Origin of the sequence: Martelella mangrovi, from assembly GCF_040545495.1 — a bacterium.
Classification (GTDB): Bacteria; Pseudomonadota; Alphaproteobacteria; order Rhizobiales; family Rhizobiaceae; genus Martelella; species Martelella mangrovi.
In genome coordinates this window covers 113,358-171,028 of record NZ_JBEPLY010000005.1, presented here as the reverse complement: position 1 = coordinate 171,028, position 57,671 = coordinate 113,358, and the positions used below count along the sequence as shown (strand labels likewise).

47 protein-coding genes and 1 tRNA gene (1 of these 48 only partly in view) are annotated in these 57,671 nt (G+C 60.4%); 19 read left to right on the top strand and 29 right to left on the bottom strand.

The features are described 5' to 3' along the window. The 5 genes from cysG to ABID12_RS09685 all read left to right on the top strand — a co-directional run. Positions 1-1,440, top strand: the 3' portion of a protein-coding gene (gene cysG / locus ABID12_RS09705; protein ID WP_354434048.1) for a siroheme synthase CysG. The gene continues 24 nt to the left of window position 1, outside the view; 1,440 of the gene's 1,464 nt are visible here — the last part of the coding sequence; its start codon lies beyond the left edge, outside the window; it ends in the stop codon at positions 1,438-1,440. After that, positions 1,418-1,747, top strand: a complete 330-nt coding sequence (locus tag ABID12_RS09700; protein ID WP_319520040.1) for a DUF2849 domain-containing protein — start codon at positions 1,418-1,420, stop codon at positions 1,745-1,747. The genes cysG and ABID12_RS09700 overlap by 23 nt, the downstream gene beginning before the upstream one ends. Positions 1,748-1,752: 5 nt before the next feature. After that, the gene (locus ABID12_RS09695; protein ID WP_354434047.1) at positions 1,753-3,411 is read left to right on the top strand and encodes a nitrite/sulfite reductase; all 1,659 of its coding nucleotides are present in this window, start codon (positions 1,753-1,755) and stop codon (positions 3,409-3,411) included. A 10-nt stretch (positions 3,412-3,421) separates the two neighbouring features. Continuing rightward, positions 3,422-3,925: a DUF934 domain-containing protein gene (locus tag ABID12_RS09690; protein WP_319520038.1), complete on the top strand. Its 504-nt coding sequence runs from the start codon at positions 3,422-3,424 to the stop codon at positions 3,923-3,925. Positions 3,926-4,071: 146 nt separating this feature from the next. After that, on the top strand, positions 4,072-4,884 hold the full coding sequence (locus tag ABID12_RS09685; RefSeq protein WP_354434046.1) for a ferredoxin--NADP reductase: 813 nt from the start codon (positions 4,072-4,074) through the stop codon (positions 4,882-4,884). A 69-nt stretch (positions 4,885-4,953) separates the two neighbouring features. On the opposite strand, the gene ABID12_RS09680 is transcribed toward ABID12_RS09685, so the two are convergent. From ABID12_RS09680 to ABID12_RS09670, 3 genes are read right to left on the bottom strand one after another with little or no spacing between them, the layout of a single operon-like run. Further along, positions 4,954-6,162, bottom strand: coding sequence for an ABC transporter permease (locus ABID12_RS09680; RefSeq protein WP_354434045.1), 1,209 nt, complete (start codon positions 6,160-6,162; stop codon positions 4,954-4,956). Continuing rightward, the gene (locus tag ABID12_RS09675) at positions 6,152-6,880 is read right to left on the bottom strand and encodes an ABC transporter ATP-binding protein (RefSeq protein ID WP_106305335.1); all 729 of its coding nucleotides are present in this window, start codon (positions 6,878-6,880) and stop codon (positions 6,152-6,154) included. The genes ABID12_RS09680 and ABID12_RS09675 overlap by 11 nt, the downstream gene beginning before the upstream one ends. Before the next feature lie 4 nt (positions 6,881-6,884). Next, complete coding sequence (locus ABID12_RS09670; RefSeq protein ID WP_354434044.1) at positions 6,885-8,150, bottom strand: efflux RND transporter periplasmic adaptor subunit; 1,266 nt, start codon at positions 8,148-8,150, stop codon at positions 6,885-6,887. A gap of 268 nt (positions 8,151-8,418) precedes the next feature. Here ABID12_RS09670 and ABID12_RS09665 point away from each other — a divergent pair, with 268 nt between their 5' ends. Beyond that, positions 8,419-8,943: an invasion associated locus B family protein gene (locus tag ABID12_RS09665; RefSeq protein ID WP_319520035.1), complete on the top strand. Its 525-nt coding sequence runs from the start codon at positions 8,419-8,421 to the stop codon at positions 8,941-8,943. 262 nt (positions 8,944-9,205) lie between these two features. Here ABID12_RS09665 and ABID12_RS09660 read toward each other — a convergent pair whose 3' ends face one another. Next, positions 9,206-9,820, bottom strand: coding sequence for a LysE family translocator (locus tag ABID12_RS09660; RefSeq protein WP_354434043.1), 615 nt, complete (start codon positions 9,818-9,820; stop codon positions 9,206-9,208). Positions 9,821-9,921: 101 nt separating this feature from the next. Here ABID12_RS09660 and ABID12_RS09655 point away from each other — a divergent pair, with 101 nt between their 5' ends. Continuing rightward, positions 9,922-10,788, top strand: coding sequence for a LysR family transcriptional regulator (locus ABID12_RS09655; protein ID WP_354434042.1), 867 nt, complete (start codon positions 9,922-9,924; stop codon positions 10,786-10,788). A 140-nt stretch (positions 10,789-10,928) separates the two neighbouring features. Here the strand turns inward: ABID12_RS09655 and ABID12_RS09650 are convergent, their stop codons facing one another. The 8 genes from ABID12_RS09650 to gyrA all read right to left on the bottom strand — a co-directional run bounded on the left by ABID12_RS09650 (position 10,929) and on the right by gyrA (position 21,844). Continuing rightward, positions 10,929-13,595, bottom strand: coding sequence for an autotransporter family protein (locus tag ABID12_RS09650; RefSeq protein WP_354434041.1), 2,667 nt, complete (start codon positions 13,593-13,595; stop codon positions 10,929-10,931). A gap of 447 nt (positions 13,596-14,042) precedes the next feature. After that, the gene (gene tgt, locus ABID12_RS09645; protein WP_354434040.1) at positions 14,043-15,176 is read right to left on the bottom strand and encodes a tRNA guanosine(34) transglycosylase Tgt; all 1,134 of its coding nucleotides are present in this window, start codon (positions 15,174-15,176) and stop codon (positions 14,043-14,045) included. Continuing rightward, the gene (gene queA, locus ABID12_RS09640; RefSeq protein WP_354434039.1) at positions 15,176-16,252 is read right to left on the bottom strand and encodes a tRNA preQ1(34) S-adenosylmethionine ribosyltransferase-isomerase QueA; all 1,077 of its coding nucleotides are present in this window, start codon (positions 16,250-16,252) and stop codon (positions 15,176-15,178) included. The genes tgt and queA overlap by 1 nt, the downstream gene beginning before the upstream one ends. 256 nt (positions 16,253-16,508) lie before the next feature. Continuing rightward, entirely contained in the window at positions 16,509-17,018 is a 510-nt protein-coding gene (locus tag ABID12_RS09635) for a peptidylprolyl isomerase (RefSeq protein WP_354434038.1), read from the bottom strand. Positions 17,019-17,060: 42 nt separating this feature from the next. Beyond that, positions 17,061-17,639 carry a peptidylprolyl isomerase gene (locus tag ABID12_RS09630; RefSeq protein WP_354434037.1) on the bottom strand — a complete coding sequence of 193 codons (579 nt, stop codon included), beginning with the start codon at positions 17,637-17,639 and terminating at the stop codon, positions 17,061-17,063. Between the two features lie 36 nt (positions 17,640-17,675). After that, entirely contained in the window at positions 17,676-18,170 is a 495-nt protein-coding gene (gene coaD / locus ABID12_RS09625; protein WP_354434036.1) for a pantetheine-phosphate adenylyltransferase, read from the bottom strand. Between the two features lie 72 nt (positions 18,171-18,242). Continuing rightward, complete coding sequence (locus ABID12_RS09620; RefSeq protein WP_354434035.1) at positions 18,243-18,971, bottom strand: class I SAM-dependent methyltransferase; 729 nt, start codon at positions 18,969-18,971, stop codon at positions 18,243-18,245. Positions 18,972-19,054: 83 nt separating this feature from the next. Then, positions 19,055-21,844, bottom strand: coding sequence for a DNA gyrase subunit A (gene gyrA / locus ABID12_RS09615; RefSeq protein ID WP_354434034.1), 2,790 nt, complete (start codon positions 21,842-21,844; stop codon positions 19,055-19,057). A 235-nt stretch (positions 21,845-22,079) separates the two neighbouring features. Between gyrA and ABID12_RS09610 the strand changes: the two genes are divergently transcribed. Next, entirely contained in the window at positions 22,080-22,724 is a 645-nt protein-coding gene (locus ABID12_RS09610) for a MarC family protein (RefSeq protein ID WP_106305298.1), read from the top strand. A 116-nt stretch (positions 22,725-22,840) separates the two neighbouring features. Here the strand turns inward: ABID12_RS09610 and ABID12_RS09605 are convergent, their stop codons facing one another. Beyond that, positions 22,841-23,353: a single-stranded DNA-binding protein gene (locus ABID12_RS09605; RefSeq protein WP_106305295.1), complete on the bottom strand. Its 513-nt coding sequence runs from the start codon at positions 23,351-23,353 to the stop codon at positions 22,841-22,843. Positions 23,354-23,599: 246 nt separating this feature from the next. Between ABID12_RS09605 and uvrA the strand changes: the two genes are divergently transcribed. Both uvrA and ABID12_RS09595 read left to right on the top strand, forming a co-directional pair. Beyond that, a complete protein-coding gene (uvrA, locus tag ABID12_RS09600; protein ID WP_354434033.1) occupies positions 23,600-26,521 on the top strand; it encodes an excinuclease ABC subunit UvrA in 2,922 nt (973 codons plus the stop codon). An 11-nt stretch (positions 26,522-26,532) separates the two neighbouring features. Next, positions 26,533-27,330, top strand: coding sequence for a DUF72 domain-containing protein (locus ABID12_RS09595; RefSeq protein WP_354434032.1), 798 nt, complete (start codon positions 26,533-26,535; stop codon positions 27,328-27,330). Here ABID12_RS09595 and ABID12_RS09590 read toward each other — a convergent pair. Further along, positions 27,323-28,789, bottom strand: coding sequence for an NAD(P)H-hydrate dehydratase (locus ABID12_RS09590; protein WP_354434031.1), 1,467 nt, complete (start codon positions 28,787-28,789; stop codon positions 27,323-27,325). The genes ABID12_RS09595 and ABID12_RS09590 overlap by 8 nt on opposite strands. Positions 28,790-29,143: 354 nt before the next feature. Here ABID12_RS09590 and ABID12_RS09585 point away from each other — a divergent pair, with 354 nt between their 5' ends. The 3 genes from ABID12_RS09585 (at position 29,144) to hspQ (ending at position 31,447) form a co-directional block, all read left to right on the top strand. Further along, positions 29,144-29,482, top strand: coding sequence for a P-II family nitrogen regulator (locus ABID12_RS09585; RefSeq protein ID WP_024707846.1), 339 nt, complete (start codon positions 29,144-29,146; stop codon positions 29,480-29,482). Positions 29,483-29,555: 73 nt separating this feature from the next. Further along, positions 29,556-30,965: a type I glutamate--ammonia ligase gene (gene glnA, locus ABID12_RS09580; RefSeq protein ID WP_319520023.1), complete on the top strand. Its 1,410-nt coding sequence runs from the start codon at positions 29,556-29,558 to the stop codon at positions 30,963-30,965. Between the two features lie 152 nt (positions 30,966-31,117). Next, positions 31,118-31,447: a heat shock protein HspQ gene (gene hspQ / locus ABID12_RS09575; RefSeq protein WP_106305280.1), complete on the top strand. Its 330-nt coding sequence runs from the start codon at positions 31,118-31,120 to the stop codon at positions 31,445-31,447. 98 nt (positions 31,448-31,545) lie between these two features. Here hspQ and ABID12_RS09570 read toward each other — a convergent pair whose 3' ends face one another. Then, entirely contained in the window at positions 31,546-32,202 is a 657-nt protein-coding gene (locus ABID12_RS09570; RefSeq protein ID WP_354434030.1) for an invasion associated locus B family protein, read from the bottom strand. 254 nt (positions 32,203-32,456) lie between these two features. Here ABID12_RS09570 and ABID12_RS09565 point away from each other — a divergent pair, with 254 nt between their 5' ends. Next, positions 32,457-34,274 carry an extracellular solute-binding protein gene (locus tag ABID12_RS09565; protein ID WP_354434029.1) on the top strand — a complete coding sequence of 606 codons (1,818 nt, stop codon included), beginning with the start codon at positions 32,457-32,459 and terminating at the stop codon, positions 34,272-34,274. 206 nt (positions 34,275-34,480) lie between these two features. Next, on the top strand, positions 34,481-35,125 hold the full coding sequence (locus tag ABID12_RS09560) for a DsbA family oxidoreductase (RefSeq protein ID WP_354434028.1): 645 nt from the start codon (positions 34,481-34,483) through the stop codon (positions 35,123-35,125). Positions 35,126-35,215: 90 nt separating this feature from the next. Here ABID12_RS09560 and mfd read toward each other — a convergent pair whose 3' ends face one another. Next, the gene (gene mfd / locus ABID12_RS09555) at positions 35,216-38,722 is read right to left on the bottom strand and encodes a transcription-repair coupling factor (protein WP_354434027.1); all 3,507 of its coding nucleotides are present in this window, start codon (positions 38,720-38,722) and stop codon (positions 35,216-35,218) included. Between the two features lie 12 nt (positions 38,723-38,734). Then, positions 38,735-39,037: a succinate dehydrogenase assembly factor 2 gene (locus tag ABID12_RS09550; RefSeq protein WP_319520018.1), complete on the bottom strand. Its 303-nt coding sequence runs from the start codon at positions 39,035-39,037 to the stop codon at positions 38,735-38,737. Between the two features lie 94 nt (positions 39,038-39,131). Here ABID12_RS09550 and recG point away from each other — a divergent pair, with 94 nt between their 5' ends. Then, positions 39,132-41,231 carry an ATP-dependent DNA helicase RecG gene (gene recG / locus ABID12_RS09545; protein ID WP_354434026.1) on the top strand — a complete coding sequence of 700 codons (2,100 nt, stop codon included), beginning with the start codon at positions 39,132-39,134 and terminating at the stop codon, positions 41,229-41,231. 6 nt (positions 41,232-41,237) lie between these two features. On the opposite strand, the gene ABID12_RS09540 is transcribed toward recG, so the two are convergent. The 8 genes from ABID12_RS09540 to pcsA all read right to left on the bottom strand — a co-directional run bounded on the left by ABID12_RS09540 (position 41,238) and on the right by pcsA (position 50,811). Continuing rightward, positions 41,238-41,738, bottom strand: coding sequence for a GNAT family N-acetyltransferase (locus tag ABID12_RS09540; RefSeq protein WP_354434025.1), 501 nt, complete (start codon positions 41,736-41,738; stop codon positions 41,238-41,240). Between the two features lie 60 nt (positions 41,739-41,798). Next, positions 41,799-43,628 (bottom strand): glutamine--fructose-6-phosphate transaminase (isomerizing), encoded by a 1,830-nt coding sequence (gene glmS / locus ABID12_RS09535; protein ID WP_354434024.1) that lies wholly within the window; start codon positions 43,626-43,628, stop codon positions 41,799-41,801. Between the two features lie 24 nt (positions 43,629-43,652). Then, positions 43,653-45,014 carry a bifunctional UDP-N-acetylglucosamine diphosphorylase/glucosamine-1-phosphate N-acetyltransferase GlmU gene (gene glmU / locus ABID12_RS09530; protein ID WP_354434023.1) on the bottom strand — a complete coding sequence of 454 codons (1,362 nt, stop codon included), beginning with the start codon at positions 45,012-45,014 and terminating at the stop codon, positions 43,653-43,655. A gap of 158 nt (positions 45,015-45,172) precedes the next feature. Continuing rightward, positions 45,173-46,249, bottom strand: a complete 1,077-nt coding sequence (locus ABID12_RS09525; RefSeq protein WP_354434022.1) for a BMP family ABC transporter substrate-binding protein — start codon at positions 46,247-46,249, stop codon at positions 45,173-45,175. Between the two features lie 45 nt (positions 46,250-46,294). Further along, the gene (locus tag ABID12_RS09520) at positions 46,295-47,212 is read right to left on the bottom strand and encodes an ABC transporter permease (protein WP_106312496.1); all 918 of its coding nucleotides are present in this window, start codon (positions 47,210-47,212) and stop codon (positions 46,295-46,297) included. After that, positions 47,209-48,300: an ABC transporter permease gene (locus tag ABID12_RS09515; RefSeq protein ID WP_354434021.1), complete on the bottom strand. Its 1,092-nt coding sequence runs from the start codon at positions 48,298-48,300 to the stop codon at positions 47,209-47,211. The genes ABID12_RS09520 and ABID12_RS09515 overlap by 4 nt, the downstream gene beginning before the upstream one ends. Further along, a complete protein-coding gene (locus ABID12_RS09510; RefSeq protein WP_354434020.1) occupies positions 48,290-49,870 on the bottom strand; it encodes an ABC transporter ATP-binding protein in 1,581 nt (526 codons plus the stop codon). The genes ABID12_RS09515 and ABID12_RS09510 overlap by 11 nt, the downstream gene beginning before the upstream one ends. A 191-nt stretch (positions 49,871-50,061) precedes the next feature. Then, complete coding sequence (gene pcsA, locus ABID12_RS09505; protein ID WP_319520010.1) at positions 50,062-50,811, bottom strand: phosphatidylcholine synthase; 750 nt, start codon at positions 50,809-50,811, stop codon at positions 50,062-50,064. A 176-nt stretch (positions 50,812-50,987) separates the two neighbouring features. Between pcsA and ABID12_RS09500 the strand changes: the two genes are divergently transcribed. Then, on the top strand, positions 50,988-52,172 hold the full coding sequence (locus tag ABID12_RS09500; RefSeq protein ID WP_354434019.1) for a UbiH/UbiF family hydroxylase: 1,185 nt from the start codon (positions 50,988-50,990) through the stop codon (positions 52,170-52,172). 34 nt (positions 52,173-52,206) lie between these two features. On the opposite strand, the gene ABID12_RS09495 is transcribed toward ABID12_RS09500, so the two are convergent. From ABID12_RS09495 to ABID12_RS09485, 3 genes are read right to left on the bottom strand one after another with little or no spacing between them, the layout of a single operon-like run. Next, complete coding sequence (locus tag ABID12_RS09495) at positions 52,207-53,157, bottom strand: AEC family transporter (RefSeq protein WP_354434018.1); 951 nt, start codon at positions 53,155-53,157, stop codon at positions 52,207-52,209. Positions 53,158-53,183: 26 nt separating this feature from the next. Continuing rightward, a complete protein-coding gene (locus tag ABID12_RS09490) occupies positions 53,184-53,918 on the bottom strand; it encodes a cytochrome c biogenesis CcdA family protein (RefSeq protein WP_354434017.1) in 735 nt (244 codons plus the stop codon). A 14-nt stretch (positions 53,919-53,932) separates the two neighbouring features. Next, the gene (locus tag ABID12_RS09485; RefSeq protein WP_354434016.1) at positions 53,933-54,109 is read right to left on the bottom strand and encodes a hypothetical protein; all 177 of its coding nucleotides are present in this window, start codon (positions 54,107-54,109) and stop codon (positions 53,933-53,935) included. 57 nt (positions 54,110-54,166) lie between these two features. Between ABID12_RS09485 and ABID12_RS09480 the strand changes: the two genes are divergently transcribed. Next, positions 54,167-54,242: transfer RNA gene (locus ABID12_RS09480), tRNA-Lys, on the top strand. A 180-nt stretch (positions 54,243-54,422) separates the two neighbouring features. Continuing rightward, the gene (gene lexA, locus ABID12_RS09475; RefSeq protein ID WP_319520007.1) at positions 54,423-55,130 is read left to right on the top strand and encodes a transcriptional repressor LexA; all 708 of its coding nucleotides are present in this window, start codon (positions 54,423-54,425) and stop codon (positions 55,128-55,130) included. On the opposite strand, the gene ABID12_RS09470 is transcribed toward lexA, so the two are convergent. Further along, positions 55,084-57,630, bottom strand: coding sequence for a ComEC/Rec2 family competence protein (locus tag ABID12_RS09470; protein ID WP_354434015.1), 2,547 nt, complete (start codon positions 57,628-57,630; stop codon positions 55,084-55,086). The two genes, lexA and ABID12_RS09470, sit on opposite strands and share 47 nt — an antisense overlap. Positions 57,631-57,671: the final 41 nt, after the last annotated feature.

The window sequence follows — 57,671 nt, the reverse complement described above, 5'->3', positions numbered from 1 at the left end:
ACAACATTCCCGGCTTTTTTCCGGGTCGAGAACCGCAAGGTTGCGATATTCGGCAATGGCGAAGAGGCCTTTGCCAAGACGCGACTGATGGCGAAAACCAGTGCCGCCATTACAGCCTATGCGGATGATCCCGCTGAAGACTATGCGGCCTATCTGGCGGAAAACGGCTACGCACTGGTCCGGGCCGGTTTCGAGGCTGCACAGCTGGACGGTTCGGTTCTGGCCTTTGCCGCGACCGGCGAAGCCGAGCAAGACCACCTGATTTCCGAAACGGCGCGGGCGCTGTCCATCCCCGTCAATGCCGTCGACCAGAAGGATGACTGCGATTTCTATACGCCGGCCCTGGTTGCCCGTCCGCCGGTCGCCGTTGCCATCGGCACGGAAGGGGCAGGGCCCGTTCTGGCGCAGATGATCCGCGCGCAGATCGATACCATTCTGCCGCGCTCGCTGGGGCCGCTCGCCCGCCTTGCCAACCGCCTGCGTGACAAGGTGGATGTGAATATCCCGCGCGGCGCCGCCCGCCGGGCCTTCTGGTCGCGGTTCTTCAACGGCTCCGTTGCCAATGCCGTCGACAAGGGCAGGCTGCTTGAAGCCGAATGTCTAGCTGATGAAATCATCGCCGACGGTTCGTCCGTTGCGGGCCATGTGGCGCTCGTGGGCGCCGGGCCGGGGGCTGAGGACCTGCTGACCATCCGCGCCCACCGGCTGCTGATGGAAGCCGACGTGATTGCCCATGATGCGCTGGTGCCGCAGGCTGTTGTCGATATGGGGCGTCGGGATGCCGAACGCATCGCCGTCGGCAAGCGCAAGAATTGCCACTCCAAGTCCCAGAACGAAATCAATGACCTGCTGGTCTCTCTTGCCAGAGAGGGTAAGCGCGTCGTACGGCTGAAATCCGGCGATCCGCTGATCTTCGGCCGCGCCGGCGAGGAAATGGCGGCGCTGCGCGCGGCGGGCGTTTCCTATGAGGTTGTTCCCGGCATCACGTCGGCCTCCGCCGCTGCCGCCGATTTCGGCCTGCCGATGACCTTGCGCGGCGTTGCTTCCACGCTGGTTTTTACGACCGGCCACGACCTTAATGGTGAAACCTTGCCGGACTGGGCCGCACTTGCGGTCCGGGGTGCCACCATTGCCGTCTATATGGGCCGTTCCGTAGCCGCCAAGCTTGGCGCCCGGTTGCAGGAGGCGGGTGTGCCCGCCGATACCACCATCGCCGTCGTTGAAAATGCCAGCCGCAAGAACCGGCGGTTGTTTCACGGCGTCCTTTCCGAACTGGCGGACCTTGAGGCGCGCGAAGACCTGACCGGACCGGTCATGGTCATCATCGGCGACGCCGTTGCCGGCGCCAGCCTCGAACAGTCGAGCGCGCTTGCGCTCAACAACAACACCGCCTTCACCCCGAAGACAGGAGCTGCTCATGTCCGCGAAAACCTCAGCTAAGGTTCTGACCGCCAATCGCCTGACCGATGGTATTGCTGTCTGGCTCGATGCGAATGGCCGCTGGACGGAAGACCTGCAGCACGCGCTGGTCGCCCGCCACGACGCGGCAATCGACAGCCTCGACGAAATCGGGAAGCGCGACTTCTCCGCCAACATGATCGTCGATGTCGATATCATCGATGTCGAGGAGCGCCCGGACGGCCGGATATGGCCTGTTCGCCTGCGTGAACGCATCCGCGCCGAAGGCCCGACAATTCCCTATGCCGCCGGCTATTCCTTTGCCAGCCCCGAACGCGTGGAGGCCTGAGACCGATGTATCGCTACGACGAATTCGACCATGACTTCGTAAAGCAGAGAACTGCGCAGTTCGCCGATCAGGTGGAGCGCAGGCTTTCGGGCGAAATCACCGAGGACCAGTTCAAGCCGCTGCGGCTGATGAACGGCGTCTATCTCCAGCTTCACGCCTATATGCTGCGCGTTGCCGTGCCCTACGGCACGATGAATGCCGCGCAGATGCGCATGCTCGCCCATATCGCGCGCAAATACGACCGCGGATATGGTCACTTCACCACGCGCCAGAACATCCAGTACAACTGGCCGAAGCTTGCGGACATCCCCGCCATTCTGGAGGATCTGGCCAGCGTCGAGATGCACGCGATCCAGACATCGGGCAACTGCATCCGCAATGTGACGGCCGACCATTTCTCAGGCGCTGCCGCCGACGAGGTGGCCGACCCGCGCCCCTATGCCGAAATCCTGCGGCAATGGTCGTCGCTGCACCCGGAATTTTCCTTCCTGCCGCGCAAGTTCAAGATTGCCGTGACCGGCGCCGAGCGCGACCGGGCGGCGATCCAGGTGCACGATATCGGCCTTCACCTGAAGAAGAACGAAGCCGGCGAACTCGGCTTTACCGTCTTTATCGGCGGCGGGCAGGGGCGTACGCCGATGATCGGCAAGAAGGTGCGCGACTTCCTGCCGGAAGAGGACCTTCTGGCCTATACGACCGCAATCCTGCGCGTCTACAATCTGAACGGCCGCCGCGACAACAAGTACAAGGCACGGATCAAGATTCTCGTGCACGAAACCGGTCTCGACGAGTTGAAGGCCGATATCGAGCGCGAATTCGAAGCCTTGAAGCAGGATGGCGAACTCGCCCTGCCGGAGGCCGATGTTGCGGCAATCCGCTCCTATTTCGCCCTGCCGGACCTGCCGGCGCGCGAGCGTGACCGGGCGGATACGGCAGACGCCGGCTATATCAACTGGCTGTCCCGCAACACCGCGGCGCACAAGCGCAACGACTATGCCATGGTCACGATTTCGCTGAAGCCGATCGGCGGCATCCCGGGCGATGCCACCGACAGCCAGATGGAAGCGGTTGCCGATATCGCAGAGCGCTACGGTTTCGATGAAATCCGCGTCAGCCACGAGCAGAACCTGATCCTGCCGCATGTGGCGCGCGCTGACCTGCCGGCCGTTTACGCGGCCCTGAAGGAGGCCGGGCTGGAAACCGGCAATGCCGGTCTGATCACCGACATGATTGCCTGTCCGGGGCTGGATTACTGCGCGCTTGCCAATGCGCGGTCGATCCCCGTTGCCCAGCAGATTTCCGAGCGTTTCGACAATCCCGAGCGCCAGGCGGAAATCGGCGATCTCAAGATCAAGATTTCCGGCTGCATCAATGCCTGCGGCCACCACCATGTCGGCCATATCGGGCTTCTGGGCGTGGAGAAGAAGGGCGCCGAACTCTACCAGATCACGCTTGGCGGATCGGGCGATGAGAATACGTCGATCGGGCAGATCATCGGCCGCGGTTTCGAACCGGACAAGGTTGCCGATGCAGTCGAGACCATCGTCGACACCTATCTCAGCCTGAGAAGCAGCAAGTCGGAAACATTTATCGATGCGTATCGCAGGCTTGGCATGCAACCCTTCAAGGATGCGCTTTACCCTGAAAAAGCCAAGGCCGCGTGAGGAACAGACGATGAGCGCCATCTGGAAAGAAACAGGTTTTGTTGAAAACGATCCCTGGGTAATAGAGACCGAGGACCGCAAGGCGGGTGAGGGCGAACGCGCGCTTGTTCCCTTTGCGGAGGTCGTGGAAAACGGACTTGCCGGCAATGAAGGGGCAGGGGTCGTCCTCGGTCCCTTCGACGATCCGGTCGCACTCGCACCCCTGCTCGACCGGATCGAGATCATCGCGCTGACCTTTCCGGCCTTCAATGACGGACGGGCGTTTTCGCAGGCAACGGTGCTGCGCGAACGGCTTGGCTATGAAGGCGAGATACGGGCCGTCGGCGATGTGCTGATCGATCCGCTGGTCTATATGCTGCGCTGCGGGTTCGACAGTTTCACCGTGGAAAACGAAACGACAATCCGGCGTTTGAAAGCCGGGCGGCTTCCGTCCGTCAACCGCCACTACCAGCCCGCGACCCGGCCATCGACCGCTTCCGGCGGCTACACATGGCGGCGCGTCGCAAAAATATGATGCATCGTGACAAGTTTTTTGAGGCAAGCGCCTTTGCATTATTTTGCGCGGAGTATTATTTGAGCGCTTAGAACTTCACGAATAGGTGGATTTTATGATTGTGCCGGTTCCATCCCGGCGTTCAGCAGACAGGACGAGACGTCAACATGAATGTGCAAGCCAAGACCGAGGAATTTGCCGCCACACTGCCCGCCGGAGTCTACGGTGAGAAAGTTCTGAGCGTAAAACACTATACCGACCACCTGTTCAGTTTTACGATGACACGGCCGGACGGCTTCCGTTTCCGTTCCGGCGAATTCGCCATGATCGGCCTGATGGTCGGCGGCAAACCGGTCTATCGTGCCTATTCGATTGCCAGCCCGTCCTGGGCGGAAGAACTGGAATTCTTCTCGATCAAGGTGCCGGATGGCCCGCTGACACAGCATCTCCAGAAGATCGAGGTCGGCGACATTATCCTGATGCGCAAGAAGCCGACCGGCACGCTGGTGCTGGACGCGCTGACCCCGGCCAAGCGGCTTTACATGTTTTCGACCGGAACCGGTATCGCGCCGTTCGCCAGCCTGATCCGCGAACCGGAAACCTACGAGAAATTCGACGAGGTGATCCTCACCCATACCTGCCGCGAAGTCGCCGAACTTCAGTACGGTCTGGATCTCGTCAAGGAGATCCGCAGCGACGAACTGTTGAGCGAACTGGTCGGCGACAAGTTGACTCATTACGCCTCGGTCACGCGCGAGCCTTATGAGCACACCGGCCGGATTACCGATCTGATTGCCAGCGGCAAGCTGTTTGAAGACCTCGGCCTTCCGCCGCTCAACCCGGAGACCGATCGCGGCATGATCTGCGGTTCGGCCGAAATGCTGAAAGACACCAAGGCGCTTCTGGAAGCCGCCGGCATGGACGAGGGCGCCAACAACAAGCCGTCTGATTTCGTGATCGAACGGGCTTTCGTCGGCTGAACAGAGCCTGCTTCTGACTTCAGGATGAATTTTGCAGCGGAAACCGGAAACCCCCGGCTTCCGCTGTTTCTATTCGTAGCGCAACGCTTCGATCGGGTTCATCCGGGCGGCACGGCGGGCCGGGAAATAGCCAAAGATGATGCCGATCAGCGCCGAAAAGGCGAAGGCGCCCAGGATCATCGTGGGCGCGACGACGAAGGGCACCGCCAGGTACTGCACGGCCGCATAGGCAACGCCGAGGCCGATGATCACACCGGCAAGGCCTCCGAGCAATGACAGCACGACCGCCTCGACGATGAATTGCAGCAGCACATGCCGTTCCAAAGCACCGACGGTGAGCCTGAGCCCGATTTCGCGGGTGCGTTCGGTGACCGACACCAGCATGATGTTCATGATGCCGATGCCGCCGACAAGCAGGCTGACGGCCGCAACGGCGGCCAGCATGCCGGTCAGATGGCTTTTTGTGCCGGTGACCGCATTGGCGATTTCGGTCATGTCGTTGACCTCGAAATCGCTGGCGCGACCGGGCTGAATATTGCGGCGCTGGCGCAGCAGGGCGGTCACATCGGCTTCCACCTGCCCGGTTGATACGCCGTCACGCGCGGCCAGCAGAATGCTTTCGATATAGCTGTCGCCGCCGACGCGGCGCTGAAAGGCGCTGATCGGCATCAGCACGATATCGTCCTGGTCGCGCCCCATGCTGCTTTCGCCTTTTTCCCTGAGCGTGCCGATCACCGCACAGGACACATTGCCGACGCGCACGTTTTTGCCGACCGGATCGTTTTCTCCGAAAAGCTCCTGCCGGACGGTTTCGCCGAGAATGCAGGCCGTATCGCCGCTGCCGCCGGCAGCAGCGCTTGAAAAATCACGGCCGTTGGCAATCGTCCAGTCCTGGGCCGCGAGGAAATCGTCATTCGTACCGATCACGGTGGTTCGGCGGTTTTCGCCCTCCGCAACAACGGTCACGGTCGAAACATTCTGCGGTGCAACGGCGCGAAGCCCGGGAACCTGGTTCCGCAGGGCGGCAATATCACGCTCGCTGAAGCCCTTGGCGGCTTCTGCAGGCGCGCCCGGCGCGCGCTGACCGGGCCTGACGAACAGCACATCGGTGCCAAGACGGGCAATTTCGCTGCGGACCTGCTCGGCCGTTCCGTTGCCGATCGTGACCATGGCGATGACGGCGGAAACGCCGATGACGACACCGAGAACGGTGAGAAACGAACGCAGCAGGTTGCGACGGACAGCGCGAAGAGCGAGCTTGAGCATCTCAAGAAACATTGCCGTTCTCCTGTCTTTCGCTGCGCCCGGGGCGGAAACCGCGTTCCAGCATGCCATCGATGAACTGCACACGGCGGCTGGCATAACGCGCCACGTTCTCCTCATGGGTGACCATGACCACGGTGATGCCGAGTTCGGTATTGAGGCCGGTGATCAGTTCCATCGTCTCGTTGCTGGTGCGGGTATCGAGGCTGCCGGTCGGTTCATCGGCAAGCAGAACGGCAGGTTCGGTGATCAGCGCGCGGGCAATCGCCACGCGTTGCTGCTGGCCGCCGGACAGTTCCTGGGTGCGCTGGTCAAGCCGGTCGGCCAACCCGACCTGGGAGAGGGCGAGTTCCGCCCGTTCACGCCGCTCCCGCCTGCCGATGCCGCGATAGATCAGCGGCAGTTCGACATTCTCGAGCGCCGAAGACCGCGGCAGCAGGTTATAACGCTGGAAAACGAAGGCCAGAAGATGCCGGCGCAGCAGCGTCAGCTTGGCGGCCTTGAGTTCGGTTGTGTCCACCCCCTGAAAGAAGAACTGGCCGCTGGTGGGCCGGTCCAGCCAGCCGAGAATGTTCATGGCGGTCGATTTTCCCGACCCCGACGGCCCCATGATCGAGACGAATTCGCCCGCCTGTATGGAAAGGTCGACGCCGTTCAGCGCGACGATCTCGGCTTCGCCGGCGCCATAGGTCTTGTAGATATTTCTGAACTCGATGAGCGGCGCAGTCGTCATTGTCCTACCTCGCCTGAATACCGGAACCGGTGATGACGTTGTCGCCGGTGCGCAGATCGCCCTCCAGCACCTCCGAAAAACGGCCATCGCTGGCGCCGACGGTGATCTTGACCGGCGCAGGTTCGCCATTCCTGAGCAACCAGACGGTGCGCTGGTCGTCCTCCAGCGGCGCCACAGCCTCTCCTGCAGGTGTATAGCGCAGCGCCGCATTCGGCACCAGAATGGCGTCCTCGCTTTCATCGACAAGAATGTCGGCGGTCGCGGTCATGCCCTGACGCAGCAGACGATCGGTATTGTCCACGACCAGAACGGCCTTGTATGTGACGACGTCGCTGTTGACCTCGGAGGCGTAGCGGATCGACTTGATCTCCGCGGGAAAGCGTCTTCCGGGAAAGGCCTCGACCGTGAATGTCGCTTTCTGGCCCGGTTCGACCTGTCCCACATCGGCTTCATCGATATTCACCCTGAGTTCCATCTCGGTCAGGTTACCGGCAATCACGAACAGGGTAGGGGCTTCCAGCGAGGCCGCGACGGTCTGGCCGACATCGACATTGCGGTAAAGCACGACGCCATCGATGGGAGAGCGGATCGTCGCCTTGCTGAGGCGCAGCTGGGCAAGTTCCAGCTCTGCCCGGGCAACGGCAAGCCTTGCTTCGGCGCTCTGCTCTTCGGCCTGCGCTGCGGCATGGGCGAACTCGGCGTCTTCAAGCTCCTGGCGCGGCGCCACATCACGCTCGGCCAGCGTTCTGGTGCGTTCCATCGTGGCCTTGGCCGATTCCAGATCCGACTTGGCGGCTGCAACATCGGCTTCGGCTGCGGCAAGCCGGGCCTTGGCACTCAGTATGTCGGCTTTCAGCTCGTCGGTTTCCAGCGCGAGCAGAACCTCACCGGCTTTCACCTCGGAATTGAAATCGACCAGAACGGATTTGACCGTGCCGGAAAGCTCGCTCGAAATATCAACCCGCTCGGTCGGCTCGATTGCGCCGGTCGCGGCAACCGTCACGGTCATGGGGCCACGCTTGACCTCGTCGGTGACGTAGCTTGGCTTTGCCGCCACGATCTGGATGTCGCCGGAGGACAGATACCTGTAACCGGTATAACCGGCGCCGGCGAGCACAATAACGGCAATCATCCAGCCCCAGGGGAACCCGAACCGTCTCTTTGGCTTGTCATCGCCGAGAATTGCATGAATATCAGGGACTTGCGGGTGAGGGCGATGATCACCTCCCGCGCCGCCATGTCGGCCGGTTCTGTCCAGATCAGAGGACATTGATGGGAGCTCCTGTCTGAGGCTGCTCGTTTCGGGATTTGCCGCGACTATGGCCACGAAGCCGCGCGCATGCAAGCACGGCCCGGATGAATTTCAATTTCGCCGGGGATAAAATCAGTCGCATTTCTCCAAGGAGACAACCAAAGGTGGATTTCATCGAATGGCGCTGTCGGCGAATCATGCTATGTTTACACATGAATGATTGATGTTCCGGTACGCCCGTGAATGCCAATGCAACAATACAGCAGACATCTTTGGGAGGTTTCCAGTGAAGCATCGTCGTTTTACAGCCGTCATCGCGGCGGTCCTGTTTGGGGCCGCGCCTGTCGGTCAGACATTTGCAGCCTTGCCGGATGGCGCAAGTTCGCTGAACGAGACCTATCAGGACTGGCGCGTGACCTGTGTTTCCGACGGCACGAACGACCGCTGCGCCATGGTTCACAATCAGGTTGCCAAGGATTCCGGACAGCGGGTTCTGACGGTCGAGCTCAATGCTCCGGCAGCCGATCAGGCACAAGGCGTGCTGGTCATGCCATTCGGGCTGGCGCTGGCCGAAGGCGTCTCGCTGACGATCGATACGGACAGCGACGGGCCGACCTTCGGCTTTTCGACATGTTTGCCGCAAGGGTGCCTGGTGCCGATCCAGTTTGACGCAGCCATGCTGGACCGCCTGAAAAACGGCGGTGTCCTTCATGTCAGGGCAAAGCCGGTGGACGGCAGCGACCGCGTCGACATACAGGCCTCGCTCAACGGCTTCACCGCCGCCTTCAACCGCTTGAATGCATTGCGGTAATGATCCGAGCAGTTATTCACCAGTACAGCGGCAGAGATCGTTCGGCCGCTGTGTTTGGCTAGTTGGTGCGGCGAAGCCGCGATCTGACGACGTTGGTCGTTTATAACCCATAAGTTCCATAATCTACATTATGTGATTTATGTATGGCAATGGAAACGTGCTGTTCTAAGCGTTGGCAAGACGACGGGATACAGAGATCGCTAGGTGCGCGCTTCATCCCGGATGCTAGCCAACGCACACCCCTGAAATGGCTGGTACACAATCAACCTTTGACCGCTGTAAGCAGTCCTGCGCCCACAAGCCATCCTGCACCCACCCTATTTGCGATCCGGATATGACTGCGCCGTCCAAAATACCGGGATAATTTTGATCCAAGCAGAATCCATACTGCGTTGCTGAACAAGACGAGGCTAAGAAATGTGGCTTCGATAATGACGATCTGCGGGACAAGCGGTTGTTCCGGAGAGATGAACTGCGGTAGAAAAGCGACGAAGAAAACGATGTCCTTTGGGTTCAGTGCCGTCACCCAATAGGCGCTCCCAAATGCTTTCCATCCTTTAAGCGGAGCGCGACCAACTGCTGTCATGGGCTTCGCATCATCCCTCCAGAGCTTGATACCCAGCCACAATAAATAGACGGCACCAACCAGTTTCAGCGTCAGGAACAGGCTTGCCGAGGCAGCAAGGATTGCCCCTGCTCCAAGTAACGACAGCGACATCGCGGTGAAATCGCCCAATATGACGCCGGGCACGGCGGCCACCGCCGCCCTCGGTCCATAACCAAGCGTATAGCCCAGTAGCAACATGACTACGGGCCCAGGGATGACCAGCAAGGCAATACTTGCGCCGGCAAAGGCGAACCAGGTCTGTATTTCCATGAAAGCTCTCCGAATTTAAACTTCGATATATCTTCAGTTTTACGTCGTTTTCTGCCAATTTCACGGCAAATATTTTTCCTCTACGAAAGGAAAACTACGATATGAATTGGAGTAAAATGCCGTCGCTTTCTGCTTTGCGCGCCTTTGATGCGGTCGCCACACATCGGAGTTTTTCGAGGGCAGCCACCGGGTTGAATGTCACGGAGGCGGCCATTCGGCAGCATGTGAGAGGACTTGAAAATCGTTTGGGACTGGCTCTTGTCGAGCGGACAGGACGCGATATCAAGCTGACACCAGTCGGTCAAAAGTTGGCTGATGCGACACACGAAGGATTCGGCAAGATCCACTCCGCTGTCGAATTGTTGCTTGCCGAAGAGACACTGCGCCCGCTGAGAGTCACCGTACCGCCCTCATTCGCAGAAAACTGGCTCATGCCGAGGCTTGCTGAATTCTGGTCTGATCATCCGGAGATACGGATTGAACTCGTTCCAAGCCTGAATGTGTTGGATATGAAACATGAGCGGCTGGACCTGGCAATCCGCTATGGACACGGCGATTGGGGTGATTGCGAAAGTCGGTATCTCGTATCCGGCGAGTATCTTGTTGTCGCGAGGACTGACACGTTCTCAGACAAAACATGCGATGATCCTGCATCCTTGAAAGAGCAATGCTGGCTCTTCGAAACCGGACGCACGCAGCATATGCGTTGGGTGGAAAAGCATGGGATCGAGTTTAACGCTGCAACGCACCGACATTACCCAACAAATTCTTTGGTGCTTTCGGCACTCAGGGCAGGTCAAGGCATTTCCCTGCAATCAAGAGCGCTCGTTCAACGCGATATCGATAGCGGGCTCCTTTCTGTGCTCTATGCAGAACCCTCCGAAACCCTTGGATATCATGCAGTTGTTCCACCTGAGCCAAGCCCGGCCGTCAGAAAACTCCTGAAATGGTTGGAGAATACCACCTGATGAGGACTTTATGGCGGACTGCTTGAAACAGGATCGACGGTCGCTGCAGCACCTGCCTGCAATGCCGACATCAGAAAGAATGAGCTGCTTCCGTGTGGAAACAGCTCATTGGACGTTTTCAGGTTCGACGGCCGGGTTCGTCAGAAACTGACATCAAGGCGTGCATTGATGCTGTTCTGGGATACGCCGTCGCCAAACTGGCCGGTGTAGCCGAAACCGAGCGTTGCCTGTTCGGAGAGGGCAAAATCGACCCCTGCCCCGATCAGCGCTGCGTCCTGGGCAAGCGGAACACCGGTAACGGTGAATGGCGCACTGCCGACAAACGCCGCCGACGATGTCGGCGCGATATCGCCGAAGGCATGGCGCCATCCGATATCGAAATAGGCTTCGGACCCGCCCTGGCCCATCATTTCGAATGCGGCCGCGGCCCGCAGACCAAGCGTGGTGAAATAGCTGTTCGTTGATTGCGAGGCGACGCCGAGAGCCGCAGCCGTTGTCCCGGTTTCGGAGAAGCTGTCCGCATCCAGGCCAACATAGGCGATATTGGCGTAAGGCTCGACTTCGGTATTTTCAGCCGTTTCGGTGCGATAGGCGAGTTCGCCGAAGATCTGGAATGCGCCGGCATCGTAATCGCTCGACATCGTATCGTAGAAGCCCGGGAAACTGACGACGCGGTCGGCCGATACCGAATTCCACGTATAGGACAGGCCCGAGCGGAGAGCGAAGGCGCTCGCTTCGCCGGTCGGCCATTCACCGCCGCTGTAAGCGCCGATGGTGTAGGCGTCGGTATCGCCGGATGCCGGGCCCTTGTTGTCGAAGGATGTGTAGCCGTAGCCGGCCAGAACACCAACCTTCCAGCTATCGCCGATGGCACCGTCGATACCGGCCAGAAATCCGCCCGTCGAGGATTTCAGCGGGCCGGTATTGCTGTCGCCGTCATAATCGCTCCAGCCGCCATAGGCATAGCCCCAGGCGCCGAAGACATCGTCAGTCGTCGGGCTGGCCTCGGTGATGTCGGCGTCGTCCGGTCCATAGGCCATGACCTCGACAGAAGAGGCTGACAGGCCGCCGAAGGCCTGATGCAGACGTCCGTAAACCGCATCGCGGATATAGCGTGTCTGGTCGATCATCACCGTCTGGTTCGAGGCGTAGATTTCACCCGACAGGCTGTTATAGGACGTCGGCGCATCATCGACGGTCATCTTCAGCATGATGTCGCTGTAAAGCGCCGGCGGCGTTGCCAGACTGCCGAGCGTTTCCAGCGCATTGGCCACGGCAATCTGGTTCGGCGTTTCGGCAACGTTGGCGAATGAATGGCCATTGCGCTCAATCGTCAGGAACACCGTGTTGGGACCGTAGCTTAAAACAGGAGAAACAAAGGCATAATTGTCGATATTGTTCCACAATGAGTCTGATGACGAGAACGTGCCGTTCAGCCCGCCGGTTGCGGTGAGAATGACATAGTCATGGTTCAGAATATACCCGTCGATCGTGTCGACCACGACTGCGCCGGCCAGATTGGCAACGCCGCCAACCGCGATCAGGTCAGCATTGCCGCTGAGGTCAACCTCCGCCTCCACAAACGAACTTGAGGCCAGGTTGAGATCGCCGCCAACGGTGATCGTGCCGATTGAGTTTCCGGCGCCAATCGTGCCCGTGATGTTCGCATTGCCTGAAACAGCAAGGTTACCGCCAGCCATGGAGGTTCTATCGACATTCAGATTGCCGCCGATACGGATCGGGTTCTCAAGGCTGCCGCCGCTTGTCGCAGAGCGGTTTTCAAGGTTCAGGTCGCTGTTGAATGTGGTGCTGGGCAGGCCGGATCCGGATTGGAAATTTAACTGGCTGTTCTGTGCGTAGAAATGCCCTTCAACGGTTGTCTGCGGCTCGAAGTGCAGCACTTGGCGCGTCTGCGCATTTCCCCTGCTCGTTACGGAGCCGCTCAGCACCGCCCCCTGGGTAATGGTGACAGGGCCGTTATTGTTGATGATTGCCAGATCGTAGGGCGTATTGCCGATCTCGTTGATATCTTCGGGCAGAAACACGCCGGTCAGCAACCGCGACCAGTAAGACGTGAAATCCGTTTGACCGTGATTGCGGTTCTTCAGATACATGGCGAAGAACTGTTCGGGGCTCGTGCTGTCTGCCGAAAGGGCCGGTTCCCAGGTATAGATCAGCTCGCCGTTGAAAAAATACTGAACGGCGCTGCCGCCCTGCCCGTCGACATTGGTCATGACCCGCATATCAAGCGTGTTCCAGCCGGCATAATTGATCAGACCGGCCGTTTCGGGAAGATCGACCCAGCCATTGCTGGTGTTCGTATCCCAGACTTCAAGCCGCCCCTGCCCGTCACGGTTGGTAAACTGGATGATCGGAAAAACCGCATCATTGTCATTATAGTTTCCGGTCGCGACCTCTTCGTCGGTCATGGCCGAGCCCCACATGCTCGTGCGGATATAGTCGGTGTCGCTGCCGTTCTGCCAGCCATCTGCCACATAGAGATCGCCGCCGATGAATGAATCGCCCGGTGGAACGATCGTGGTTTGCGAATACCCTTCCCACTGATGGTAGCTTGTACCGCCGGCATCGGCGCCGACCGTTTCCAGCGCAAGAACATTCGTCCGGCCCATATAGTCGCCCAGCAGCGTGAAGGACGTGGTCGGATGACGGTCCACGTCCCAGTCGTTCGGGTCCGTGCTGATCGGATAATATTCGATCTTGTCGGCGAGCGCCGCATTCCCCAGCCCGCACAACAGTACCCCCGCATAGGCGGAGGATTGCAGAAATCTCGATTTCACAGTGGTCATTGCTGTCTCCCAGAAACGGCCGACGACACAGCGCGCCGACGGTAACCCGCCCTGCGCCCCTGCGGCGGGTGTTGCCCTGCCGCATGCAGTACCCATCGGGGCAAACCAGTCGGGTCATAAATTACGCGCAATCAAGCGCACACTGATCGTGTTGTATTATCGTTCCGGGAGAAAGTTTTATTTAGTGATATTTCTACTTATAAGAGTTTATAGTTGTTATTGTTGCAATAATAACACTTATATTTTATTTTATTAAAATAATATGTTTCAATATATCATGTATAAATCATTTTATACATGTATCTCTAATTTCGCATTGTCTCATAGACATAGACCACCCGGAGGTTTCCGGGCAGCCGCAGAAAGGCTGAAGAACGAGATTCGTCCCAACCAGAAGAATGCAATCATGCCTGGTTTGACCTCAGCTCAGCTGCCGAGGCTCAGCACTTAAAGAGCCGGGATATCGCCTCTTGCCCAGTCGTTCTGGGTTTCCGCCATGAACGTCGCATATCGCCCCTCGGCAATCGCGGCGCGGATGCCCTGCATCAGATACTGGTAGTAATGCAGGTTATTCCAGGTCAGCAGCATGCCGCCAAGCGATTCATTGGATCGCACGAGGTGGTGCAGATAGGCGCGGGAATAATCGCGGGCGGCCGGGCAGTCGCTTTCCTCATCGAGGGGACGCAAGTCCTCGGCGTGTCGGGCATTGCGAAGGTTCACCTTGCCGCGACGGGTGAAGGCAAGACCGTGGCGCCCTGCCCTTGTGGGCATCACGCAGTCGAACATGTCGATACCGCGCGCCACCGATTTCAGGATATCGTCCGGCGTTCCCACACCCATGAGATAGCGCGGCTTTTGCGCCGGCAGTTCCGGCAGCGTGGTCTCCAGCATATCCAGCATGACATCCTGCGGTTCTCCCACCGCGAGGCCGCCGACGGCGTAACCCTTGAGGTCGAGCCCGGCGAGACCACGGGCGGAACGGATGCGCAGGTCTGGGATATCGCCGCCCTGCACAATGCCGAACATGGCTTTTCCGGGTTGATCGCCGAAGGCCTCGCGGCAGCGTTCGGCCCAGCGCAGCGACATTTCCGTCGATTTCTCGATTTCCGGCCGTTCCGCCGGCAGGCGCACGCATTCATCCAGCTGCATCTGGATGTCGGAGCCCAAGAGCCCCTGGATCTCGATCGACCGCTCCGGGCTCATATGATGAACGCTGCCGTCGATATGCGATTTGAAGGTCACACCCTTCTTATCGTCGATTTCCCTGAGCGCTGCCAGCGACATCACCTGAAACCCGCCGGAATCGGTCAGGATCGGATGCGGCCAGCGGATCAGCGAATGCAGCCCGCCAAGCCGCGCCACCCGCTCTGCACCGGGTCGCAGCATCAGATGATAGGTATTGCCGAGGATGATGTCCGCGCCGAGATCGCGCACCTGGTCGAGATACATCGCCTTCACCGTGCCGGCGGTGCCAACGGGCATGAAGGCCGGCGTGCGGATTTGTCCGCGCGGCATTGTGATTTCGCCGAGACGGGCATCGCCGTCGGTGGTCTTCAGCGTGAAACGGAAGTCTTCGCTCATCAGTCTTTCCTGAACAGCAGGCTGGAATCGCCGTAGGAATAAAAACGATAGCCGGTTTCGATGGCATGGGCATAGGCCGCGCGCATCGTCTCCAGCCCGCAAAAAGCCGACACCAGCATGAACAGCGTCGATTTCGGCAGGTGGAAATTGGTCATCAGCATGTCGACAGCGCAGAAGCGATAGCCCGGCGTGATGAAAATACCGGTTTCGCCCTCCCACGCGCCGATTTCGCCATCGTCTGTCACTGCACTTTCCAGGAGCCGCAACGAGGTTGTCCCGACCGAGACGATGCGCCCGCCCCGCGCCTTTACGGCATTCAGCGCTTCGGCCGTCTCCGGCGACACGATGCCGCGTTCGAAATGCATCGTGTGGTCGTCGGTATCATCGGCCTTGACCGGCAGGAATGTCCCCGCCCCGACATGAAGCGTGACGAAATGCTGCTCGACCCCGGCCTCCTTCAATGCCTGCAAAAGCCGTGGGGTGAAATGCAGCCCGGCCGTCGGCGCGGCAACGGCGCCGTTCTCGCGGGCATAGACGGTCTGGTAATCGTCTCTGTCCTTGCCGTCTTCGGCGCGTTTGGAGGCAATATAGGGCGGCAGCGGCACATGGCCGACGCGCATCAGCGCCTCGTCGAGGGCGGCTCCGCGGGCGTTGAAGGATAGCACGACCTCGCCCCCTTCCCGCTTTTCCGCAACTTCGGCCTCAAGTATGGCGCCACCGTCGGCGGCAGTAAAACGCAGTTGGTCACCCGGCTTGATCCGTTTTCCGGGCCGCGCGAAAGCATGCCAGATATTATCCGCCTTGCGCAGATGCAGCGTCGCGGAGACCGCAACCGCCTCGCCGCCGGCACGGTGGCGAAACCCCTCGAGCTGAGCCGGGATCACCCTGGTATCGTTGAACACCAGCGCATCGCCCGGCCGCAGGAAGGCAGGCAGATCGGAAACGACATGATCTTCGAGTACGCCCTCGTCCCGATCGGGCCGCACCAGCAGCAAGCGCGCGCTGTCGCGCGGGTTTGCGGGGCGAAGCGCAATGTTTTCATCCGGAAGATCAAAATCGAAGAGGTCTACGCGCATTGTATCAAGACAACTCCAGAAAATCTGAAAACCCGCCGGCCTGTGCCGCGCGGGTTTATGGCGTTTTCACTTGCACGGTGTCATGCTCGGGCTTGACCCGAGCATCCAGTCACAGAGGACATGAGCGAGGTTAATACGCCCAAAAGTCTGCGCCATCGGGGCCGTCCAACACCGTCTCTCGTCGTGACGAACCGTGCATGGATCCTCGGGTCAAGCCCGAGGATGACACAGCAGCGGCAGGTGAGGCCCTTACGGCTCAGGCGTCCGCGGCAACCTTCATCGTGATGATGTGGTCGGGCTCGCGCACGGGCTCGCCGCGTTCGAAGGCGTCGACGGCGTCCATGCCTTCGATGACCTGACCCCAGACGGTGTACTGCTTGTCGAGCCAGGGGGCATCGGTGAAGCAGATGAAGAACTGGGAGTTGGCCGAGTTCGGGTTCTGCGAACGCGCCATCGAGCAGGTGCCGCGAATGTGGCGGACGGACGAAAACTCGGCCGGAAGGTCGGGCTTGTCCGAGGCGCCGGTTCCCGCGCGACCGGGGTTGAAGGCGTCGGAGCCCTTCTTGCCATGCTTCACATCGCCGCCCTGGGCCATGAAATCGGAAATGACGCGATGGAAGACGACGCCGTCATAGGCGCCCTCGCGGGTCAGTTCGCGAATGCGATCGACATGTTTGGGGGCAACATTCGGAAACGCTTCGATAACGACCTTTCCCTTGGTCGTTTCCATGATGAAGGTGTTTTCCGGATCTTTGATTTCGGCCATCTGGTTCTCCTGTGGCTGAGCTTGGTCGAAATGGGAGGAGGGTTACTGGCTGACAGTGGCGCTCAGGATCCGGTCGGGATCGCTGACCTTGCCGTTCTGCGCCGGATCGCCCTTCTTGATCTTGTCGACATTGTCCATGCCCTCAACGACTTCGCCGATAACGGTGTACTGGCCGTTGAGATGCGGAGCATCGTCGAACATGATGAAGAACTGCGAATTTGCGGAATCGGGGTTCTGCGAGCGGGCCATGCCGACCACGCCGCGCTTGAACGGAATTTCGGAGAATTCTGCCGGCAGATCGGGCATATCCGAGCCGCCCATGCCGGTGCGGCTGGCGTTATAGCCGTTTTCGGTATCGCCGAACTGGACATCGCCGGTCTGGGCCATGAAACCGCCGATCACACGGTGAAACACCACATTGTCATAGGCGCCGTCTGCGGCAAGCGCCTTGACGCGGGCGACATTCTGCGGCGCATCCTCGTCGAAAAGCTCGATGACCACCGGGCCTTCCGTGGTGTTGAGCGTCAAAAGGTCTTCACCGTCCTGGGCCTGCGCCGTGCCGGCAGTCGAGGCCGTCATCATCATCGTAGCGGCAGCCAGTCCTGCTATGGTCTTCCTCATGATGTTCTCCTTGAAAATCATTTTCTCACCCGGGCTCTAGCGCGGGAATTTTGCCTTCAGCGCGGTTGCCACATAATCCGGCACGAAGCGTTCCACGTCGCCGCCCATGGCAGCGACCTGCCGCACCAATGTGGCCGATATCGGACGGGAAAGTGCCATTGCCGGCAAAAATACGGTCTGCACGTCCGGCGCCATGGTCTGGTTCATCCCGGCCATCTGCATCTCATAGGCAAAATCGGTGGAATCGCGCAGTCCGCGAATGATCATGCCTGCGCCGTTTTCCCGTGCCGCATCGATGGCAAGCCCGGTAAAGGCCACCACGGAAACATCGCCGGTGCGGTGCGGAAGGTGCTCTGCGACGGCGCGCTGCAGAAATGCCGCGCGCTCCTCGAATTCAAACAGCGGCTTCTTTCCGGCATTGATGCCGATTGCCAGCACAAGCCTGTCGGCAATGTTGAGCGCCTGCAGCACCACATCAAGGTGGCCATTGGTCATCGGGTCGAAAGAGCCGGGGTAAAATGCCGTTGCCATTCGTCGCGCCTCGGTTTCGGTCCCGGCCTTTTGTCATGGAATGTGGCAGGCCGCAAGCCGCTTAAAAACGGTTCAGCCGTGATCCCGACCGTCAATATCGCTGCGGCGCGCCAGCCAGGCGCCCCAGAACAGGCTCGCAAAGAAGCGGACAGGGCTGACGAACCCCGCATCTGCCAGCAGTGAAAATACCGCTTCTTCCGACGGCGGCGGCTCGGCGCCCTGCATCAGCCTGCCCATCTTGGCCTGCACTTCGTCATCGGCAGCGCCGTGCATGCGCCAGCGGTTCGCCCATGCCGCCATCAGCAGGGGTTCGGAAGCGTAAGTGCGGTAATTGCCGGCAACGACCAGCAGGGCGCCGGGTTTCAGCCGCGTCGAAATCTGCGCCAGGATATCCTGCTTGGCGGTATCGCCCGGCAAATGATGCAGAACGCCGATCATGATGGCCGCATCAAACGGCGTATCCGGATCAATATCCGAAACCGCTCCGAGAACGGTCTCGACCCATTCCGACAGGCCGGCGTCTTTGATATGCGTCCGCGCAAGGTCGAGCATGGGTTCGGACGGATCGATGGCCACAAAATGCCATTGCGGCTCAAGATTTGCCGCGGCGATGATCTCACCAGCCGTTCCGCCCGCGCCAACCACGAGCACCCTGGCCGCGTGCCCCGCGCCGATTGCCGCCGACAGCATGCAGGCGGAGAGTTCATGGCAAGCGTCGTAACCGGCCAGCCCGATACGGCTCTGGCGGGCATATTCGCCGGCGCGCGATTGATCGAACTTGGCCGCCGAACCCTGTGTCATGCTGGTGTTCCTCTCCAAAGTGCTCCGCTCACGAAGAAGCCGGGCACAACGGCCCGGCTTCCTTTATTGCATGAGACTGATGATCAGACCTCACCGTCGCCCTCGCCGGTCTCTGCGGCAGGTGCGTCGGTGGCGACCTCTTCACCGTCTTCGACGGGTTCGGCCTCCTCCGGTTCGCTGATGACCTCGACGGACACCACCTTTTCGTCGGCGCCGGTCTTGAAGACGGTGACACCCTTGGTGGCGCGGCTGGCGATACGGATATCGTCCACCGGCACGCGGATCAATTGTCCGGCATTGGTCACCAGCATGAGCTGGTCACGGTCGAGAACCGGGAAGGCTGCGACCAGCCGGCCGATTTCATCGGTCTTCGACGTGTCGGTGGCACGGATGCCCTTGCCGCCACGGCCGGAAATCCGGAAATCATAGGACGACGAGCGCTTGCCGAAGCCCTTTTCCGTGACCGTCAGGATGAACTGCTCGTGGAATTTCAGTTCCTCGAAGCGTTCGTCGCCCAGCGTGCCCTCTTCCGAGACCTCCTCGCCGACAAGTGCGATATCCTCGCCCTCCCCGGTTTCCGAGCGGCGCTCGAGCGCGGCGCGCTTGAGATAGGCGGCACGTTCCCACGGTTCGGCATCGACATGGCTGACGATGGTCATCGAGATCACCTCGTCGCCTTCCGCAAGGCCGATGCCGCGCACGCCGATCGAATTGCGGCCGGCAAAGACGCGGATGGTGGGAACCGGGAAGCGGATCGCCTGGCCCATCGCCGTCGTCAGCAGCACGTCGTCATCCGGCGTACAGGTCCAGACCGACAGGATGCGATCATTCTCGTCGTCGAGCTTCATCGCGATCTTGCCGTTGCGGTTCACCTGCACGAAATCCGACAGCTTGTTGCGGCGTACGGTTCCGCGCGTGGTGGCGAACATCACGTCGAGTTCGGACCAGCTGTCCTCATCCTCCGGCAGCGCCAGAATGGAGGTGATCGCCTCGCCCTGCTGCAACGGCAGCATGTTGATCAGCGCCTTGCCGCGCGATTGCGGCGTGCCGATCGGCAAACGCCAGACCTTTTCCTTGTAGACAATGCCGCGCGAGGAGAAGAACAGCACCGGCGTGTGGGTGTTGGCCACGAACACGCGGGTCACGAAATCCTCGTCTCGCATTGCCATGCCGGCACGTCCCTTGCCGCCACGCCGCTGGGCGCGGTAGGTATTGAGCGGCACACGCTTGATGTAGCCGTTGCGCGAAACGGTAACGACCATATCCTCGCGGGCGATGAGGTCCTCATCGTCCATATCGGGGCCGCCCTCGAGAATTTCGGTACGGCGCGGCGTGCCGAATTCATCGCGCACGGCAACCATTTCTTCCTTGATGATTTCCTGGATCCGCACACGCGAAGACAGGATTTCAAGATAGGACTTGATCTCGTCGCCGATCTTGTTGAGTTCGTCGCCGATTTCGTCGCGGCCAAGAGCCGTCAGGCGCGACAGGCGCAGTTCCAGAATGGCCCGGGCCTGTTCTTCGGACAGCTGATAGGTGCCGTCTTCGCCGATCTTGTGACGCGGATCGTCGATCAGCAGGATCAGTGCCTCGACATCCTGTGCCGGCCAGTGGCGCTCCATCAACTGTTCGCGGGCCGTCTGCGGATCGGGCGCGCGACGGATCAGGCTGATGATCTCGTCGATATTGGCAACCGCGATGGCAAGACCGACCAGCACATGGGCGCGTTCACGCGCCTTGCGCAGCAGATATTTGGTGCGGCGGCTGACGACATTCTCGCGGAAGGCGACAAAGGCCTTCAGAATGTCGAGCAGGTTCATCTGTTCCGGCTTGCCGCCGTTCAGCGCCACCATGTTGCAGCCGAACGAGGTCTGCAGCGGGGTGTAGCGATAAAGCTGGTTGAGGATGACATCGGCGTTGGCATCGCGCTTCAGCTCGACAACGACGCGGTAGCCTTCGCGGTCGGACTCGTCACGCAGGTCGGAAATGCCCTCGATGCGCTTTTCACGCACCAGATCGGCCATTTTCTCGATCATCGTCGCCTTGTTCACCTGATAGGGAATTTCGGTGATGATGATCTGCTCGCGGTCGCCGCGCATCGGCTCGATGGTGGCCCGCCCGCGCATGATGACCGAACCGCGCCCGGTCTCGTAAGCCGACTTGATGCCGGCACGGCCGAGGATCTGCGCCCCGGTCGGGAAATCGGGTCCCGGAATGATCTGCATCAGTTCCGGCAGTTCGATCGCCGGGTTTTCCATGACCGCAATCGCGCCGTCGATAACCTCGCCGAGATTATGGGTCGGGATATTGGTCGCCATGCCGACGGCGATGCCGCCTGCGCCATTGACCAGCAGGTTCGGGAATTTCGCCGGCAGCACGACCGGCTCCGACAGCGTGCCGTCATAGTTCTCGCGGAAGTCGACGGTCTCCTTGTCGAGATCGTCGAGCATGGTATGCGCGACTTTCTGCAGCCGGCACTCGGTATAGCGTTCGGCCGCCGGCGGGTCGCCGTCGACGGAACCGAAATTGCCCTGCCCGTCGATCAGCGGCAGGCGCAGCGACCAGTCCTGGGCCATACGCGCCAGCGCGTCGTAGATCGCGGCATTGCCGTGCGGATGAAACTTACCCATGACGTCGCCGGTGATACGGGCGCACTTCATGTACTTCTTGTTCCAGTCAACGCCGAGCTCTGACATGCCGTAGAGAATGCGCCGATGAACCGGTTTCAGCCCGTCACGCACATCCGGCAACGCACGGCTGACGATTACGCTCATGGCGTAATCGAGATAGGAACGCTGCATTTCTTCCACGATGGAAATGGGCTCGATGCCTGGCGGGAGGCCCCCGCCCGATGGTGTCGTTTGATCAGTCAAAATGAATCACGATCTCAAGCTAGAATCATATCGCGTGTTTATAGCCGAATCCGGTCCCGAACGCCAATTTTGCAGGCCGTCTGGCGGCGGGAGACAGAGCTTTAAACAAAATTAATTCGTATTTGACGGCATAGTTGTGGCAGGGTGGCAAAACAGAAGGCGCAACGCCCCGGATTTTAAATGAATATTGGCGTTCCCGATGTTTTTTTGAAACCAGCAGAACCGGTAAATTTCGATGAATGAAGTGGGAACACTTCTGAGCGGTTTCACCACCTTGATGGTGACAATGGACCCGCCCGGCATGGTGCCGATCTTCCTGGCGCTGACGGTGGGCATGACCCGCGGCCAGCGCCGCCGGGTTGCTGTGCGCGGCGCGCTGATTTCGTTCTGCCTGCTCGTTGCCTTCGCGCTCATCGGCGACCGCATCCTCGGCGCGCTCGGCATTTCCATGAGCGCCTTCAGGATTGCCGGCGGCATCCTGCTGTTCTGGATCGGTTGCGAGATGATTTTCGAGAAGCGTCAGGAGCGCAAGGAAAAGACCACCGAAACCGCGATCACCAAGGACAATATCGCCCATCTTGCCGCATTTCCGCTGGCCATGCCGCTGATTGCCGGCCCCGGCGCGATCTCGGCCACCATCCTGCTGGGCTCGAAGATGGAAACGGTGCTGGACAAGCTGGCGCTGGTATTCGTGATCCTCATCGCCTCGCTGGTGGTGCTGGGCGCCATGCTGACGGCCGGCCTGATCGACCGGTTTCTGGGCGAAACCGGCCGCAACATTCTGACCCGTATTCTGGGGATGATGCTGACGGCGCTGGCCGTGCAATTCGTCATCGACGGCATGCAGACCGCCTTCAACCTGACAGCCGCTGCGACATGAAACTATTGCGGCGCGGCCCGATCAGGGGACGCGCCGGTTCAAGGCACCGAACGTGCGGCCGTCGGGAAACAGACCTCTTCCGCTCTATGCGTTGAGGGCCTTCCGCCTCCCGGAGATCAAAACGGAATGTCGTCGTCCAGATCCTGCGAGAAACCGCCGCCGCCACCGCCGCTGCGGCTACCGCCACCACCGGACGCCGGCTGCGAACCATAGTCGTCATAGCCGCCGCCCTGACCGCCGCCGAAGTTGCCGCCACCACCCTGGCCGCCGCCTTCGCCACGCCCGTCGAGCATGGTCAGCGTGGAATTGAAGCCCTGCAGAACGATCTCGGTCGAATAACGGTCCTGGCCGCTCTGGTCGGTCCATTTGCGGGTCTGCAACTGGCCCTCGATATACACCTTGGACCCCTTGCGCAAAAATTGCTCGGCGACCTTGCACAGGCCTTCGCTGAAGATCACGACCCGATGCCATTCCGTGCGCTCCTTGCGCTCGCCGGAATTGCGGTCGCGCCAGCTTTCCGATGTCGCCACCCGCAGATTGGCAATCGGCCTGCCGTCCTGGGTCCGCCGGATTTCCGGATCAGCACCGAGATTGCCGACGAGGATGACCTTGTTTACACTACCTGCCATGAAACCACCTGCTTTGGCCGCGAAAGCGGCTCTTGTAAGAATTTCGGGCCAGCATAGACGATCCGCCGCGTGACGACCAATCGCGGGCATGAAATCCACAATTAAAATGTTCTTTATTTGTTCTATATCGCTGCTATGATCCCGTCAACCGATTCATTTCCGGCGCCGTAATTCATTAAAACCTCGACAGCCAGCTCCTGCGAACTACATAAGAACCGATTTTCCCTTGCCGAGAAGCCGAAAGCTATGAGCGAACTCAAAAATATCTCCATTCGCGGTGCCCGCCAGCACAATCTGAAGGGCGTCGATGTCGACCTTCCGCGCAATTCGCTGATCGTGATGACCGGGCTTTCGGGCTCCGGCAAGTCGTCGCTGGCTTTCGATACGATCTATGCCGAGGGGCAGCGCCGCTATGTGGAGAGCCTGTCGGCCTATGCGCGCCAGTTCCTCGAGATGATGGAAAAGCCGGATGTCGACCGGATCGACGGTCTGTCGCCCGCCATTTCCATCGAGCAGAAGACAACCTCGAAGAACCCGCGCTCGACCGTCGGCACGGTTACCGAGATCTATGACTATATGCGCCTGCTGTTTGCGCGCACCGGCGTGCCCTATTCACCGACGACCGGCCTTCCGATCGAAAGTCAGACGGTGACCCAGATGGTCGACCGCATTCTGGCGCTGGAAGAGCGCACGCGGCTCTATCTGCTGGCGCCGCTGGTGCGCGGCCGCAAGGGCGAATTCCGCAAGGAACTGGCGGAGCTGATGAAAAAGGGCTTTCAGCGCGTGAAGATCGACGGCTCGTTCTACGAGATCGCCGAGGCGCCGAAGCTCGACAAGAAATACAAGCATGATATCGACATCGTGGTCGACCGCGTTGCCGTGCGCGCCGATCTTGCCACCCGGCTTGCCGACAGTCTGGAGACCTGCCTGCAGCTTGCCGATGGCCTCGCCATTGCCGAATTTGCCGACAAGCCGCTGCCGGAAGGCGAAACCGCGGCCGGCGGCTCAAAGAACAAATCTCTCAACGAAACCCACGAGAGACTTGTTTTTTCTGAGAAATTTGCATGTCCGGTTTCGGGATTTACGATCTCCGAAATCGAACCGCGCCTGTTCTCATTCAACAATCCCGTTGGCGCCTGCCCGACCTGTGACGGGCTCGGTTTCCAGCAGAAGATTGACGAGGGCCTTGTCGTGCCGGACCGGGCGAAGAAGCTCTCCGATGGCGCGATTGCGCCCTGGGCCAAGTCCTCGTCGCCCTACTACAAGCAGACGCTTGAAGCGATCGCCAAGCATTTCGGTTTCAAGATGACCGACCGCTGGGACAAGCTGCCCAAGACGGCAACCGACGCGATCCTGAACGGCACGGATGAAAAGATCGAGTTCCACTATGCCGATGGTGCGCGCTCCTACAAGACCACCAAGACCTTCGAGGGCATCATGCCAAACCTCGAACGGCGCTGGAAGGAAACGGATTCAGCCTGGGCGCGCGAGGAAATCGAGCGCTATATGTCAGCCGCCCCCTGCCCGGCCTGCAACGGCTACCGCCTGAAACCCGAGGCGCTTGCCGTCAAGATCGATAACCGCCACATCGGACATGTCAGCGAAATGTCGATCAGTGCCGCGCGCGACTGGTTCGAGAACCTGCCCGAACATTTTTCGCAAAAGCAGAATGACATCGCGGTGCGCATCCTCAAGGAAATCAACGAGCGGCTGCGCTTTCTAAACGATGTCGGCCTTGAATATCTGACGCTGTCCCGCAATTCCGGCACGCTTTCCGGCGGCGAGAGCCAGCGCATCCGGCTGGCATCCCAGATCGGCTCCGGGCTTACCGGCGTGCTCTACGTGCTCGATGAGCCGTCCATCGGCCTGCACCAGCGCGACAACACCCGGCTTCTGGAAACGCTGCAGCATCTGCGCGACATCGGCAATACGGTGATCGTCGTTGAGCATGACGAAGACGCGATTCTTGCGGCAGACTATGTGCTCGACATCGGCCCGGCCGCCGGCATTCATGGCGGCGAAGTGATCGCCGAAGGGCCGCCATCGGCAATCATGGCCAATCCGAAATCGCTGACCGGACAATATCTGACCGGCGCGCGCGCTGTTGCCGTGCCGGCCGAACGGCGCAAGCCGAAGAAGGGCAAGGCGCTGAAGGTTGTCGGCGCCCGCGGCAACAATCTGAAGAACATCACGGAAACCATTCCGCTCGGCGTATTCACCGCTGTCACCGGCGTTTCCGGCGGCGGCAAGTCGACCTTTCTGATCGAAACGCTCTACAAATCAGCCGCACGGCGGATCATGGGCGCGCGTGAAAATCCTGCGCCGCATGATCGTATCGAGGGGCTGGAATTCATCGACAAGGTGATCGATATCGACCAGTCGCCGATCGGCCGCACGCCGCGCTCCAATCCGGCGACCTATATCGGCGCCTTCACGCCGATCCGCGAATGGTTCGCCGGACTGCCGGAGGCCAAGGCGCGCGGCTATCAGCCTGGGCGCTTTTCGTTCAACGTCAAGGGCGGGCGCTGCGAGGCCTGCCAGGGCGACGGACTGATCAAGATCGAGATGCACTTCCTGCCGGATGTCTACGTCACCTGTGACGTCTGCCACGGCCAGCGCTATAACCGCGAAACGCTGGAAGTTCACTTCAAGGGCAAGTCGATCGCCGATATTCTCGAACTGACGGTCGAGGAAGGCGTGGAGTTCTTCTCCGCTGTGCCGTCGGTGCGCGACAAGCTGCAAACGCTGCAGGATGTCGGGCTTGGCTATATCAAGGTCGGCCAGCAGGCCAATACGCTGTCCGGCGGCGAGGCCCAGCGCGTCAAGCTCGCCAAGGAACTGTCGCGGCGCTCGACCGGAAAGACGCTCTATATTCTCGACGAGCCGACCACCGGCCTGCATTTCCAGGATGTCGACAGGCTGCTCGATGTGCTGCACAAGCTGGTCGAACAGGGCAATTCCGTCGTTGTGATCGAGCACAATCTCGAAGTAATCAAGACGGCTGACTGGGTGATCGATATCGGTCCCGAGGGCGGCGATGGCGGCGGCGAGATCGTCGCGACCGGCACGCCCGAGGCTATCGTGAAGGAAAAACGCTCCTATACGGGGCACTATCTGCAGGAGCTTCTGGAAAGGCGGCCGCAGAAGAAGACCGAAGCTGCGGAATAGGAGAAGCGGCAGTGACAGCAGGCAAAATCCGCGTCGGAATCGGCGGATGGACCTTCGATCCGTGGAATGAATCCTTTTATCCCGACAAGCTGCCGAAAACCCGGCAGCTGGAATATGCCGCGGGCCAGCTTCGGGTTATCGAGGTGAACGGCACCTATTATTCCTCACAGAAACCCGCCACGTTCGCCAAGTGGGCGGCGAGCGTGCCGGATGGTTTCGTGTTTTCCCTGAAGGCAAGCCGCTACTGCACCAACCGCAAGAAGCTGGCGGAGGCGGAAGGTTCGATCGAAAAGTTTCTCGGTCAGGGCATCACCGAACTGGGCGACAGGCTCGGGCCGATCCTGTGGCAGTTCATGCCGACAAAGAAATTCGAGCCTGACGACTTTGAGGACTTTCTGAGGTTGTTGCCGCAAACACGTGACGGCATTAAGCTTTCTCACGCAATCGAGGTCCGTCATCCATCCTTCCTGACGCCGGATTTTGTCGGGCTGGTGCGCCGCTATGGCGCAACGATCGTCTGTGCGGATCATCCGGAATATCCGATGATTGCCGATGTTACCGGCGATTTCGTCTATACCCGCCTGCAGAAGGGCGCGGATGACAATCCGCGCTGCTATCGCGATGCGGATATGGATGTCTGGGCCGGGCGCCTGCGCTCCTGGGCCGAAGGCGACACGCCGGACGACCTGCCGCGCCTTGATGACACTGCGCAGAAGAAGACGCCGCGCGACGTCTATGCCTTCTTCATCACCAATGGCAAGGTCCGTGCGCCGGCCGGCGCCATGGCCTTGCAGCAGAAATTCAGCTGATCGCGCTGAAGCGCGGCAGGTGGCCGGGCAGGTCCTCGGCCGTCAGCCCCTCGCCTGCCCGATTTGCCGCATCCCCGTGAAGCCAGGCACCGGCTGCGGCCGCTTCGAAGGCCGGCATGCCCTGCGCCAGAAGCCCGCCGATAATGCCGGCAAGTACGTCCCCCGAGCCGGCGGTCGCCAGCCATGGCGGCGCATCCGCATTGATCGCGATCCGGCCATCGGGCGCGGCGATCACGGTATCGGCGCCCTTGTAGAGTACGACGGCATTGGCGCGTCTGGCCGCGCGGCTTGCCTTTTCCGGCTTTCCGAAGGTGTCGTGTTTCGAGATATCGGGAAAAAGCCGCGCGAATTCGCCCTCATGCGGCGTCAAAACGCAATGCGGCTCCGTCCCGGCCAGAAGGCCAAACAGCTGTTCGGGCGCTTCGGCAAAGGATGTGATGCCGTCGGCATCGAGCACCAGCGGCCGTGCGGCAAGGGCTTCAACAAAGGTGCGCGCCTTTTCCCCGACGCCGAAACCGGGCCCCAGCACAAAGGCGGACAGGCGCTTGTCGGCAAGCCAGTCTTCAAGCGCAGCCACGTCGGAAACCGGTTTCATCATGACGGCGGTGAGATGGGTTGCGGCCACAAGCGCTGCATTGGAGGGCACGGCCAGCGTAACCAGTCCGGCGCCGGCCCTGAGCCCGGCCATCGCCGAAAGCCGTGCTGCGCCGGTGGCCGAAGGGCCGCCGCTGAACACGCCGAGATGGCCCCGCCGGAACTTGTGTGAAGAGGCTGAAAGCGCCGGCAGGCTGGCTTTGAAAAGCGCCGGCGTGTTCAGGTGATGTGCCCCGCCCGCCTCTGCCAGAATGCGTTGCGGGATGCCGATGTCGAACACTTCCAGACTGCCGCAATGCGCCCGCCCCGGCAAAAGATAATGACCGGGTTTGGCCCGCATGAAGGTGACCGTGTGCGCTGCCCGAAACGCGCCGCCAAGCACCTGACCGGTGAGCCCGCCGACGCCTGAGGGCAGATCGACCGCAATCACGGGAACGGCGGCATCCGTGACGGCTTCGATGATTTCACAGAGATTGTCTGACAGGGGACGCTGCAAACCCGCGCCAAACAACGCATCGATAACCACCTCGCCGGGATAAAGCCGGTAGTCAGGAATCGGCCGGCTTTCGATGGCGCAATCGATTCGGGCGCGACGGGCATCGCCCGCAAGCTTTTCGGGATCGCCAAGATGAAAGATCGCAACCGGCACACCGGCCGCTTTCAGGGCCTCGGCAGCAACATAGCCGTCGCCGCCATTATTGCCCGGCCCGCAGAAAACCGTTGCCCGCGAGGCGCCGGGAAACAGCCGCAGGAACGCGGCGGAAACGGCGTGTCCGGCCTTGATCATCAGTCCATAGCTGTCGATCCCGCTTTCCGCCGCCAGCCTGTCGGCATTGCCCATCTCTTCCGGTGTCAGAAGCAGCATTTTTCGACCTCCGTCTGTTGCGGCCGAGTAGAACGCCAAACCGGAAGGCAGCGCAAGTGCGGATCGGCTTTGTTCATCCAGTAAGCAATTGCCTATAATTTGAACATTATTGACTGCTTAAACGCCAAGCATAAGGTAGTGTCGGTGGATGGAGCGAACCGGCCTTGACGCAAACCGGCCTTTTGGCCAAACCTGAATTCCGACGCACAGGCATGTCGTCGCGGCATTCGGAAAAATGACTTTCATTTTGACATTTTTTATAAGGAATTCTATCGAGTTGGCATGCAATGTGCATCTGAAGTTCCGAGCGGGCCAACGCCTGTTCCAACGGGAGAAGCGGAGAGCAATTTTCTCATGAAAAAGATCGAAGCGATCATCAAGCCTTTCAAGCTCGACGAAGTGAAGGAAGCCCTTCAGGAAGTCGGCCTGCAGGGCATCACTGTCACAGAGGCGAAAGGCTTCGGGCGCCAGAAGGGTCACACGGAGCTTTACCGTGGCGCCGAGTACGTCGTCGACTTTCTTCCCAAAGTCAAAGTCGAAGTCGTGCTGGCAGACGACAATGTGGATGCCGTCATCGATGCCATCCGCAATGCCGCGCAGACCGGGCGCATCGGCGACGGAAAAATCTTCGTTTCCAATGTCGAGGGCGTCGTGCGCATCCGCACCGGCGAAACCGGCGTTGACGCCATCTGATCCATCCCTCCTCTTTTCGTCCGAAAAGTCGGGGAATCCCTATCGTCATCTTCTTATGCAAGGAAAACGTTAAATGACGACAGCTGCTGAAATTATGAAACAAATCAAAGACAACGACGTCAAGTTCGTCGATCTGCGGTTTACCGATCCCAAGGGTAAGCTGCAGCACGTGACGATGGACGTTTCGGCTGTCGATGAAGACATGTTCGCCGACGGCATCATGTTCGACGGTTCGTCGATTGCCGGCTGGAAAGCCATCAACGAGTCCGACATGGTCCTCATGCCCGACACTGCGACGGCCCACATGGACCCCTTCTTCGCACAGTCCACCATGGCTGTTTTCTGCGACGTTCTCGAGCCGCTGTCCGGCGAAGCCTATAACCGCGACCCGCGCGGCACGGCCAAGAAGGCCGAAGCCTACCTGAAGTCGACCGGTATCGGCGACACCACCTTCTTCGGTCCCGAGCCCGAATTCTTCGTCTTCGACGACGTTCGCTTCTCCGCCGAGCCCTACAACACCGGCTTCCAGCTCGACAGCACCGAACTGCCGTCGAACGCCTTCACCGAATATGAAACCGGCAATATGGGCCACCGTCCGCGCACCAAGGGCGGCTACTTCCCGGTTCCCCCGGTCGACAGCGTTCAGGACATGCGCTCGGAAATGCTGACGGTTCTGGCCGAAATGGGCATCACCGTTGAAAAGCATCACCACGAAGTGGCATCCGCCCAGCACGAACTCTGCATGGTGTTCGACACGCTGACGCGCATGGCTGACAAGACCCAGATCTACAAGTACGGCGTTCATCAGGTTGCCCATGCCTATGGCAAGACCGCAACCTTCATGCCGAAGCCGGTTTACGGCGACAATGGCTCGGGCATGCACGTTCACCAGTCGATCTGGAAAGACGGCAAGCCGACCTTTGCCGGTGATGAATATGCCGGTCTGTCGGAAACCTGCCTGTACTACATCGGCGGCATCATCAAGCATGCCAAGGCCATCAATGCCTTCACCAACCCGCTGACCAACTCCTACAAGCGTCTGGTCCCGGGCTTCGAGGCTCCGGTTCTGCTGGCCTATTCCGCCCGCAACCGTTCGGCATCCTGCCGTATCCCGTTCGGCTCCTCGCCGAAGGCCAAGCGCGTTGAAGTCCGTTTCCCCGATCCGGGCGCCAACCCCTACCTCGCCTTCGCAGCACTGATGATGGCCGGCCTCGACGGCATCAAGAACAAGCTGCACCCCGGCGATGCCATGGACAAGGACCTCTACGACCTGCCGGCCGAAGAGTTGAAGGAAATCCCGACCGTTGCGACCTCGCTGCGTGAAGCGCTCGAGAGCCTCGACAAGGATCGTGAGTTCCTGACCGCCGGCGGCGTGTTCGACGACGACCAGCTCGACGCCTACATCGAACTGAAGATGGAAGAAGTGCTGCGCTTCGAAATGTCGCCGCACCCGGTCGAATTCGACATGTACTACTCGGTCTGATCCCGGATCGTATCGGGTATTTTCAACCTGATGACCGGTCGCCCTCGGGCGGCCGGTTTTTTCATGGGTTTCAACGGGTTTTGCGGCGAAGTCGATACAGCCCTTGCAGTCGCACCGGTGCAGTTCCATATAATGTCCGAAAGGAAATGCTCATGAAAATACGCGAAGCGAAATACAATATCGGCGATATCGTGCGCCACCGTACGCTTCCCTTTCGGGGCGTGGTATTCGATGTCGATGCGGAGTTTTCCCGTACGGATGAATGGTACAATTCCATCCCGCCTGAAATCCGGCCGGACAAGGATCAGCCATTCTACCATCTCGTCGCTGAAAACGAGGAGAAAGGCTATGTCGCCTATGTGTCGGAAGCCAATCTTGAACCGGATATGAGCGGTGAACCGCTGCGCAATCCGCAGATCGGCGAGGTTTTCACGGTGACGGACAATGGCCAGCTGGCGCCGCGCTATACGGTATCGCACTGACTGAACGATGATCGGCGGTTTGCCGGTCCGGATATGAAAAAAGGCCCGGTCGCATTAATGCGGCCGGGCCTTTTTGTGTTCAGTATTCGGAAAACCGATCAGTTGCCGGTTGCGTTCTGCTGCGCTTCCTCGATCTTCTTGCGGCGGTCGACGGCCATCTTCTGGATCGACTCGTCAAGATTGCGCTGGCTTTCAACGAGATCGGACTGGCTGACGGGGTCGCCGTCAAAGGCCGCGGTGAAGCCGCTCAGTGTGATTTCGACCGGATTGGGCTGCTGACGCACATTGACGGAGGTGAAGGTCACGTTGCCGCCGCGTTTCATGGCGTTGACCAGCGTATCGGTCAGCGGCGCCTGGGCAATGCACTGCTCGTTGGTGCAAAGCGCGTATTCGATGCGCTGCGGGCTGGAGGTGTCGATCTGCATGGCTACGCCGGCCGGAATGACCCTGAACGTGGGAACGGTGACCTGCAGCATCGCCTGGCCGTTGCCGCCCTGCGGCTGGATCAGCCCGACAGCCGTCAGGACCTGGCCGTTTTCAGCACGCGCGTAATTCTGAACAATGCAGACACCGGCCTGGCCGTTGTCGTTACAGGTCTTGAACCAGCCCTGCGTGGGCAGTCCACCGCCCTGCTGCTGTGCAGGCTGCTGCTGCGCGGGCTGCTGTTCCTGAGCCATAGCGCCGCCAGCCGAAATGCCGGCAATCGTGAAAGCGCAAACCGCGACATGCTTCATAAATCTGGCGCGTGAAAGCATGAAAAATCTCTCCTGGTTCGTCTGCATGAGGTTAGTGGTGCTGGAACCTGCATGCCTAATGTTACCGAAATGCGGCAGACCGTCCCTGTTTCGGGCCTCAACCGCCAGTGTTTCCCCTGATATCGTCACACAGGGCCATGATCCACCCCCGAAAACGTCTAAATTGCCTCGAGAGGCAAAATCGCGCTGGTATTTCGTCAATGGCGGCCCTCATGCTAGTTTCCACTGTCAAAGGATCACGACAGGACGAATCAATGCGCTTAATTGTTCCTCTCCTCGTTTCGGCGGCATGGGCGGGCGTCGCTGCGGCCGATCCGCTTTACGGCATCGCCATGCATGGCGACCCTGCTCTTGCACCGGACTATCAGCATTTCAGCTACGTGGACCCCGATGTCAAGAAGGGCGGCGAGATCACCTATGGCGTGGTCGGCTCCTTCGATGCGCTCAATCCATTCGTGCTGAAGGGCATGCGCTCGTCGGCCCGCGGGCTTTGGGACGAGATTTTTGGCAATCTCGTGTACGAACCGCTGATGCAGCGCTCACGCGATGAGCCGTTCACGCTCTACGGCCTGCTCGCCGAAACCGTTGAGTGGGACGAGGACCGCACCTTTGTCCAGTTCAACATGAACCCGGATGCGAAATGGTCCGACGGCGAGTCGGTGACGGCCGATGATGTGATCTTCACCTTCAACCTGCTGAAGGACAAGGGCCGCCCGCCCTATAACCGACGCCTCGCGCTCGTCGAAAAGATGGAAAAAGTCGGCGACAACAGCGTGCGCTTTACCTTCAACGCCGATGCCAACCGCGAAACCCCGCTGATCTTCGCGCTGATGCCGGTGCTGCCGGAACATGCGATCGATCCGGAAACTTTCGATACCGCCACGATGACCACGCCGGTCGGTTCCGGTCCCTACAGGATCGCCTCTATCGACCCCGGCCAGCGCATCGTTTACGAACGGCGCGACGATTACTGGGGCAAGGACACGCCCTCCATGGTCGGTTTCGCCAATTACGACAAGGTGACGATCGACTATTATCTTCAGGATTCGACGCTGTTCGAAGCCTTCAAGAAAGGCGCCGTCGATGCTTATATCGACGAAGATCCCGGTCACTGGGCCCGCGCCTATGATTTTCCCGCCGCGAATGAAGGCCGTGTGGTGAAGGATGAATTTCACCCCCAGACACCGACCGGCATGATGGGGTTTGTCTTCAACACGCGAAGACCGAAATTCGAGGACGTGCGGGTGCGCAAGGCGCTGTCCGACATCTTCGATTTCCAGTGGGTGAACCGCACGCTGTTCGACAACGCCTATGTCCGCACCGAAAGCTACTGGCAGAATTCCGATCTCGGCGCCTATGGCAACCCGGCGACCGAGACTGAGCGCAAGCTGCTGGAAGACGCTGTCGACATCATCGATCCCGAAATTCTGGCCGGCGATTACAAAATGCCGGTAACCGACGGTTCCGGCGCCGATCGCAAGGTGCTGGGGGCTGCGGTGCGGCTTCTGGCCGAGGCCGGGTACAGGATCAGCGACGGCAGGATGATCGGGCCGGACGGCAACCACCTCGCCTTCGAGCTGATGACAACCAATGCCGCGCAGGAAAAACTGGCACTGGCCTATCAGCACTCGTTAAACCTGATCGGCGTGGGGCTGAGCATCCGCACGGTCGATGACGCCCAGTATCAAAAGCGCCTCAACACCTTCGACTATGACATGATCGTTCTGGTCGCGCCGGGCTTCTACTACAAATCGTCGCTGTCTCCGGGTGCGGAACAGGTCTGGCGCTGGGAATCGCGCTCGCGCGATATCGACGGCACATTCAATTTTGCCGGTGTGGCCAGCGATAATGTCGACCGCATGATCGACGACATGCTGGAAGCACGCACGACGGAGCATTTTACGGATTCCGTGCGCGCGCTTGATCGTCTGCTGGTCAATGGCCACTACATGCTGCCGCTCTATCACCGCGAAGGCCAGTGGGTTGCACACTGGAGCGATATTGTCCCGCCCGCAGAAACACCTATCTACGGCTATCAACTTCCCACCTGGTGGGATGCGTCCGCGCAGTAATGCGTGACCCGGGATGCTCTCTCTCTTTCGGGTCATGCTCGGGCTTGACCCGAGCATCCAGGCAATACGGAGAATGTGGCCTGGACCCTCGGGTCAAGCCCGAGGGCGACACGGATTTGAGGTCGGCCCTGGTGTCAAAAATTGATGAGGCTGCTGTGCCTATTCCGAGCGCAGCAATGTCTTACAGACTCAAGGAAAGGAACGGTATGAACACCGTAACAATCGACGCCGTCATCGATGTCGTCTGCCCGTGGTGCTATCTGGGCAAGGCCCGCCTCGACCGCGCCATATCCGCACTTGAAGGCGATGTTGAAGTGGTCGTGCAATGGCGTCCCTTCGAACTGGATTCGACCATTCCGCCGGAAGGCGTCGACAATCAGGCCATGCTGGCCGAAAAGCTCGGCAGTCCGATCCGCCGCGATGAAATGCAGGCCGATCTCACCGAACTGGGCCGCGAAGAAGGCATCACCTTCAATTTCAACCGGATCCTGATCCGCCCGAACACGCTCGATGCCCACCGCCTGCTGTTGTGGGCGCATACGGAAAGCATCGCGATGCAGAATGTGGTGATCGACCGGCTCTACAAGGCGAATTTCGAGGAAGGCCGCAATATCGGCGATCATGCGGTGCTGGCCGATATCGCCGCCGAAAGCGGCATGGACCGCGAGATGGTGTCCCGTCTGCTGGCCAGTGATGCCGATGTGGAAACGGTGAAAAACGAGATCGCCAATGCCGAGAAAATGGGCGTCACCGGCGTGCCGTTCTTCATCCTCAATCAGAAATACGCATTAAGCGGCGCGCAGCCCGTCGACGTCATGCAGAACGCCCTGCAACAGCTTGCCGCCGCATAACAGCGGAGGCTTCACGCCCCTGTATGGAGAGTGGTGTCGCGACAGACGCGACTGCCCCTCGGGACAAGCCCGAGGGCGCTGAGGGAATATTCAGGCAGCCGCGGCGATCTTCGAAAGCTTGTTCATGATGATCGCGGCCTGTCCCAGGCGCTTGTCCGGCGTCGGCAGGTCGCGATTGAAGAACACGCTCTGATCGGGCCTGATCTTGGCCGAAACGCTCTGTTCGGCAATAAACTGCACCAGACCGGCCGGGTTCGGAAATTCCTGATTGCGGAATGTAACGACAATGCCCTTGGGGCCGGCATCCAGTTTCTCGACATTGGCGGTGCGGCACAGCGACTTGATGAACACGACCTTCAACAGCGACTGCACTTCATCCGGCATCGGCCCGAACCGGTCGATCAGTTCGGCGCCGAAAGCGTCGATGTCGCCGGCATCGTTGAGTTCGCCGAGACGGCGATAGAGCGCCATTCTGAGGTTCAGATCGGGCACATAGCTTTCCGGGATCATCACCGATGTCCCCAGCCCGATCTGCGGCGACCAGTCGCTGCCGCCGGCATCCTCATCGCCCTTGGCTTCGGCCACAGCCTCTTCCAGCATCTGCTGGTAAAGCTCGAAACCAACCTCCTTGATGTGGCCGGACTGTTCCTCGCCGAGAAGATTTCCCGCCCCGCGAATATCGAGATCGTGGCTGGCCAGCTGAAAACCGGCGCCGAGCGTGTCGAGCGACTGCAACACCTTCAGCCGGCGGTCGGCGGTATCGGTCATGCGCTTGTTGGCCGGCAGCGTGAACAGCGCAAAGGCGCGGATTTTCGAGCGCCCGACCCGGCCGCGCAGCTGATAGAGCTGCGCCAGCCCGAACATGTCGGCGCGGTGGACGATCAGCGTATTGGCCGTCGGCACATCCAGCCCGGATTCGACAATCGTGGTCGACAGCAGAATGTCATAGCTGCCGTCGTAAAAGGCGTTCATGATGTCTTCAAGCTGGCCTGCGGCCATCTGCCCGTGAGCAACGGCGACCTTTAATTCCGGCACCTCCGACTGCAGGAAGGCATGCACTTCCTCAAGGTCCGAAACGCGCGGGCAGACGTAAAAGCTCTGTCCGCCGCGATAGTGTTCACGCATCAGGTTTTCGCGGATCACCAGCGGATCGAACGGCGAAATGAAGGTGCGCACCGCCATGCGGTCGACCGGCGGCGTCGTGATCAGCGACAGTTCGCGCACGCCGGTCATGGCAAGCTGCAGCGTGCGCGGGATCGGCGTTGCCGAGAGCGTCAGCACATGCACATCGCTCTTCAGCTCCTTCAGCCGCTCCTTGTGGCGCACGCCGAAATGCTGTTCCTCATCGATGATCAGCAGGCCGAGATTGGCGAATTTGATCGATGAGCCAAGAAGCGCATGGGTCCCGACCACGACATCGACCCTGCCTTCGGAAAGGTCCTTCTTGGTCTGGGCCAATTCTTTACTGCTGACGAGACGCGAGGCCTGCGCCACCTTGATCGGCAGACCGCGGAAACGCTCCACGAAGGTCTTGTAATGCTGGCGCGCCAGCAATGTGGTGGGCACGACCACGGCCACCTGAACGCCGTTCATGGCCGCAAGGAAAGCCGCGCGCAGCGCAACCTCGGTCTTGCCGAAGCCGACGTCGCCACAGATCAGCCGATCCATCGGCCGGCCAAGGCCGAGATCGCCGCGCACGGCTTCGATGGCATTATACTGATCCTCGGTTTCCTCGTAGGGGAACCGCGCGGCAAACTCGTCGTAAAGCCCCTCGGTCGCCACCAGCGGCGGTGCGGTCCGCGTCGCCCGCTTGGCGGCAATCGCGATCAGCTCGTCGGCCATGTCCAGGAGGCGTTTCTTCAGCTTCGCCTTCTTGGCCTGCCAGGCGCCGCCGCCCAGCCGGTCCAGAGGCACATCGGCGGAATCGGAACCATACCGCGACAACAACTCGATATTCTCGACCGGCAGAAACAGCTTGGCATCGTCGGCATAATGCAGTTCGAGACAATCGCGCGGCGCACCGGCGGCCTCGATCGTTCTCAGGCCTGCGAACCGGCCGATCCCGTGTTCGGCATGAACCACAAGCGCGCCTTCATCCAGACCGGACACTTCCGAGATGAAGTCGCTGGCTTTCCTGTTCTTTCTGGTCCTGCGGACCAGCCGGTCACCGAGAATGTCCTGTTCGCCGATGACATGAAGATCGCCGGTTTCAAAACCGCCTTCGAGGCACAGAACGGCGCTCGCCGCCTCGCCCTTTGCAAGTCGTTCCAGATCGGCCAGCGCCTTGACCGGCTTGACCTTGGCAAGACCGTGTTCCTTCAGCACCTGCAACAGCCGGTCGAGGGAACCCTCCGACCAGCCGGTGATCAGAACCTTGCCGCCCTTCGCGCGGGTCTCCGCAATATGGCGAACGGCTTCCTCGAACACATTGGCGCGCTCGCCGTCATCGGCCTTGCGCGCCTGCGCGGCAACCGCCCAGCGCGGCCCGGCATGGGCCTCGAGCGTAACCACCGGCTTGCCGACTGCCGAGGCCTCGTTGAACGGCGACAGCCGAAGCGCATGCATGGCTTCAAGCCCGGCTGAAAACGCGTTCTGGTCGAGATAGAGCATATCCGGCGGCACGGGCTTGTAGGGCGCGCCCTGCCCGGCCTGGCCCGCACCGAGATTGGAACGGCGGGCCTGGTAATAATCCTCGATCAGTTCGGCTCTTTCCCCTGCGGCCTCACGCGCCGTGTGGTCGAACACGATGTTGAAACCGGACAGATAGTCGAACATGGTTTCAAGCCGCTCGTAAAACAGCGGCAGCCAGTGTTCCATGCCGGCATAGCGGCGGCCTTCGGAAACGGCCTGATAGAGTGCATCGTCGCGGGTCGATGCCCCGAACAGCGAAAGATAGTTCTTGCGAAAGCGCGCGATATTCGCGTCGTTCAGCGTCACTTCGCTCATGGCGTTGAGATCGAAAGCCTTGACCGAGCCGGTGGTGCGCTGGCTGGCTGCATCGAAGGACCGGATCGATTCCAGCGTATCGCCGAAGAAATCAAGGCGGAGACCATTGTCGGCGCCGGGCACGAAAACATCGAGAATGCCGCCCCTGACGGCAAATTCGCCAACGGCACGCACGGTCGGCACCCGCTCGAAACCGGCATCGGAAAGCTTGCGGACAATCACCTCCATGTCGATCACCTGACCGGCACGGGCGGAAAAGCCGAGCGTTGAAACGACATCGCGCGGCGGCAGTTTCTGCAGCATCGCATTGACGGTAACGAGGATGATTGCCGGATGCGGTTTTTCGGCATGGGCAATCAGGCCGGACAAGGCCGAAAGACGCCGCGCCGAAGTGTCGGCGCCGGGCGAAACCCGGTCATAGGGCAGACAGTCCCAGGCGGGCAGCGTCAGCACCGGAATATCGGGGGCCGCGAAACCGAGCATCTGCTCGAAATCGGCAATCCGCTGGCCGTCGGAGAGCACATAGGCCACCGATTGCCCCGCGCGCGCCATTTCCGCCAGCACCAGCGGTTCGGTGCCCGGCACGGCGTTGGCAATCGTGACGGCGCCGCTGAGGCCATCCAGCTTTTTCGGGTTAAATCCGGCTATCATGTTTTTTAGTCTTCAGATGTCTTTTTCGACCGGGTCGAAATCCGGCTTGTAGGCACAAATTCTGTCGAAAAGCGGAATACGCAAATGTTCGGGCACGGGATCGGCGCCGTTGATCCACCGGATCAGATCATTGTCTTCCTCGGCCATGATCATTTCGAAAACGTCGAGCATGTCATCGTCCATGTCGGCGAGGTTTTCCTCGGCAAATTGTCCGAGGATCAGGTCCATCTCGCGGATACCGCGATGCCAGCAGCGAAACAGCATGCGGCGGCGGCGGGGGTCGAGATCGGCGCTCGAACGTTTCAAACCGGTCATTTCCAAAAACCTTCTTTGTTGATTGGTCTCTATAACCGCTCGTTTCGCGCTTGTCAGCCTTGCCAAAGCCCTTCTTCCGGTCCAATTGGGAATAATGCGACCGGCTCTGCTTGATCCATTGTTCGCGCCCGTCACCGCGCTTGCGGGGATAGGGCCGAAGCTTGAAAAAGTGCTCGCCCGCCTGACCGGGCGCGATGACGAGGTGCGCGTGGTCGATCTGGTGTTTCACACACCGTCCTCGCTGATCGACCGACGGCTGAGACCGGGCATTGCACATCTGCCCGAGGGCGCGATTGTCACCGTCGAAGGCCGCGTCGACCGTCACCAGCCGGCGCCTGCCCGCTCAAACGCGCCCTACCGCGTCTTTCTGCATGATGATACCGGCGAACTGACGCTGACTTTCTTCCACGCCAGAGCCGACTGGCTGGAACGCTCGCTGCCCGTCGGCGAAACGGTTCTGGTGAGCGGACGCGCCGAGTGGTTCAACGGCCGCCCGTCAATGGTGCATCCCGACTATATCGTCAGCGCCGACAAGGCCGATACCCTGCCCGATTGCGAACCGGTCTACCCGATGACGGCGGGTCTGTCGCCAAAGGTGCTGCGCCGGGCGATTGAAAACGCCACCGAGCGACTTCCCGCCTTTCCCGAATGGATCGATGCGGAAATCGTCAAGCGGCAGGGATTTCCACCGCTGAAGGACGCGCTTCTCGCCCTGCATAATCCGCGCGACGAGACCGATCTCGATCCACAGGCGCCCGCCCGGCGCAGGCTTGCCTATGACGAACTGCTGGCCGGCCAGCTTTCGCTTGCGCTGGTCAGAAGCCGGATGCGCCGCTCCAAGGGACGGCCGGTTCATCCAAGCGGCGCATTATCGGGCAAGGTGCGTTCCGCCCTGCCCTTTGCGCTGACCAGCGGACAGGAAGACGCTATCGCCGCCATTCTCTCCGACATGGGCCAGGACACGCGCATGTTGCGCATGCTTCAGGGCGATGTCGGGTCCGGCAAGACGGTCGTCGGCCTGATGGCGATGCTGGCCGTTGTCGAGGACGGCGGCCAGGCCGTTTTGATGGCGCCGACGGAAATCCTTGCGCGTCAACATTACGAGGGCATCGTGACCCTTGCCGAAAAGGCCGGTGTCGAGGTCAAGCTGTTGACCGGCAAGACGAAGGCGCGCGAACGCCGCGTCATCGAGGAAGAAATCGCCGATGGCACGGCGCGGATCGTCATCGGCACCCACGCATTGTTTCAGGACAATGTCACATATCACGACCTCAGGCTGGCGATCGTCGACGAACAGCATCGTTTCGGCGTTCACCAGCGGCTGAAACTGACCGCCAAGGGCATGGCGCCGCATCTTCTGGTGATGACTGCGACGCCGATCCCGCGCACGCTGGTGCTGGCCGCCTTCGGCGACATGGATGTCTCGAACCTGACGGAAAAACCGGCGGGCCGAAAGCCGATCCAGACCGTCACGATCCCGACGGAGCGGATCGGCGATGTGGTTGGCCGTCTGCGGCAGGCGCTCGACGAAGGAAAAAAAGCCTACTGGATCTGCCCGCTGGTGGAAGAATCGGAAGCCGTGGATCTCGTTTCCGCCGAGGAACGGCGCGAAACGCTGGCAAAGGCGCTCGGCCCCGAACATGTCGGCCTGGTTCACGGGCGGATGTCGTCCGGCGACAAGGAAGCGGCGATGGAAGCCTTCAAAAGCGGCGAAACCCGGCTTCTGGTGGCAACCACGGTGGTGGAGGTCGGCGTCGACGTGCCGGATGCCACGATCATCGTCATCGAACATGCCGAACGCTTCGGTCTGGCCCAGCTCCACCAACTGCGCGGCCGTGTCGGGCGCGGCAACGAGGCCTCGTCCTGCATCCTGCTTTACAAGGGACCGCTGTCGGAAACCGGCCGGGCGCGGCTTTCGGTGCTGCGCGAAAGCAATGACGGCTTCAGGATTGCCGAGGAAGATCTGAAGCTTCGCGGCGAAGGCGAGCTTCTGGGCACGCGCCAGTCCGGCATGCCGGGCTTCCGTTTCGCCAATATGGAGGCCCACAGCGACATTCTGGCACTTGCCCGCAAGGACGCCGCCTATGTCGTCAACCGCGACCCCGAGCTTGCCGGAGAACGCGGCACGGCGCTGCGCATGCTGCTCTATCTCTTCCGTCGTGACGAGGCGATCCGCTATCTGAATGCCGGATAGGCCGTTTCAGACCTCGCCGAAAAAGGCGCGGTGAAAGGCAACCTCGCCGGACGGCATTTCATCCTCGAACGGCAGCAACAGCAGGTTTTCAGGCGGCACGCCGCTCTGCGAAACAACATTTTCCGCGCGAAAGCCGAAGCGTCCGTAAAACTCGGGATCGCCGACCAGAACGGCCCCCATTGCGCCGTCATCCTTCAAAAGTTCGATCCCGCCGAGCATCAGCGCCGAGCCGATGCCCTTTCCCTGATAATCCGGATCGACCGCCACCGGACCGACACCGAACCAGTCTTCCGTGCCGTCGGAGAAGCCGACCGGGGAAAACGCAACCTGACCGACAAGCCGGCCGTCGACTTCCGCCACCAGCGACAGGGACAAGGCCCCGGCCTTTCTGAGCCGCCGGATGATCGCCGGCTCGCTGCCATCGCTGTGGGGGTGGCCGTAAAAGGCCCGCCGGACAAGCGCATCGACGGCGCTGACATCATCGGGGCGTTCGCGACGTATTTCCATGACGTGATCCTCCCTTCAGCAGAGACTATCACAAATCCGGGGTGCAAATCTTGATCCGCCTCACTCCACCGTCACCGCCTTGGCCAGGTTGCGCGGCTGATCGGCATCGGTGCCCATGAACACGGCCGTATGATAGGCCAGCAACTGGATCGGAAGCGCAAACACCATCGGTGCGATGAATTCCGGCATGTCCGGCAGCACGATGGTTTCCATGGTCTTCAGATTGGAGGCGGCGGCGCCAGCCTCATCGGTGATGAACACGATGCGGCCATCGCGGGCGGCGACTTCCTGCATGTTGGAGACGGTTTTTTCGAAGAACCGGTCATGCGGCGCAATCACGATTACCGGCATGTTCTCGTCGATCAGCGCAATCGGCCCGTGTTTCAGCTCGCCGGCGGCATAGCCTTCGGCGTGGATATAGGTGATTTCCTTGAGCTTCAGCGCGCCTTCCAGCGCAAGCGGATAGCTGGTGCCGCGGCCGAGATAGAGCACGTGGTGGAAGCGCGACAATTCACGCGCCAGCCGCTCGATCTGCGGCTGCACGGTATGCAGCACCTTGTTCATCAGTCGCGGCACTTCGGACAGTTGATGGACCAGCGCCTGTTCATCCTCGACCGTCAGCGTTCCGCGTTCGCGGCCCGCGCGCAGCGCAAGCGATGCCATCAGCGCAAGCTGGCAGGTAAAGGCCTTGGTCGAGGCGACGGAAATTTCAGGCCCGGCAAGGATCGGGAAAACCGCATCCGATTCCCGCGCAATCGTCGAGCCGGTAACATTCACCAGCGCGCCGGTCTTCACGCCATTGGCCTTGCAATAGCGCAGCGAGGCCAGCGTGTCGGCGGTCTCGCCGGACTGCGAGATGAACAGCGCAAGCTGGTCTTTCGACAGCGGCATTTCGCGATAGCGGAATTCGGACGCCACATCGATTTCGACCGGAAGCCGGGCAAAGCGCTCGATCCAGTACTTGCCGATCAGGCCGGAAAGATAGGCGGTGCCGCAAGCTGCAATCGCAAGCCGCGAGACATTGGAAAAGTCGATGCCATCGCTATCCGTCAGGATGCGCTGATGGGCGAAATCGCAATAATGACCGAGTGTGTGGGAAATCACTTCCGGCTGATCGAAGATTTCCTTTTCCATGAAATGGCGGTGATTGCCCTTGTCGATCAGCATGGAAGACAATTGCAGCGGCTGGCGCTTTCGCGAAACGGGCGCACCGGAAAAGTCGCAGAATTCCACACCGTCGCGGTCAACAATGGCCATGTCACCGTCCTCGAGGTAGGAAATCCCCTCGGCAAACGGTGCCAGTGCAATCGCATCCGAACCGACATACATTTCCGAAGCGCCATAGCCGACGGCAAGCGGCGGACCGAAACGGGCGACATAGAGCGTTTCCGGCCGGTCCTGAAACAGGATCACCAGCGCAAAGGCGCCGGTTACCTTTTTCAGCATCGCCAGAACGGCATCGCGCGGCGCCATGCCTTCACCGCGATACCGCTCCAGCAGTCTGGCCACGATTTCGGTATCGGTATCGGTTTCGAAAGCCGTGCCGCCGGCGGACAGCTCGGCGCGCAATTCGGCGAAATTCTCGATGATGCCGTTGTGGACCACAGCCACATTGCCGGCGATATGGGGGTGAGCGTTGACCTCGTTGGGCACGCCATGGGTGGCCCAGCGGGTGTGCGCAATGCCGGTGATACCGTCGACCGGGTCTTCGGCAAGGCGGGTGCGCAGGTTTTCCAGCTTGCCCGGCGCCCGGCGTCGGGAAAGCGCGCCGTCGCTTTCAATCACCGCAATGCCTGCGGAATCATAGCCGCGATATTCAAGCCGTTTCAGCGCGTCCACGAGGCGTTCAGCAACCGGTTCACAGCCGACAATTCCGACAATTCCGCACATTCCGATAAAATCTCCGCTGAATTTCTATTTCTGCGACTGCTTTGCAGCCTTGATGGCAAGCGAACGGGCGCGGATACGTTCGGCGCGCCCTTCCCGGTTTTCCTGTCGTCCGCGCCCGATGGCCAGCGCATTGTCCGGCACATCGGCGGTGATCACGCTGCCCGATCCGACATAGGCGCCGTCGCCGATGGCAACAGGCGCGACCAGTGCCGAATTCGAGCCGATGAAGGCATTTGCGCCAATCGTGGTCTTGAACTTGTTGATGCCGTCGTAATTGCAGGTAATCGTGCCCGCGCCGATATTGGCCTTCGCCCCGATACTGGCATCGCCGATATAGCTGAGGTGGTTGACCTTGGCGCCTGCACCAATATCGCCGTTCTTCACCTCGCAGAAATTGCCGACCTTGGCATCGTCATGCAGCACCGCACCGGGCCTGAGCCGCGCAAACGGGCCGACCTGGCTGCCGGAGGCAACTGTTGCCCCCTCGATATGGCTGAAGGCATGGATGGTGACATGCGCGGCAATCGACACGCCGGGGCCGAAGCGGACATTGGGCTCGATCACCGTATCGGGGCCGATCTCGGTATCATGCGACAGGAACACCGTTTCCGGCGCAATCATGGTCACGCCGGAGAGCATCAGTTCGCGGCGACGGCGGTTCTGCCAGATCCGTTCCAGCTCGGCCAGTTCGGCGCGGTTGTTGCAGCCGAGCACTTCTTCCGCATCAGCCATCACCACGCTGGCCCGCCCGCCCTTCGCAAGCGCGACTTCGACGACATCCGTCAGGTAGAATTCGCCCTTGGCATTGTCATTGCCGATCGCATCCAGAAATTCCAGAGCACGGCGGCCGTTGATCGCCATCAGTCCGCTGTTGCAAAGCGTGACGGCGCGCTCCGCGTCGCTTGCGTCCTTGTCCTCGCGAATGGCCGTCAGCGCGCCGTCGCGCACCAGAAGCCGGCCATAACCGGCGGGATCGTCCGCTTCGAAACCGATGACGACCACATCGCTGCCATCGGCAAGTGCCGCCCGTGCCCGGTTCAGGGTATCAGCGGTCACCAGCGGCGTGTCGCCATAGGTCACGATCAGATCATCGAAGCCTGCGGCAATGGCTTCGCGCGCAGCGAGCACCGCATGGGCCGTGCCGAGCCGTTCGGTCTGCTCAAATGTCCTGATGGTTCGCCCGGCTGCAGCACAGGCGACCGCGACCTTTTCGCCGTCGCGGCCGACAACCAGAACGGTTTCATCGACGCCGGAACGGCCAACCGTATCAGCCACATGGGCTGCGATCGCGCGGCCTGCCACTTCATGCAGCATCTTGGTTTTGTCGGATTTCATCCTTGTGCCGTCGCCGGCGGCAAGAACGATGGCCAGAGCGCTGCGTGACATGAAACCTCCATTTGCGAACCGGTTACCGCTTTTAGCTGAATCGTGCCCGAGAGGTATTCAAAAATTATGAATGAAGTTTATCTGTTTTCCGCGTTGTGTGCAGTGCAACAAAAAAGGCGCCCTTGCGGACGCCTTCCCTGCATGATTTTCGGCTGAAATCACTCCGACTTCGGAATGGAGCCGTCAACGCCTTCCACCAGAACATTGAGGCCGAGCAGCGTGCCGTCATCGGCTTCCTCGCCTTCGGCCAGCCACGGCGTGCCGTCCTGCAGCGTGACAGGGCCGGTGAACGGCTTCAGTTCGCCGGAGATGATCTTGGCTTCGGTTTCCTCTGCCAGCGCCTTCACGTCATCGGGCATGTTGGTGTAGGGCGCCATTGTCAGGATGCCGTCCTTCAGGCCGTCCCAGCTCTGTTCCGACTCCCATGTGCCGTCCTGAACCGCCTTGACGCGCTTGATGTAGTAAGGCGCCCAGGTATCGAGGATCGATGTCAGCTGGGTGTCTGGACCGGCCTCGATCATGTCGGAAGCCTGGCCGAAGGCCTTGATGCCGCGCTCGGCGGCAATCTGCATCGGGGCGGTGGTGTCGGTGTGCTGCGCCAGAACGTCGACGCCCTGGTCGATCAGCGCCTTGGCGGCGTCAGCCTCGCGGCCCGGGTCGAACCAGGTATTGGCCCAGACGACCTTGGTCACGAAGTCCGGGTTTACCGACTGCGCGCCCAGTTCGAAGGCATCGATGCCCATGACAACTTCGGGAATCGGGAACGAGCCGATATAACCGCCGATGCCGCTTTCGGAGATCGAGCCGGCGATGACGCCGGAGATGTAACGGCCTTCATAGAAGCGCGAATTGTAGGTCGCGACATTGTCGGCGGTCTTGTAGCCGGTGGCGTGTTCGAACTTCACGTCCGGATATTTGGCGGCAACCTTCAGCGTCGGCTCCATGAAGCCGAAGGAGGTGGTGAACACGATGGTGCAGCCGGAACGGGCCATGCGCTCGATGGCGCGCTCGGCATCCGGGCCTTCGGGCACGTTTTCGATATAGGCGGTTTCGATGTCCAGCGTGTCTTCAAGCTGCTGGCGGGCGATGTCGTGCGCCTGTGTCCAGCCGCCATCGGTTGCCGAGCCGACATAGACGAAGCAGGCCTTGACGTCTTCCTGGGCGGCAGCGCCCGTGGCGGCAAAGCCGGCGATGACGGCCGCGGAGGCGGCCAGAGCGAATTTCAGGGATTTCATCGTTCACCTCTTTCGGTTTGATCTGAAATGACAAGTTTACCGTGACTAGCGATCCGGCACAAAGGGTTTGCCCAGTGCTGCCGGGGTGTTGATCAGCGTCATCCTGCGGTTTTGCGAGATGATGACGAGGACCAGAATGGTTACGACATAGGGCAACGCCGAAAGGAACTGCGAGGGAATGGCAATGCCGAAGGCCTGGGCATGCAGCTGGCCGATGGTGACCGCGCCGAACAGATAGCCGCCGAGCAGAACGCCCCAGGGCCGCCACGAGGCGAAGACCACCAGCGCCAGCGCAATCCAGCCACGGCCCGCCGCCATGTTTTCCGTCCATTGCGGGGTGTAGACCAGCGACAGTTGCGCACCCGCAAGCCCGGCACAGGCGCCGCCGAACATGACAGCGAGATAGCGAATGCCGATCACATTGATGCCGAGCGCATGGGCGGATGAATGATTGTCGCCGACGGCGCGCAGGACGAGGCCCTTGCGGGTCTTGAACAGGAACCACGCGGTTCCGGCGACGATCGCGATTGAGAGGTAGAAAAACAGGTCCTGATTGAACAGCAACGGTCCGATGACCGGAATATCCGAGAGGACCGGAAAATCGATTGCCGGCATGCGCACGCCCGCGCGCCCCACCAGCCCTTCGCCGATCATTGCGGAGAGCCCCTGACCCAGAATGGTCAGCGCCAGACCGGTGGCAACCTGATTGGCGACCAGCGTCAGGGTCAAAAACCCGAACAGCAGCGAAAACACCGCGCCGGTGGCAAGGCCCGCCAGCATGCCGAGATAGGGCGAACCGGTGGCATGCGCGGTGGCAAAGGCGCCGACAGCGCCCATCACCATCATGCCCTCGACACCGAGGTTCAGCACGCCTGCCCGCTCACAGACAAGCTCGCCGATTGCCGCCAGAACCAGCGGCGTCGATGCGGTGATGACGGTCAGGAGAATGGCTTCGATGATCATGACGCTTTCCCCTCGGAGGCCGCCTTGCCCGAAAAGATCACCCGAACCTTGTAGAGGATCAGCGTATCGCAGGAGAGGACGAAAAACAGCAGCATGCCCTGAAACACGCGGGTCACCTTGTCGGAAACGCCAAGCGTGAATTGCACGCCCTCGCCGCCGATATAGGTCAGCGCCAGCACAAGACCGGAAATGATCGTGCCCAGCGGATTAAGCCGCCCGAGAAAGGCGACGATGATGGCGGTGAAGCCATAGCCCGGCGAGATTTGCGGCTGCAGATAACCGAGCGCGCCGGAAATCTCGCTGATGCCCGCAAGGCCGGCCAGACCGCCGGACAGCAGGAAACAGAACCAGATCATCTTGCGCGAGGAAAAGCCTGCAAACCGCCCTGCCCGCTGCGACTGGCCGATGACGTTGACCTCGAAGCCTTTCAGGGTGAAGCGCATCATGAACCAGACCGCGAATGCCGCCAGGATCGCGAGCGCGAAGCCGTAATGCGCGCGGCCGGAAGACACCATTTCGGGCAGCATGGCCGCATCGACGAATTCGCGCGTCTGCGGAAAATTGAAGCCTTCGGGATTGCGCCACGCCCCGCGCACCAGCCAGTCGAGAAACAATTGCGCGACATAGACCAGCATCAGCGAGGTCAGGATTTCATTGGTGTTGAAATAGCTTTTCAAAAGTGCGGGAATGCCGGCGTAAAGCGCGCCGCCGACAGTGCCCATCACCAGCATGATCGGCAAGAGCAGCGGCGAGGACCAATCGTAGAAATAGACCGGCACGACGGAGCCGACCATGGCGCCGACGGTAAATTGCCCTTCCGCGCCGATATTCCAGATGTTCGAGCGGTAACAGACCGTCAGCCCGACCGCGATCATGATCAGGGGTGCTGCCTTGATCATCAGCTCATGCAGGGACCAGATATCGAACAGCGGCTCGATGAAAAAGCGATAGAGCGCCTCGACCGGGTCCTTGCCCAGAAGCGCAAACATGATCGCCCCGAAAAACACTGTCAGCGCAAACGCGATCAGCGGCGACAGCAACGAAAACAGCGGCGAACTATTGGCGCGCCGTTCAAGTTCAATGCGCATCGGCCGTCTCCACATCCTTGTCCGCATCCTCGCCATGGATGCCGCCCATCAACAGCCCGATCCGCTCGCGCGTCATTGTTTCCGCCGGATGACTGTCGGACAGCTGACCTTCGGAAATCACCGCGATCCGCGTGGCGATTTCGAAGATCTCGTCGAGATCCTGCGAAATCACCAGCACGGCCGAGCCCGATCTGGCAAGATCGACCATTGCCTGGCGGATATGAGCGGCAGCGCCGGCATCCACGCCCCAGGTCGGCTGGTTGACGATGATGACCTTGGGCTTGCGGTCCAGTTCGCGCCCGACGATGAATTTCTGCAGATTGCCACCCGACAGCGCGCCTGCCGCCGGATTTTCACCGCTCTTGCGGACATCCATGAAACCAGCAATCTCACCGGTGCGCGCCCGGGCGACGGCGCGACGGATGACCCTGAGCGGCCCACCGGCCAGAAAAATATCCGATTCGGCCTGATTGCGCGCGAGGATGAGGTTTTCCGACAACGTCATCCCCGTGACCGCGGCATGGCCGTGGCGCTCCTCGGGAACGAAGCCCGCGCCGAGCTTGCGTCGTGCATTGATGCCCTTGGCGCCGACGGGCTGACCGTCGATCTGGATGGAGATATTGTCATCGACCGGATATTCGCCGGAGAGCGCATCGAAAAGCTCCGACTGGCCATTGCCGGCGACACCGGCGATCGCCAGAATTTCGCCGGCTTTCACTTCGAGGTAGATGTTCTTCAGAGCGGTGGAAAACGGCGTGCGCGCCGGTGCGGTCAGCCCCTTGGCCTCAAGCAGAACCTTGCCGGCCTTCATCGCTTCCGGCCGGGTGATTTCCGAAACTTCGCCGCCAACCATCATCCGCGCCAGCGAAGAGGCCGTCTCGTTGCGCGGGTTGCAATTGCCCGTCACCTTGCCGTGGCGCAGCACGGTGGCCTTGTCACAGATGCGCTGCACTTCTTCCAGCCGATGAGAGATATAGAGCACCGAACGCCCTTCGGCCTTCAGCTTGGCCAGCGTTTCAAACAGCCGGTCCGCCTCCTGCGGGGTCAGCACCGATGTCGGTTCATCGAGAATGATCAGGCTCGGGTTCTGCAAAAGCGCGCGCACGATCTCGATCCGCTGACGCTCACCGACCGAAAGGTCGGCCACATGGGCGCGCGGATCAAGCGGCAGGCCGTATTCGACCGAAAGCCTACGTGATTCTTCCGCGATCTTCGCAAGCGAAATGCCCGGATCGAGCGACAGGGCGATATTCTCGGCCACCGTCAGCGCCTCGAACAGCGAGAAGTGCTGAAACACCATGCCGATGCCGATCTTGCGGGCAGCGGCAGGGGCTTCAATGCGCTGCGGCTTTCCCTCCCAGAGAATTTCGCCGGCGGAAGGCTCCAGCACTCCGAACAGCATTTTCACAAGTGTAGATTTGCCGGCGCCGTTTTCGCCGAGCAGAGCGTGAATTTCACCCTTATCGATATCGAGATCGATGCCATCGCAGGCAGCGAAGGTACCAAAATATTTTGTCAGCCCCTGAACGGACAGCAGTGATCCGCCCACATCATTATCATTTTGGTTCAAACTGCCCTCCGGTATTCACCCGAAAACGCGAAACCCCGGTGCTACCGATCCTGTCGGCACCACATCCGGAAATTGACTAAAAAATAGAACATCCCCTGTATTGCGCACAAATGAAGCACGAACCCTCATTGAAACGCAATGACTTTTGCCTGTTTCCCAACGACTTTATTCGGTTGCCGTGCTGACGCTTGTCAAAACTCAGCCCGGGTTTCGGCCGCCCGCGAGCCGAGTTTGGGCAGGAATTGCAGCACCATGCCGATAAGGTAGAGATAGACGCCGCTCGCCACGAACAGCACCTCGATGAAGAGCGGCGCATCGAAACGGGCGAGAAGTGCGATGAAGCCGGTGACGCACCAGACCGCAAAAACGCCGAGATTGAGCGGCCGCAGCCGCTTGACCCGGACGGGATGCAGAAAATTCACCGGCGCGAAGGTCAGGGCCACCGACAGCACCACAATCGCCATGGCAAGCAGCGACGACGGCTGGATGACGAAGAAGGAGAACACCACCATGTTCCAGACCACCGGAAAGCCGGAGAAGAAGTTCTCGTCCGTCTTCATGCCGCTGTCGGCATAATAGATCGCGCTGGAGACGACGATCAGCGCAGCGGCAACGAAGGACAACGGCTCCCCGATCATATGGGACTGGTAGAGCGCAAAGGCCGGCAGCAGAACATAGGTCACGTAATCGATGATGTTGTCGAGCATCACGCCCGACCAGCTCGGCAGCACCTCGCTGACCTTCAGCCGCCGCGCGATCGGCCCGTCAATGCCGTCGACCAGCAGAGCGGCGCCGAGCCACCAGAACATGGCCACGAATCGCCCCTCGGCGGCGGCAACCACGCCAAGGAAAGCAAGGAACGAGCCCGATGCCGTCAGAATGTGGACGGAGAACGCCCGGATTTCGGCATAAGGTACTTTACGCTGGCTGAACAAACCCATTCACTTCCCGTAAAACTGTGTCGGCGGTTATTGCCCGGTTTTCTCTACCCCTACAATGCACCAGAAGCGCGTCCGCGTACAAAAAAAACATGATTTTCCAGAATTTTTCACGGCAAAATGCGCCCGGTCGCATTATATCGGTAACGAACAAATCGCAGGAAGACGAGGTTTCAGGCATGTCGGATTTTGAAATTGCCGTGATCGGCGGCGGCCCCGCCGGAATGATTTCCGCGCTGGCGCTTGCCCGTGCCGGCCGCAGGGTCGCGCTGGTCGCGCCTTCCCCCAGCGGCGGCGATCATCGCACAACGGCGCTGATGGACCATTCCATCGCACTGCTTGCCCGGCTCGGCCTGTGGCAGTCTGTCCGGCCGGAAGCCGCACCGCTGAAGACCATGCGCATCATTGACGGCACGGGACGGCTGGTGCGTGCGCCGACCGTCAGTTTCCGCTCTGCTGAAATCGATCTCGAAGCCTTCGGCTACAACATCCCCAACACCGTTCTGGTCGGCAAGCTGAACGAAGCGATTGCGAGTGAGCCGAACATTACCCGTTTCGAGACCATTGCCGACGATTTTACCGTCGACAAGGATGGCGTTGCGGTGACGCTTGCCGGTGGCGAGACATTTTCTGCCGAACTTATCGTCGGCTCCGACGGCCGGCGTTCGAAAGTGCGTGAAAATGCCGGGATCGGCGTGCGCCAGTGGTCCTACAAGCAATCGGCTGTCGTGCTGAATTTCAGCCACGCACTTGCCCATGACGATATCTCGACGGAATTTCACACCCGTGGCGGTCCGTTCACGCAGGTGCCGCTGCCGGCGAAGAACCGCTCCAGCCTGGTCTGGGTGATGGACACGCCGGCTGCCGAAGACATGGCGGCGCGGCCGGAGGCTGAAATCGCGGCGGCGATCGAGGAACGCATGCAATCGCTTCTGGGCGCGGTCACCATTGAGGGACCGGTGCAGAAATGGCCGCTTTCCTCCATGGTTGCGAACCGTTTCGGCAAGGGCCGTACGGTTCTTGTCGGCGAGGCGGCCCACGCCTTTCCGCCGATTGGCGCCCAGGGGCTCAACCTTTCGTTGCGCGACATCATGCGCCTTGCCCGCATGCTGGACGGTATCGACGGCGCGAAAATTTCCGCCAGAACCGGCGAGCGCTATGATTTTCTGCGCAAGTCCGATGTCTGGAGCAGAACGGCCAGCGTCGACCTTCTGAACCGCTCGCTGCTTGCCGATTTCATTCCCGCGCAGCTTGCCCGTTCCGCCGGCCTCTACATGCTGTCGGCCGTGCCGCCGCTGCGCCAGTTTGCCATGCGCGAAGGCGTTCAGCCCCTCAGGGGGATCAAGGAATTATTCGCCGGCTGAAGCCTGTTTTAGCCCTTGCCTATAGCGGCAGGGTCTATAACGGCAGGGCGGTGGCGTCGATCAGAAGCAGAAGACCGGCCAGCGTTGCCGCCGAACAGATTGTGGTGATCAGGATGGTGGCGGAGGCCCGCTCGTACCAGATGCCGTATTGCTGGGCGATCACGAAGACATTGGTGGCCGTCGGCAAGGCTGCAAGAAGCACGGCGGCTTCCACCCACACCGGATCGAAGCCGCCATGCAGCATCATGAAGGCATAGACCAGCACCGGATGTAAGATAAGCTTGGCCGGAACGATATAGCCGATTTCCACCGGCACGCGCTTTACCGGGCGCAGAGCAAGCGTCACCCCCATGGCAAAAAGCGCGCAAGGGGCAGCAGCCTGTGCAAGATAGTCCACCAGCCGGTTGAACGCATCGGGCGGCTGAACCCCGCTCGCAGCAACGGCAAAACCCAGAGCGGTTGCAATGATGAAGGGGTGCAGCAGCGCCTTTGTCAGCACCTGGCGGGCAAGTGATGCCTTGCGCACCGCACCACCATCCGCCACCGCCATTATCGACGGTGCGACGATGAAATGCAGCGCATTTTCAAAGCACACGATCAAGGCGACGGGAACGGCCGCCGCTTCGCCAAGCGCCAGAATGGCAAGGCCCGGCCCCATATAGCCGATATTGCCGTAAGCCCCTGCAAAGGCCTGGATCGTGCTCTCGCGCACGCCGTTGCGTTTCCAGAAGTAGCCGGCGGCAAACAGCAGCGAAAACACGGCATAGGTCGCCAGCAGATCAACGGAGATGAAATCAAGCCGGGTCAGTTGGTCGAAAGGCGTGTTCGAAACAAGCTTGAAGAACAAGGCCGGCAATGCGGCATAGACGATGAATACGTTGAGCCAGACAAGACCGGATTCCGGCTGCCGGATGAGCCTGGCGGCGATAAAGCCTGCGGCAATCAGTCCGAAGAACGGAAAGAGAAGCCCTAGAATGTCTGACATGGCGCAAAACCCGGGCTTCGCAGGCCCTAGCCGATCTGCGATAGAACGGGAAAGGTCTGCTGGAACCAGATCGCCATATCGGCAATAAAGCCGAAAAGAAAGGCAAGGCCGGTGAGAATCAGCAGCACGCCCATGATTTTTTCAATCGTGCCCAGATGTTTGCGGAACCGCGACAGGAAGCGCATGAAGGCGCCGGAAAAAAGCGCGGCAATCCAGAACGGCACGGCAAGGCCAAGCGAATAGATCGCCAGCAGCACCGCGCCGTTGGAAACCGTATCGCGCGTGGCCGCGACAGCGAGAATGGCCCCCAGAACCGGTCCGATGCAGGGCGTCCAGCCGAAAGCAAAGGCCAGCCCCATGACATAGGCGCCGGACATGCTCGCCGGCTTGCCGCCGCCATGAAACCGCGCCTCACGCGACAGGAAGGGGATTTTCAGCACACCAAGGAAGTTCAGCCCCATGATGATGATGATCACACCGCCGACCTTGGCCAGAATATCGATATATTGACGCAACAACTGACCGATGGACGAGGCCCCTGCCCCGAGCGCCACGAAAATCGTCGCAAAGCCGAGCGTAAAGAACAGCGCCGGCAACAATACACGCGCCGGGCGGACGGAGGTGTCTCCCCTGAACTGATCGATCGAAATGCCCGCCATGTAGCAAAGATAAGGCGGCACCAGCGGCAAAACGCAGGGTGAGAGAAACGAAAGCGCACCGGCAAGAAGCGCCGTCAACAGGGAAATATCACCGATCGACACCTGAAATCCTCTTGTCACTCGGCCGTTGGCGAAAGCGCGTCCGGCACCAGCAGATAACCGCCTGAAAGGCGGACCGTAAACTGCCGGTTCCTTAAACCACAGCGGCGTTGAATTCCAATCACCTTTCCGCGCATCGCCCCCGACATCAAATTGTCGCCTTGGAGCCGAATTTCCGGGTTGACCTTCTGCAAGACCCTTTCTATGTTCCGCCCACTTTCCGCTGGCCCTTCAACAGGCGCCGGGCTCGGGAGCGCGTAGCTCAGCTGGTAGAGCAACTGACTTTTAATCAGTAGGTCCAGGGTTCGAACCCCTGCGCGCTCACCATTGTTTGCCGAGAATTTTCTCCTTTCGAAATTGAAACAACACTTTCTAACTCACCCCTTTCCGCCCGCCTTCATGCCTCCATTGACCGCAATCGAGGCCGCTCTGCTATTTCCAGCTTGCGGAACACAGATAGAACAGATATAAACGTTCTGTATTTGTTTCGAAGGCAAGGGGCTGCAAATGCTGACTCGTAAACAACAGGAACTGCTGTATTTCATCCATGAACGGATGAAGGAGACAGGCATTCCCCCGTCTTTCGATGAAATGAAGGAAGCCCTGGATCTGGCGTCCAAATCGGGCATTCACCGATTGATCACGGCGCTGGAGGAACGCGGCTTCATTCGCCGGCTTCCCAACAGGGCGCGCGCGCTTGAAATTCTGCGCATGCCGGAAAGCCTTGGCTCTCAGCCGCCGCGCCGCGGTTTCTCACCGAGCGTGATTGAAGGCAGCCTCGGCAAGACGCCTGCCGAAAGCAAAACACCGGCTGCCGGAAATGACAGCGGCTCGACCGATATCCCCGTCATGGGGCGGATTGCAGCCGGTGTTCCGATCTCGGCCATACAGGAAAACACCCACGCAATTGCGGTTCCGGCCGAGATGCTGGGAACCGGCGAACATTATGCGCTGGAAGTTAAGGGCGATTCGATGATCGAAGCCGGGATATTCGACGGTGACACGGTGGTCATCCGCAATATCAACACGGCCGCCCCGGGCGATATTGTCGTGGCGCTGGTGAATGACGAGGAAGCGACACTGAAGCGCTTCCGCCGCAAGGGCGCGTCGATTGCGCTGGAAGCCGCCAATCCGGCCTATGAAACCCGGATATTTGCTGCCGATCAGGTCAAGGTTCAGGGCAAGCTTGTCGGCCTGATCCGCCGCTACCACTGAAGAAATCGAGGGTTTTCGGCAGGCTGACAGGATCGGCATACGAATCGGAACGCCAGTTATAGAGGCGGTGTTGGTTCCATTGACGTTTTACTGCCGTAATGGCGGGCGTGACGGAAACGTGGGTTCTCACACAGGAGCCGGTCGGGTTAGGCTCTGAGGACGTGGTGTTACCATTTCTTGATTTTGAACCATCGGTATCTTGGACAGTAAACTGCAAGGTGCCGGTTTGGCGGCGCAGTGCTGGTGTGATGAGAAAACCAGGCGAACGGCACGCCTGAAAACCGGGCCGGTAAACGCTGACAATGATGTCTGCGTGATCGCAGGCAGGGCCTACGAGCGCGGGCCGGAATATTTGTGCGACGGTCAGGCCGCTGCCGGGAAGCGATGCCACACACCATTCGCTCTTTTCACAGATGAACATACCGGATTGCGTCCGCGCGGCCTTTATATCCTCGGCAAGGGCGGTGCTTGCATTGGTGATTTGTCCAGCATCCAGGCGGTCGAACCGGTCCGCGTCTTTCAGTATCGCAGCGTTGCTTTCGGTTTCGCTCGGCGGCCGTGTGGCGCTGATGGCAAGTGCGCTCTGCCACTGATCGAAGATGAAGGAAGGCGGACGGCGCTTGCTGAGCGCGGCTGTATCACCGGTGACGATCGCAACCAATGCACCGTCTTCGGAGACAAGCAGAAGCGGCGACCGGTCGCCTTGAGAAAAGGCGGGCAAGGCAAAGGCAATTGCCATCGGCACCAGTCCGACAAGCCTGAGACGGGTGCGCAGCAGAACCAGCAGCATGAACCCGACAAGGAAAAGCAGCAGAAATCCGCGGGGCATCGCACTGGTATCGAGCGCGCCACCAAGACCATCGACCCATTCCGCAATGGCAATCACCCGGTCGAGCCCCCAGCCCATGGCCAGAAGAAAGGGGCCGTGCAGGTTAAGCGGCATTGCCAGCATGGCCAGCAGGCCGGAGGGCATGACCAGAAAGGTGACAATCGGCATGGCGAGCAGATTGCCGAGCAGACCGTAGCCGGCAATCCGCTGAAAATGCGCCATGGCAATCGGCGCTGTCGAAAGCCCACCGATCAGTGCGGTCAACACAATACCGAAAGCACCCAGCATGACGATGCGGATCACTGTGCCGGCCGGCATCGACGCCGGGCGAGCATATTCGCGACGCTGCCAGAAGCTGTAGCCCGCAATCAGCGCCAGTGTTGCGGCAAACGACATCTGCATGCCGGGGCCGACAGCTTCCGACGGCGAAACCGCGAGGATGACAAACCCCGCAAGAGCGACATTGCGCATACTGATGGCCGGACGGTCGGCAACGGCGGCAAGCAGCATGATCGCCAACATGATGAAAGCGCGCTGCGCCGAGACCTGCATGCCCGAAATCGCAAGATAGAACCCGGCAGCCCCGATCGCGGCCATAGCGGCAAGCTTCTTGGTGGCGATCGCCTCTGCCGCCTTTGGCGAAAAAGACAGAAAAAGACGCAGGCTTGAAAAGAAGATACCGGCGGCGAGCGCCATGTGCAGCCCCGAAATGGCGATGACATGGGCAAGGCCGGCATTGCGCAGCGCGTCCAGCGTGTCATCATTCATGGCGCGACGCTGCCCGGTGATGATCGCATTGGCGAAAGCCCCCGATTCGTCTGGCAGGACAGCGCGAATGCGCCCGGCAATCGTATCGCGCAGGCTTTCGACCCTGTGGCGCATGAACAGGCCAATGGACTGAGGGCGGCTTGTCTCCCGCGTATGAAGATCACCCGGAACCGCGTCTGGCGCGCCATAGAAGAACCCCACTGCGCCGATCCCGTCGAAATAGGAAAGAAAACCGAAATCGACGAGGCCCGGCAGAGCCGGTCCGGAAGGCGGTGAAAGCCGGGCAAGGCCGGTGAATGCACCGCCGATGTCGACCGGCGGCGATTTGCCGCGGGCAACAAGGGTGACACGCTCAGGTGGACGGTGGATCACCGGATCGTCGGTGGCGATGACGCGCACCACATAACGCCAGCCGTTTTCGGTCGGCTCGCGGGCATCGACCACGCCGGTAACATGGGTCGTCACCGGTGAGTCGAGCATCACCGTAGCAAGCCGGCCCGTCTCAAGCTGCGCCAGAAACGCGCCGCTGAGAAAGAGCGCAACCAGACCGGCGCCCAGCCGGTTCACCGGACCGGCATTGCGCAACGAAACGGCGGCACCAACGGCGATCGCCCAATAGAGCCACAGCCCCCACGAAAACGGCGCTGCAGGCCGGAAAAACCACCACGCGGACCCCAGAGCCATCACAAACGGCGCAAACAGAAAGCTGCGTCCATAGGCAAGTTCTTCGGAAAAAAGCGTGCCGACGTCCCTGCCCTCCGGCTGCTCCGCAGAAGTTGGCGGATTCCAGACCGTATCGCTGCCGGAAGCGGCTTTCGTTCGCCATCTGCGCAAGCGGCCACGAACGGCGCCGCCCCCGCGCCGCTTTGGACGTTCCGTAACCTGTTTCTCGCCCTCTCCCATCAAAACCGCTCCGCCACAACCTAGGGTATCGTGTGGTTACC

Coding starts and splice junctions, on each gene's coding strand:
- ABID12_RS09700 (WP_319520040.1), top strand. CDS start 1,418: ATGTCCGCGAAAACCTCAGCTAAGGTTCTGACCGCCAATCGCCTGACC.
- ABID12_RS09695 (WP_354434047.1), top strand. CDS start 1,753: ATGTATCGCTACGACGAATTCGACCATGACTTCGTAAAGCAGAGAACT.
- ABID12_RS09690 (WP_319520038.1), top strand. CDS start 3,422: ATGAGCGCCATCTGGAAAGAAACAGGTTTTGTTGAAAACGATCCCTGG.
- ABID12_RS09685 (WP_354434046.1), top strand. CDS start 4,072: ATGAATGTGCAAGCCAAGACCGAGGAATTTGCCGCCACACTGCCCGCC.
- ABID12_RS09680 (WP_354434045.1), bottom strand. CDS start 6,162: ATGTTTCTTGAGATGCTCAAGCTCGCTCTTCGCGCTGTCCGTCGCAAC.
- ABID12_RS09675 (WP_106305335.1), bottom strand. CDS start 6,880: ATGACGACTGCGCCGCTCATCGAGTTCAGAAATATCTACAAGACCTAT.
- ABID12_RS09670 (WP_354434044.1), bottom strand. CDS start 8,150: ATGTCCTCTGATCTGGACAGAACCGGCCGACATGGCGGCGCGGGAGGT.
- ABID12_RS09660 (WP_354434043.1), bottom strand. CDS start 9,820: ATGGAAATACAGACCTGGTTCGCCTTTGCCGGCGCAAGTATTGCCTTG.
- ABID12_RS09655 (WP_354434042.1), top strand. CDS start 9,922: ATGAATTGGAGTAAAATGCCGTCGCTTTCTGCTTTGCGCGCCTTTGAT.
- ABID12_RS09650 (WP_354434041.1), bottom strand. CDS start 13,595: ATGACCACTGTGAAATCGAGATTTCTGCAATCCTCCGCCTATGCGGGG.
- tgt (WP_354434040.1), bottom strand. CDS start 15,176: ATGAGCGAAGACTTCCGTTTCACGCTGAAGACCACCGACGGCGATGCC.
- queA (WP_354434039.1), bottom strand. CDS start 16,252: ATGCGCGTAGACCTCTTCGATTTTGATCTTCCGGATGAAAACATTGCG.
- ABID12_RS09635 (WP_354434038.1), bottom strand. CDS start 17,018: ATGGCCGAAATCAAAGATCCGGAAAACACCTTCATCATGGAAACGACC.
- ABID12_RS09630 (WP_354434037.1), bottom strand. CDS start 17,639: ATGAGGAAGACCATAGCAGGACTGGCTGCCGCTACGATGATGATGACG.
- coaD (WP_354434036.1), bottom strand. CDS start 18,170: ATGGCAACGGCATTTTACCCCGGCTCTTTCGACCCGATGACCAATGGC.
- ABID12_RS09620 (WP_354434035.1), bottom strand. CDS start 18,971: ATGACACAGGGTTCGGCGGCCAAGTTCGATCAATCGCGCGCCGGCGAA.
- ABID12_RS09610 (WP_106305298.1), top strand. CDS start 22,080: ATGAATGAAGTGGGAACACTTCTGAGCGGTTTCACCACCTTGATGGTG.
- ABID12_RS09605 (WP_106305295.1), bottom strand. CDS start 23,353: ATGGCAGGTAGTGTAAACAAGGTCATCCTCGTCGGCAATCTCGGTGCT.
- uvrA (WP_354434033.1), top strand. CDS start 23,600: ATGAGCGAACTCAAAAATATCTCCATTCGCGGTGCCCGCCAGCACAAT.
- ABID12_RS09590 (WP_354434031.1), bottom strand. CDS start 28,789: ATGCTGCTTCTGACACCGGAAGAGATGGGCAATGCCGACAGGCTGGCG.
- ABID12_RS09585 (WP_024707846.1), top strand. CDS start 29,144: ATGAAAAAGATCGAAGCGATCATCAAGCCTTTCAAGCTCGACGAAGTG.
- glnA (WP_319520023.1), top strand. CDS start 29,556: ATGACGACAGCTGCTGAAATTATGAAACAAATCAAAGACAACGACGTC.
- hspQ (WP_106305280.1), top strand. CDS start 31,118: ATGAAAATACGCGAAGCGAAATACAATATCGGCGATATCGTGCGCCAC.
- ABID12_RS09570 (WP_354434030.1), bottom strand. CDS start 32,202: ATGCTTTCACGCGCCAGATTTATGAAGCATGTCGCGGTTTGCGCTTTC.
- ABID12_RS09565 (WP_354434029.1), top strand. CDS start 32,457: ATGCGCTTAATTGTTCCTCTCCTCGTTTCGGCGGCATGGGCGGGCGTC.
- ABID12_RS09560 (WP_354434028.1), top strand. CDS start 34,481: ATGAACACCGTAACAATCGACGCCGTCATCGATGTCGTCTGCCCGTGG.
- mfd (WP_354434027.1), bottom strand. CDS start 38,722: ATGATAGCCGGATTTAACCCGAAAAAGCTGGATGGCCTCAGCGGCGCC.
- ABID12_RS09550 (WP_319520018.1), bottom strand. CDS start 39,037: ATGACCGGTTTGAAACGTTCGAGCGCCGATCTCGACCCCCGCCGCCGC.
- recG (WP_354434026.1), top strand. CDS start 39,132: ATGCGACCGGCTCTGCTTGATCCATTGTTCGCGCCCGTCACCGCGCTT.
- ABID12_RS09540 (WP_354434025.1), bottom strand. CDS start 41,738: ATGGAAATACGTCGCGAACGCCCCGATGATGTCAGCGCCGTCGATGCG.
- glmS (WP_354434024.1), bottom strand. CDS start 43,628: ATGTGCGGAATTGTCGGAATTGTCGGCTGTGAACCGGTTGCTGAACGC.
- glmU (WP_354434023.1), bottom strand. CDS start 45,014: ATGTCACGCAGCGCTCTGGCCATCGTTCTTGCCGCCGGCGACGGCACA.
- ABID12_RS09525 (WP_354434022.1), bottom strand. CDS start 46,249: ATGAAATCCCTGAAATTCGCTCTGGCCGCCTCCGCGGCCGTCATCGCC.
- ABID12_RS09520 (WP_106312496.1), bottom strand. CDS start 47,212: ATGATCATCGAAGCCATTCTCCTGACCGTCATCACCGCATCGACGCCG.
- ABID12_RS09515 (WP_354434021.1), bottom strand. CDS start 48,300: ATGCGCATTGAACTTGAACGGCGCGCCAATAGTTCGCCGCTGTTTTCG.
- pcsA (WP_319520010.1), bottom strand. CDS start 50,811: ATGGGTTTGTTCAGCCAGCGTAAAGTACCTTATGCCGAAATCCGGGCG.
- ABID12_RS09500 (WP_354434019.1), top strand. CDS start 50,988: ATGTCGGATTTTGAAATTGCCGTGATCGGCGGCGGCCCCGCCGGAATG.
- ABID12_RS09495 (WP_354434018.1), bottom strand. CDS start 53,157: ATGTCAGACATTCTAGGGCTTCTCTTTCCGTTCTTCGGACTGATTGCC.
- lexA (WP_319520007.1), top strand. CDS start 54,423: ATGCTGACTCGTAAACAACAGGAACTGCTGTATTTCATCCATGAACGG.
- ABID12_RS09470 (WP_354434015.1), bottom strand. CDS start 57,630: ATGGGAGAGGGCGAGAAACAGGTTACGGAACGTCCAAAGCGGCGCGGG.